This window comes from Polynucleobacter brandtiae (assembly GCF_002797575.1).
In the GTDB taxonomy this organism is placed as follows: Bacteria; Pseudomonadota; Gammaproteobacteria; order Burkholderiales; family Burkholderiaceae; genus Polynucleobacter; species Polynucleobacter brandtiae.
Genome location: NZ_PGTX01000003.1, coordinates 287,107 through 343,863, shown reverse-complemented (window position 1 = coordinate 343,863; position 56,757 = coordinate 287,107). Strand labels below are relative to the sequence as shown.

Sequence of the window (56,757 nt, the reverse complement as noted above, 5' to 3'; positions counted from 1 at the left end):
ACTGCATGTACTGAGGCAGCTTTCGCCCCACACGCTTAAAGCCTACCGTATGGACTTAAGCAAGCTTCAGACTTTTGCTGCGGAGGACTCAGTAGAGTTACTCAAAGTGAGTAATGCGCACGTACGTCGGTGGGCAGGGCGCTTGCATTCGAAAGACAAATCATCTCGAACTATTGCTAGAGCTTTATCAGCTTGGCGCGGTTGGTATCACTGGCTCACCGAAAAAGATGCCCGCCGCGATGCGCAAGCAGGGCGCATTATTCAAAATCTGGTTGCCAACCCAGTAGATGATGTTAAAGCCCCCAAGCGCTTGAAGTCTTTACCTAAGGCATTATCAGTTGAGCAAGCGCTTTCTTTAATTAATCAAGCCATTGAAGAGGCTAGCAAAAAACAGGATCTTGAGACGGTGCGTGACGCAGCCATCATTGATTTGTTGTATTCCTCGGGGTTGCGCCTATCTGAGCTATTGGGTATTGATGTCATGCCAAGCAAAGATCGGCAGCATGAGTCAGCGGGGTGGTTGGATTGGGATGCGGCAGAAGTGACTGTTTTAGGAAAGGGCGGAAAGCGTCGGACTGTTCCTGTTGGCGCTCCAGCGATGCAATCGCTAAGAGAATGGCGCACGTTGAGGGCTCAAGCTGAGCAGACTAAGGAGGTCAATGCCTTGTTTGTTTCGGCCTCAGGTGCCCGCTTATCGGCCCGTACTGTGCAAGCCCGCTTGCGCACCTTGGCGATGCGGGCAGGCCTACCAACGCACGTCCACCCACATATGATGCGCCACAGCTTTGCTAGCCACGTTTTACAGTCCTCTCAAGACTTACGAGCAGTACAGGAGATGTTGGGCCACGCCAGCATTTCTAGCACCCAGATCTATACCTCCTTAGATTTTCAGCACTTAGCGCAGGCATACGATAAAGCCCATCCTCGCGCAAAGGCTGGCAAAGGCTGAGGAAATGGTTAAGATATTAGGTTTCCTCTTTAGGAAAAGCATCGCAAGATAGTTGTATTGCTTGCATTACCATTAGATTTTGATTGGATCGTAAATGGCATTAATTCCGGTAACAATTCTGACGGGTTTCTTGGGTAGCGGTAAAACTACCTTACTTAAATATATTTTGACCGAGCAACATGGCAAAAAAATTGCTGTCATTGAGAACGAGTTTGGCGAAGAAAATATTGATAACGATATTTTGGTTCAGGATAACCAAGAAAATATTGTGCAGATGAGCAACGGCTGTATTTGCTGCACTATTCGTGGAGATCTCGTAGAGGCCTTGAACACACTCTGGGAGCAGCGTAGAGATAAAAAAATTAGTTTTGAGCGCGTAGTGATAGAGACTACCGGAGTGGCTAATCCAGGCCCAGTAGCCCAAACCTTCTTTATGGACGATGACGTTGCAGACCACTATGTCTTGGATGCCGTGATTACCTTAGTGGATGCTAAGCATGGTCAGCAACAGTTAAATGAGCACGAGGAGGCACAGCGGCAAGTTGGCTTTGCGGATCAAATCTTTATCACCAAGACGGATTTGATAACGCCTGCTGAAGTGGATGCCTTACGGGGTCGCTTAATGCATATGAATCCCCGTGCGCCGATTCAGGGAATTTCCAAGGGAATTGTGCCTTTGGAGGCTGTTTTAGATCTCAAAGGCTTTAATTTAAATGCCAAGTTAGATATTGATCCCCACTTTTTGGGGCAAGAGGATCATGACCATGCAGATTGTGGTCACGACCATAGTCACGATCACGAGCACCATGACCATGACCACAGTACATGTGGACATGACCATAGTCAGGATCATCATGGCCATGCCGGCCATACTGATCGGATTCAATCTTTCGTTTTTCGTAGTGATAAACCCTTTGACCATAAAAAATTAGAGGATTTCCTTGGGGGCATTTTGGAGGTCTTTGGCGAGAAGATGCTGCGCTATAAAGGAGTGCTTTATGTAAAGGGTAGCAAGCATAAAGTGGTGTTTCAGGGGGTCCACCAGATGATGGGGAGCGATATGGCAGGTTTATGGGGCACAGAAGCCAAACAAACCCGCATGGTATTCATTGGCATCGATTTGCCCAAGGACACCCTATTAGCAGGACTTGAAGGCTGTTTGGTTTGATAAATCTCTAGTACAATCCGCGGCCAAAGGCGGTATTGATGATTATTCATCAAAGGGCAGTAAAACTTTGGCAGAATGGGGCAATAATGCTTCAAATCCAGGAAAGAATGAAATGACGGTAAAAACACCAGCGAAATCTTCAGCTACTGCAAAAGCAACCAGTAAGGCAGCAAAGGTCGAGCCATTGACCCCCCTCACTGAGGCAGAGTTATTAAAGATGTCTGAGAAGGATTATATGAATCCATCCCAGATAGATTTTTTCCGTCAAAAGTTATTGACCTTAAAAAATGATCTTTTGAAAAATGCTTCTCAAACAACCGAACATCTGCGTGAAAATATTCTGGTTCCTGATCCCGCTGATCGTGCAACCATTGAAGAAGAGCATGCGCTGGAATTACGTACTCGGGATCGCGAGCGTAAGCTGTTGAAAAAAGTAGAACAGGCTCTCGCCCGAACTGATTCAGGTGATTATGGCTGGTGCGAAGAGACTGGTGAGCCGATTGGTTTGAATCGTCTGATTGCCAGGCCAACAGCGAATTTATCGCTTGAGGCGCAAGAGCGTCGTGAACTTCGTCAAAAATTATTTGGCGATTAATCTACCAGACTGAATATTGAAGCGGCAATGACTACGCAATCTCCATCTATTAGCGAAATTTCCCCCTTACTGAAGGCGGAAATCTTAGCTGAGGCTCTACCGTATATTCGTGCGTATCACGGAAAAACCATTGTTATTAAGTACGGCGGAAACGCCATGGTGGAAGAACGCCTTAAGGAAAGTTTCGCGCGCGACGTTATCTTGCTAAAGCTCGTTGGTATGAACCCAGTAGTGGTGCATGGTGGCGGCCCACAAATTGATGAGGCCTTGAAAAAAATCGGCAAGACCGGTACCTTTATTCAGGGTATGCGGGTGACCGATGAAGAAACTATGGAAGTAGTGGAGTGGGTTCTTGGCGGCGAAGTCCAGCAAGATATTGTGATGCTCATAAATCACTTTGGCGGTCAGGCCGTTGGCTTAACCGGTAAGGATGGTGGCCTAATTCGGGCGAAGAAAATGCTCGTTGCCGATGAAAAGAATATCGGCGGCACGATTGATTTAGGCTTTGTCGGAGAGATTGAGGCGATTAATCCTGCAGTGGTAAAGGCCTTGCAAGACGATGCGTTTATTCCAGTGATTTCTCCCATTGGATTTAGTGAAGAGGGTCAAGCCTACAACATTAATGCTGATTTAGTCGCCGGCAAAATGGCAGAAATTTTGCATGCTGAAAAATTAGTCATCATGACCAACATCCCTGGTGTGATGGATAAGAGCGGCAAGCTACTCACTGATTTAACGGCACGTGAAATTGATGGCCTATTTGCTGACGGTACCATCTCCGGTGGTATGTTGCCAAAAATATCATCTGCATTGGATGCAGCCAAAAGCGGTGTAAATTCAGTGCACATTATTGATGGGCGTATTGAGCACTCTTTGTTGTTGGAAATTCTGACCGAGCAAGCATTCGGAACCATGATTCGTTCACGTTAAGAATAAAACCACAGATATTCATATGAGTGATCCTTTAGAAATGACAGCGGGAGTTGAGGTAAGCGTTGCTGATGCCGGCACAGTGCGTAAACGTCCTCGTCCCGGAGAACGGCGCTTGCAGATTCTGCAGGTGTTGGCGGAGATGTTGCAAAATCCAAAAGGTGAGCGTGTGACAACGGCCGCCTTGGCAGCAAAAATCCAAGTTTCTGAAGCAGCCCTGTATCGTCATTTCGCCAGTAAGGCGCAAATGTTTGAGGGCTTGATCGCCTTCATTGAGCAAACCGTCTTTGGCTTAATTAATCAAATTAATCAAAAAGAAGAATCGGGCTTGGCTCAAGCAAGAGGTATCTTGCAGATGTTACTGTTCTTTGCAGAAAAAAATCCAGGAATGACCCGGGTGCTTTTGGGTGACGCATTATTTCAAGAGGATGATCGTTTGCAGGAGCGTATTACTCAGGTGCTCGATCGTGTTGAGGCGTCTCTGAAGCAGACCTTACGCATTGCACAAACCCAGGGAGGATCTTGGGCTAATGTTACTCAAGATGAGATCAGTGTTCGCGCTACGATGTTGATGAGCTATGTTTTGGGTCGTTGGCATCGCTTTGCTCGAAGTGGCTTTAAAAAGCTGCCAACCGATGCATCTGACATGAGCCTTCGCCTTCTTCTATCCGAATGAGTGAATTACACCTCTCTAGAAATACTATTCACTTTGCCGAGCCTTTGCCTTTGCAAAGTGGTGCCCTATTGTCGGGCTACGATTTAGTTATTGAAACCTACGGCAAACTTAATGCCGATAAAAGTAACGCTGTATTAGTTTGTCATGCACTTAATGCCTCCCATCATGTGGCGGGCCCTAGCCCCGATGATGAGAATGACATCGGCTGGTGGGACAATATGATTGGTCCTGGCAAGCCTGTAGATACAGACCACTTCTTTGTGATTGGCGTCAATAACTTGGGTTCTTGCTTTGGATCAACGGGTCCAATGAGTATTAATCCAGCGAGTAAAAAGCCTTATGGCGCAGATTTTCCAGTCATCACTGTAGAGGATTGGGTGAATACCCAAGCGCGCTTGGCTGACAAACTAGGCATTCGTCGCTTTGCTGCTGTGATGGGTGGAAGTCTGGGGGGCATGCAAGCACTAGCTTGGGCTATTCAGTTTCCAAAACGCTTGGCGCATTGCTTGGTGATTGCCTCTACCCCAAAACTCAGCGCTCAAAACATTGCTTTTAACGAAGTAGCTCGTAACGCGATTCTGTCTGATCCCGATTTTCATGGTGGAAACTATTATGAGCACGGCGTAGTGCCTAAAAATGGCCTCAGATTAGCGCGGATGGTGGGACATATCACCTATTTATCTGATGACGATATGGCTGAAAAATTTGGTCGTGAGTTACAGCGACCAGAGGGAGAGTCTCATGACTATCGCTTTAGTTTTGGTGTTGAGTTTGCGGTAGAGAGTTATTTGCGTCACCAGGGCGATAAATTCTCTAAATATTTTGATGCCAATACTTATTTGCTGATTACACGAGCCCTAGATTATTTTGATCCTTCACGTCGCTATGAAGGCAGCCTGAACCGTGCCCTGGCTGAGGTGCAGGCTAAATTTTTGGTGGTGAGCTTTGCAACAGATTGGCGCTTTCCGCCCAACCGCAGTCGAGAAATTGTGGAATCATTGCTAAGCAATAAGAGCGAGGTGAGCTATGCAGAGATCGATGCGCCACATGGTCACGATGCATTTTTATTAGATGATCCTCGCTATCATGGCTTGATTCGAGCTTATTTTGAGCAAATGCTGAGGACCCCATCATGAGTATGCGGCGCGCAGACTTCGCTGCCATTGCGCAGTGGATTTCTCCCAATAGCCAAGTACTAGACTTGGGCTGTGGCGATGGTAGCTTCTTAGAGTATTTGCAAAAGCAAAAGCCAGTGCATGCTTATGGCGTTGAAATTGATGATGCACGCGTATTGTCTTGTGTGCAAAAAGGATTGAATGTCATTCAGCAAAACCTTGAGGGAGGTTTAGCCCTCTTCGAGAACAATAGCTTTGATACTGTAGTGCTATCGCAAACGCTCCAAACTATTCATGAGACTGAAAAGATTTTGAGCGAAGTAGTTCGTGTTGGCAAAGAATCGATCGTGTCTTTTCCTAACTTTGGCCATTGGTCACATCGTTTCGCAGTTGGTTTGGGTCGTATGCCAGTCTCTAAAAGCTTGCCTTATCAGTGGTACAACACCCCTAACGTTCGCGTTCTTACTGTTGCAGATTTTGAAAAATTGGCTTCCAGCTTAGGGCTAAAGGTTTTAGATCAATGTATTTTGCATGAGGGTCGACAGGTGACCTTGATGCCGAATCTGTTTGGAAGCCTTGCACTTTTCCGCATTCGCCGTGCTTAAAGCAGGACTTGTAAATATTCAGTCCTGGCTGAAGGACTTCCGTGTTTATCTTGAATGGCCTTGTTTGCGGATGCTTTTTCTGGGCTTTTCTGCTGGCTTACCCCTTCTGCTCATTTTAGGAACGCTGAGCTTTTGGTTAAGAGAGGCGGGTATTGATCGCAGTACGATTGGTTACCTCACATGGGTAGGCTTGATTTATGCCTTTAAATGGCTATGGGCACCTTTAGTCGATCGCCTTCCTATTCCATTGCTTACCAAGTTATTAGGCCGAAGACGTAGCTGGCTTTTATTTGCACAGGCGCTAGTCATTCTGGGGCTGATAGGCATGGCAAGTATTGATCCTCGCTCGCAACTAACGCCTATGGTGTGGTGCGCCCTTTTGGTTGCTTTTGGATCGGCTACTCAGGACATCGCTTTAGATGCCTTTCGGATTGAATCCGCTAGCACTGATCATCAAGCTGCTTTAGCAGCCACGTATCAAACCGGTTATCGGCTTGCTTTAATTTGGTCTGGTGCCGGTGTGTTGTGGCTGGCAGCCAGGGTTGAGGGCAGCGGCGGAAACTACGATCCTAGCGCATGGCAGTTTGCTTATCTGTGCATGGCTTTATCAATTAGCGTAGGCGTTATTACAACGTTCTTGAGTAAGGAGCCTGTAAGACTAGAGCTATCCAAAGTACGTAATGCTAAAGCCTGGCTTCATCAAACTCTGGTAGAGCCTTTTGCAGATTTTGTTGCTCGCTATCGATGGTATGCAGTTCTCATTTTGGCTTTGATTGCGATTTACCGCATTAGTGATGTTGTGATGGGTATTATGGCCAATCCTTTTTATGTGGATATGGGCTACACCAAAGATGAAGTAGCTGCAGTGAGCAAAGTATTTGGTGTCATCATGACTTTAGTGGGCGCTTTTATTGGGGGTGTATTTACATTACGATTTGGTGTGATGCGCATTCTATTTTTAGGTGCCATTTTGTCTGCGGTGAGTAACTTATTATTTGCCTGGTTAGCGACTCAGGGCCATGATCTTCAAGGGTTAGTGTGGGTAATCTCTGCAGATAACCTGAGCTCTGGCATTGCAACCGCAGCCTTCATTGCCTTCCTATCATCACTAACAAATATTCAATACTCTGCGACGCAGTACGCCTTGTTTAGTTCGATGATGCTTTTATTGCCGAAGTGGCTCGCTGGATTCTCAGGCGTCTTTGTAGATACCTTTGGCTATCAAACCTTTTTTATTGGGACCGCTATTATTGGCGCTCCCGTTTTAATTCTGATTTGGCTTGCCATGCACTTTAAGGTAGTAGAGATCAAGCAGCATGATGCTACGCTGGACTAAATAGTCCAATCGTAGTCAACGGTGAGTGGCGCATGATCTGAGAAGCGCTCCTCTTTGTAGATAGACGTTCGCTTAGCGCTAGCAGCGATTCCTGGAGTTGTGATGTGATAGTCAATACGCCAGCCGACATTTTTGGCGTAAGCTTGGCCTCGATTGCTCCACCAGGTGTAACAATCCTCAGCTGCCTTAGGCTCTAGATTTCGGTAGACATCGACATAGCCTACTTGATTAAATAGATTGGTAAGCCAGGCTCGTTCCTCAGGCAAAAATCCTGAGTTTTTGAGGTTGCCTTTCCAATTCTTGAGATCAATCTCATGATGCGCAATATTGACGTCCCCGCAAAGCACAATTTCACGACCGGATTTTTTGAGCGCAATCAGATGGGGTAAAAAAGAATCTAGATAGCGATATTTAGCCTCTTGCCGCTCTGGTGAGCTTGACCCAGATGGCATGTATACCGAGATCACAGAGAGCTTTTGGTAGCGTACCTCGACATAACGTCCTTCTGCATCAAACTCAGGATTACCATAGCCATAGAGCACTTCATCAGGCTTATGGGGGGTATAGATGCCGCAGCCGCTGTATCCTTTTTTTTCAGCATGATGAAAAAAGCCATACAAGCCATCAGGATTGAGGATGGCGTCCTCTAGGTCGTCGTGCTGTGCCTTGAGTTCCTGCATACAAACAAAGTCTGCCTGCTGCTGGGTAACCCACGGCAGAAAGCCTTTTTTGACTGCAGAACGGATCCCGTTGAGGTTGGCAGAAATGATGCGTAACATATAGGCCTATGAGCTCAAAAAATTCTAATCAAGAAAACTTTATTCATTTTGCCTTGGAGGCAAACGTTTTGTCCTTTGGGGAGTTTAAAACTAAAGCGGGTCGCCTATCACCCTATTTCTTTAATGCGGGCGGCTTTAACGATGGCGCTCGCTTAAGTGCCCTAGGCGGGTATTACGCTAGAGCGTTACAAGAATCTAATATTGAATATGACATGCTCTACGGCCCCGCCTATAAAGGGATTACTTTAGCCGCTACCACTGCGATTGCATTGGCTAATGCCGGGCGCAATGTGCCTTATGCCTATAACCGCAAAGAGGCAAAAGATCATGGTGAGGGCGGCTCCCTAGTGGGCGCCCCAGTGAGGGGAAAGGTTGTCATTATTGACGATGTGATATCTGCTGGAACTTCTGTCCGTGAATCCGTAGCTTTAATTCAGGCGGCCGGAGCAGAGCCTGTGGCGGTATTAATTGCATTAGATCGTATGGAAAAATCAGGTACGGCAATAGAAGTCGGAGAGAAGTCTGCAGTGCAGGCTGTGCAAGAGGAGTTTGGAATACCCGTCATTGCCATCGCCAATCTCACTGATTTAATGTCTTTTTTAACTGCCTCAAGCGATGCTGCGTTGACAGATTATTTGCCTGCTGTAAAGACCTATCGTGAACAATACGGCATCTAAAAATTAGGTAGTCTTACTTACCGCTAGATCGTCGTCTCACCCTCAAATACAGTCACTGCTGGCCCAGTCATGATGACTGGCTGAATGATGTCATTGATGATGCCTTCCCAAGCTATCGTGAGGTCACCCCCACGCGTGCGCACTTGAACGGGCGAGTGTAGTAAGCCTCGGCGTATACCGGAGACTACAGCAGCACATGCGCCCGTACCACAAGCAAGGGTTTCACCAGCTCCACGCTCATAGACGCGCAATTGAATTTCATTGCGATTAAGAATCTGCATAAAAGCGGCGTTCACTCTTTTCGGAAAGGCGATGTGACTCTCAATAGAGGGCCCTTCCTCTAAAACCGGTGCACTATTAATATCTCCCACTACCTGAACTGCATGTGGGTTTCCCATAGATAGAGCGCCAATCCAACTATCGTGTGGGGCAGGCTTTTTAAGGGGAAGCGCAAAGAGCGTTTCATGAAATTCTTGCAGACTAGAAAGACCTTTTGCATCAAACGGAATTTGGCTATGCTCAAAAATAGGCGCCCCCATATTGACCTCAACCTGGCCATCTGGATGAGATCTCAAAGTAAGAATAGTGTGAGCGACTTGAACGCGCAGAGGATTTTTATTTGAGAGTCCTTGATCTTGAACAAAGCGTACAAAGCAGCGTGAGCCGTTGCCGCATTGCTCTACCTCTCCACCATCAGCATTAAAAATCCGATAACGAAAATCAGCATCTGAGCATGTCGATTTTTCAACCAATAAAATTTGATCTGCACCAATACCAAATTGACGGTGAGCCAGTCTTTGCCATTGCTCGGGAAGGATGCCGCTCAGGTCTTGATCGATGCCATTGAGCACAATAAAGTCATTGCCGGCACCATGCATTTTGGTAAAGCGGAATTTGCGTGCGGGCTTGTTTAAATTTGTACTCAAAAAAATTCCAGTTATTTGTAAAGACTTAGCTCACCAGGTGACCGATATTTAAAACAATCATGTGCCCAATAGTACCTTGCTGGTCTTTTGCGAACAAGTGCCCCAATGGACGACGACGCTGTTCATTGTCAAATAGGTATTGCTTGAGTAATCAGACTCACTATGGGCGCATCGCTAACACTGGAAAAGTTACGCTATTAATTTGGCGGTAATTGAGCACCGCTGGGATGTTTATAGCGGTTGTATGCCCAGATGAATTGATTGGGTGCCACTAATATGGCGTTCTCAATCGCAATATTGAGTTCGGCAGCTGCAATTGTCGGATCCTCAGATAGCGGCTCCAATCGTTTGGCTTGCATTAGCCAGCCCTTACCCAGCGCTTTACGTTGGGCGGTAAACATGATTACGGGGGTGTTATTGCGGTTGGCTAGGCGGGCTGGTAGAGGCGTGGTGTAGGCGGGTCGACCAAAAAATGGTACCCAAACGCCCTCTCCGCCGCTGGGCACTTGATCTGGAAGGATGCCAATGGCCTCACCACGGTATAGGGCGCGGGTCATTTGACGAACACCGTTTAGGTTAGCGGGAACAAAATGCATATTGGGATAGGCGCGCCCCTCCTCAATGACCTCATTCAGCCAGGCTTGGCGCGCGGGACGATACAGAATGGTTGCGGGGAAGTGCTGCGCCAGGACCCTTGGAATAATTTCAAAGCCACCCAAATGGGGTGTCAACATTACCAAGCCATGCCCTTCTCGTATAGCTTTCTCTACAACTGCCCAATCCTGTATCTCAACTAGCTTGAGTGCTTTTGTAGGATTACGCCAAATCCATAGGCTGTCTGAGAACAGCTGGCCTGATGCCGCAGCCGCACGCCATATTTGGAGTCGTAAATCATGGCTTTTGACAACAATTGCATATTGGGACCGAAACAGTGAGCGGTATTGACTAGAGCCCACATAGGCTAAAACCCCTAAAAATGCCCCTATTGCCTGAACGAGGCATAGTGGCGATAGGGCAATCGCTTGTAGGGTTAGCTTCAGGAAAATTTTACGCACACTTATATGATATTCAATGCGGGCCTTAGTGCCAATTTTTCAATCAGCCTTGATCAATATGGCCATTTTCAGTTAATATCTGGTTATCGCTGAGTTAAGGCAACTTGCAGGGCGATTCATAAATTCTGCTAAAGCGTCGCCGTTGTGGTTCCTGGCACGTCGAGTTGTCCCATAGATCGTGTTAATTTTTTAAAGGAAAAAACAATGGCAAATGATTACTTCTTCACCTCAGAATCAGTTTCTGAAGGTCACCCCGATAAAGTAGCAGATCAAATTTCTGATTCGATCTTGGATGCCATTTTGGCTCAAGATCCAACAGCACGCGTTGCAGCTGAAACTTTGTGCAATACCGGTTTGGTTGTGCTCGCAGGCGAAATCACAACCAATGCAAATGTTGACTACATCCAAGTTGCGCGTAATACACTGCGTGAGATTGGTTATGACAATACTGAGTACGGCATTGACTACAAAGGTTGTGCAGTTTTGGTGGCATACGATAAGCAGAGTCCAGATATTGCTCAGGGTGTTGATAAGGCGCATGACGATGGCCTAGATCAGGGCGCTGGTGACCAAGGCCTCATGTTTGGTTACGCCTGCGATGAGACTGCAGAGCTGATGCCGTTGCCCATTCATTTGTCACACCGCCTAGTAGAGCGACAGTCTCAATTACGCCGTGATGGTCGTTTAAATTGGTTACGCCCAGATGCAAAGTCACAAGTGACTTTGCGTTATGTGGATGGCAAGCCTGATTCCATTGATACCGTGGTGCTTTCTACCCAGCATGATGAAGAAATTTCGCTTGAGAAATTACGTGAAGCCGTCATTGAAGAGATTATTAAGCCCGTATTGCCAAAGCACCTCATTAAGGGTGCGATTAATTTCTTGGTCAACCCAACTGGTCGATTTGTTATTGGCGGCCCGCAAGGCGATTGTGGCTTAACGGGTCGTAAAATTATTGTCGATACTTACGGCGGCGCGGCCCCACACGGTGGCGGTGCGTTTTCCGGTAAGGACCCATCTAAGGTAGATCGTTCCGCTGCATACGCTGGACGTTATGTTGCTAAGAATGTGGTGGCTGCTGGTTTGGCCAGTAAGTGCTTAATTCAGATCTCTTATGCCATCGGCGTAGCTAAACCGACGTCAGTGATGGTGAGCACCTTTGGTACTGGCAAGATCTCTGATGAAAAGATTGCACAGTTGGTGTCAGAGCATTTCGACCTGCGTCCAAAAGGCATTGTCAAAATGCTTAATCTCTTGCGTCCAATTTATCGAAAGACAGCAGCCTACGGCCACTTTGGTCGTGAAGAGCCAGAATTTACATGGGAGCAGTGTGATAAGGCCCCAGCATTACGCGCAGCAGCTGGTCTGTAAGCGGTAATTTGTAAAAACGAAGCCAAATATGCCGAAATTGATTACAATTTCGGCATACCTTCAAGGAGCGTTGCAAGGAATACTGTGAACCAGTGTTTCCCCAGGCTTGAAGGGAGCGGATCCTCAAACAGGATTTGCTAATTGCAACTGCGCTCGCTAACCCATGATTCAATGGCTAGCGAGTATCTACTCCAGCGTTGAATCGTCCTTAGCTGGAGCATTAATGAATACCGTTACCGACTTAAACAACTTTGTGGCAACGCGTTGCGCAATTGCCGATATTACTTTGTCTGATTTTGGCCGCAAAGAAATTGCCATTGCTGAAACTGAGATGCCTGGCTTGATTGCCATTCGTGATGAGTTTGCCGTACAACAACCATTGCGCGGAGCACGTATTACTGGCTCCTTGCACATGACTATTCAAACAGCAGTATTGATCGAAACACTTGAGGCTCTCGGTGCCCAAGTGCAGTGGGCTTCTTGTAATATTTTCTCTACCCAAGATCATGCAGCCGCAGCAATTGCTGCAAATGGCACGCCTGTATTCGCTATTAAAGGTGAGACTTTGGAGCAGTATTGGGACTACACCCATCGAATTTTTGAGTGGGCTGATGGTGGCTTTACCAATATGATTTTGGATGATGGCGGTGATGCTACTCTGTTATTGCATCTGGGCGCACGTGCTGAAAAAGATCAGGCTTGTATTAGCCATCCAACGAGTGAAGAAGAGACTATATTATTTGCGACGATCAAAAAGAAATTGGCAATCGATCCAACTTGGTACTCTATCCGCTTAGAAAAAGTAAAGGGCGTGACTGAAGAAACGACTACTGGCGTGCATCGCCTGTATCAAATGTTTGCTAAGGGCGAGTTGAAGTTCCCAGCAATTAATGTGAATGACTCCGTTACAAAGAGTAAGTTCGACAACCTCTATGGTTGCCGCGAGTCTTTGGTTGATGCGATCAAGCGTGCAACGGATGTAATGGTTGCTGGTAAGGTTGCGGTTGTTTGTGGTTATGGCGATGTGGGAAAAGGTTCCGCACAAGCCTTGCGCGCTTTATCTGCTCAAGTTTGGGTCACTGAAGTTGATCCCATTTGTGCACTGCAGGCAGCTATGGAAGGTTACCGTGTGGTGACGATGGACTATGCTGCTGATAAGGCAGACATCTTTGTATCAGCAACTGGTAACTATCATGTGATCACGCATGATCACATGGCAAAGATGAAAAACCAAGCCATCGTTTGTAACATTGGCCACTTCGATAATGAGATTGATATCGCTGGTATCGAGCAGTACAAGTGGGAAGAAATCAAGCCACAAGTGGACCATGTGATTTTCCCTGCTGCCAATGGTAGCCCTGAAAAGCGCATCATTATTTTGGCCAAGGGTCGTCTAGTGAATCTCGGCTGCGGTACAGGTCATCCTTCTTACGTGATGAGTTCTTCATTTGCCAATCAAGTGATTGCACAGATTGAACTGTGGAACGCTGTCGGTACGGATAAGTATCCAGTAGGCGTTTTTACCTTGCCAAAGCACCTCGATGAGAAGGTTGCACGATTGCAGCTCAAGACATTGAACGCACAATTGACCGTATTGTCTGAGCAGCAAGCTAGCTATATTGGCGTAACGAAGGAAGGTCCATACAAGACTGACCACTACCGTTATTAATAACTTGCTTTGCAGTTTTAGTTTAGCCATTAGCAGACTTTGATTAATAGATACACAGGCCCAATATTATGGAATTAAGCGTCGAATTCTTTCCTCCAAAAACACCTGAAGGTGAGAGTAAGTTGCATCTCGTACGCGAGCGTTTGAGTGAGTCACTCAAGCCCGCGTTTTATTCCGTAACTTTTGGTGCCGGTGGCTCTACTCAATCTGGCACATTAAAAGTGGTGAGCGATATTCATGCTGCTGGTGCAGCCGTTGCCCCCCATTTATCTTGTGTAGGTAGTTCACGCGATAGTGTGTCTGATATGTTGAAGCAGTACCAAGCATTGGGCATTAAGCGTATTGTGGCTTTGAGGGGTGATCTGCCATCAGGCATGGGTCAGTATGGCGAGTTTCATCATGCTAATGCGTTAGTAGAATTTATTCGAGCAGAAACAGGTGATTGGTTTCATATTGATGTAGCGGCGTATCCAGAAACGCATCCTCAGGCAAAGTCGCCTGCAACAGACATTAATTTTTTTGTGCAAAAGATGAAGGCAGGGGCAAACTCTGCCGTGACGCAATATTTTTATAATAGCGATGCATACTTTCGTTTTGTTGATGACGCTTATAAATTGGGCGTTACACAGCCAGTTATCGCTGGCGTTATGCCGATTACGAATAGCACTCAACTACTGCGTTTTTCCGATGCGTGCGGCGCAGAAATTCCGCGTTGGATTCGTTTGAGGTTGCAATCATATGGCGATGATGTTGCCTCCATTCGTGCGTTTGGAGAAGAGGTAGTTACCGACTTGTGTGATCAGCTTTTAGTAGCGGGCGCGCCTGGCTTGCATTTTTACTCGCTGAATCAGGCGGATGCCGTTTTAGCAATCTCTGATAATTTGAGCCTCAGTAGATTATCTAAATAAGCAATATAAGTGCATTAACGCAGTAGCCCCGACTCAGTAAGCATGGCATCCAAGGGTTCATCATGAGTTTGAGCCTGCCATTGGATGTCATCTAATTTTTGCCAATCAAAGCCAACACCAATACAAAGTAAATCCGGTTTAGCTTTGCGTAAATGGGCCAAGGTGCGATCAAAATAGCCCCCGCCATATCCCAAGCGCCAATAGTGCTTTTTGAGACCATTGGGCCCTAAATCACTCGATTCTGACCAACCTACAACAGGAATTAAAATACAGTCTGGGCTCACCTGCGGTCTTCGGGGGTTATTGGGATCGGGTTCTGGAACGCCATATTGGCTCGGAATCAATAAATCCTCTTTTTGCCAGACATAAAAATCAAGATGTTTATCGGGACGCGCAAATGGCAATGCTAGGGTGCGCCCCGTTGCTTGGCTGGCCCAAGCTAATGCTGTTGGCCGTAAGTCTAATTCAGCCTGGATGGGGCAATAAAGGGCGATAGAGCGAAGTTGGGAATCTGAATGGACTAAAAATCGATTCAGCTCACTGAGGATGGCCTGGCATATGGCTTGATAGCTAGCGCTAGTTGCCAATTGCTTTCTTATGGCCAATAAGTCCTGCCGTAGAGTTTTTGGAGAATTGCCGTGCATATCGCCCATTATCAGGCGAAAATTGGAAAATATAGTTCAGCAATAAGGTTAATAGTGAAAAAGAGATTTAGCAGTGTCAAGCGCTGGCAGCAATATATCAACGGGATGCTCTTGCTTGCCATGCTGGTTTCTGCGCCGAGCTTTGCTATAGAAAAGGCAAAGAAGACTAGCCCATCAAAAGAAAGCAGAATTTCTGTTTTTGAAATGACGGATAGTGATCGGGCTTTTATTGAGTTGCGCGAAGCGGCTAAGAAAAATGATGTTGTGCGAACTCAGTCTTTGGCCGCCAGCCTCTCTATTTATCCTTATGATGACTACGTAGCGTATTTTCGGATCAAGCCTCAATTATTTGACAGCGCTGGAGGTGTACGTGCTGACACCAGCGCTGACTCGCAAGTCATGGGGTTTTTGAATCAGTACCAAGGTACTGCTTTAGCGGATCGGATGCGTAATGACTGGTTGCTGGTTTTAGGTAAGCGTAAAGATTGGTCACGCTTTGATATGGAGTATCCCAAGTTTGTTTTGGATGATGACACTCAGGTGAAATGCTACTCCCTTCAATCTAAATTAGCGCAGGGCGAAAACGCTACCAAGGTTGCCATCGACGCAAAGACAATATTGCTGGACCCACGTTATTTTGGTCAAGCCTGCCAAGAGTTAATTCCTGCTTTGGTTGCAGCCGGAGGCATGAGTCCGAGTGAGGCCAAAGCGCTAGGTCGCGCTGCTAGCGAGATGGGTTTTGACACAATGTCTCGCCGACTGGGTGGTGAGGATCCGATTGCTGATATTGTGAAATCCGCAAAAGCAGACCCAGTTAAAACATTTAAAGAGTTTTCTCAAAATGCTCCACGCTATAGCAAAGAAAACCAGGCAGCTGCTTGGGGCGTCATTGGCCAGTTCTTAGCAAAAAAATTAGACCCCAATGCAGATGATGCTTATCGACTTCAGCAGGGGCTGGGCTATAACGATCTCTTATCAACCGAAAGCCAGGAGTGGAAGGTGCGTGCTGGACTGCGTGCTAAAGATTGGGCTTTAGTAAAAAATGCGATTGAGGATATGAATCCTGCCGTGCGCAGCAAGGACCCTGCTTGGACTTATTGGTATGGGCGCGCACTCAAAGCCGAAGGGCGTAACGAAAAAGCGCGTGAAAGTTTTGAACTGATTGCTGAGCAATATCACTTTTATGGGCAGTTGGCACGTGAGGAACTAGGAAGGCCTAATACTGCGCCTGCACGCACTAAAGTAAGTGATGCCGACATTGATTCTGCGGCTACTCGTAAGGGCTTCATTAGAGGTGAGCGTTTTTATGCCATGAATTTACGCTTCGAAGGGAATCGCGAATGGAATTGGGAGTTGCGTAATATGAGTGACAAGCAATTATTAGCTGCCGCAGAATATGCCAAACGTATTGCACTTTATGATCGCGTGGTGAACACTGCTGATCGTACAAAGCAAGAGCATGATTTTGGCTTACGCTATCCAACACCTTTTCGTGAGGAACTATCACCCATCGCAAAGCAAATTGATTTGAATCTTGCTTGGGCCTATGGATTAATTCGGCAAGAATCCCGTTTTATTATGAATGCTTCCTCATCTGTGGGCGCTTCTGGTTTGATGCAGGTAATGCCTAACACTGCAAAATATGTCGCGAAAAAAATAGGGATGACGTCTTATACAAACGAAAAGCTAAGCGATACCAATACGAATCTAACTTTAGGTAGTAATTACTTAAATATGGTGTTGGTTGATCTGGATGGCTCATGGGTGCTGGCATCAGCCGCTTATAACGCTGGACCCTCGCGCTCTAAGTTGTGGCGTGAGAAGCTGACAAGTCCTACTGAGGGCGCCATCTTTGCAGAAACGATTCCATTTAATGAGACACGAACTTACGTTAAGAATGTGCTCGCTAATGCAACCTACTATTCATCGGTGATGAATGGACAAACACCGTCTTTGAAGCAGCGCTTAGGGGTCATTGCACCTAAAACAGCGGTTGCATCAGAACTACCCTAACCCATCATAAAATCGGATTTTTTATGAAATATGACATTCTATTAATCGGCGGCAATGGTTTTGTAGGACGAGTTCTAGCTGCTCAATTGCAGGCGGTAGGATATTCAGTATTGATTCCTACAAGGCACCTTGCATCTGCCCGCGAATTACGCATGTTGCCTAAGGTGCATTTAGAAGATGCTGATGTTCATGACTTTGATACTCTGCAATCGCTTTGCTCGCGTATGAAGCCACAGGCTGCTGTCATTAATTTAGTTGGCGTATTGCATGACAAGCCCGCAGCTCCTTACGGACCAGTCTTTAAAGCGGCGCATGTTGAGCTTGTTCAGAATATAGTGACTGCAATGCAAATGAACGGGTTGAAGCGACTTCTGCAGATGAGTGCCTTGGGCGCAGATTCAAATGGCCTTTCGATGTATCAGCGCAGCAAGGGAGATGGCGAGGCAGTGGTAAAAGCTAGCAAGCTCGATTGGACTATTTTTAGGCCCTCCGTTGTCTTTGGTGCCCAAGATCAATTTATCAACCTGTTTGCAAAATTGACGAAGTTATTTCCAGCCATGCCTTTGGCCAATGCCTCTGCTCAGTTCCAGCCTGTGAGTGTGGATGATGTAGCGATGGCTTTTACGAAGTCGCTTACTATGCCAGCGACCATTCATCAGTCATATGACTTGGTGGGGCCAACGGTTTATTCCATGAAAGAAATCGTAGAGTTTTCGGCGCGCAGGGCACAGACTAAGTGTGCTGTAATTCCTGTCCCAGATTTTATTGGGTATTTGCAGGCCTTAGCATTTGAGTATCTACCAGTACCCACCCTAATGTCCCGTGACAATATTGCCTCTATGCAGGTACCTAATATTTTGCCAATGAGTGGAGTTGATGCCTTGCCTGATGTCTTTAACATTAGTCGACGTACCCTTGAGGGGATGAAATAAGCAAATGAAGGTCTACGCAGTCGGCGGCGCTATACGGGATACCTTAATGGGTTTGCCGGTGCACGATATCGATTATGTCGTGGTTGGTGCTACCGTTGAGGAGATGATTGCTCAGGGCTATCGTCCCGTAGGAAAGGACTTTCCAGTTTTCTTGCATCCAGAAACTCAGGCGGAGTACGCTCTGGCAAGAACAGAACGAAAGACGGGTACAGGCTACAAAGGCTTTACGTTTTACGCAGACTCTAGCGTTACCCTAGACCAAGACTTACAACGGCGTGATCTCACCATTAATGCGATGGCTCAAGAAGTTGGTGAAGGCGGTAATTTAATAGGTCCGATTTTGGATCCCTGTAATGGCCAGGCAGATTTAGCGGCCAAAGTATTTCGTCATGTATCGGATGCGTTTGCAGAAGATCCTCTCAGGTTATTGCGGATTGCCCGATTTGCAGCGCGCTTTCCAGAATTCACAATCGCAGCAGAGACCATGCGGGCCCTACAAGCAATCGTCAGTTCAAATGAATTGGCTGCACTATCGGCTGAAAGAATTTGGCAGGAGTTAGCTAGAGGCCTCACTGCTGAAAAACCTATGCGTATGTTCCAGGTATTACTTGATACGGGGGCAGCAAGCTTCCTGTTGCCAAAATCATTGACCGTTCAACTCACTCAAGAAGAGACTCGTGAAGCCTGGACTACGTATTTAAATGTTGTTGATAGCAACTTAGAAGACCGCTGCGCTGTTATTTTGATGTATTTATCGAGTCAGGACATTTATACGTGGGCGGAGTGTGTGCGCATGCCTAATGAAGTGCGTGATTACAGTACCATCTTTAGTGAATTGATGAAATTAGTCACCAAGACTAAGGACTCAATCAATCGTGTGTATGAGGCTGTCGACGTATTGGGCTGGTTTAATCGTGCTGATGCCTGGCGTAAGCCTTCAAGGGCTAGGGCGCTTCTGAAGCTGGCAAAAAAAATGGACTTTAATGTCATCGAGCTAATTAATGCTTTGGAGCAAACGCAATTACTGAACACAGCAGAAGTGATTGCCACTATTTCGCCCAAAGATCGAGCTAACGGTGAATGTATTCGCGGCGCGATTGAAGTCGCAAGATTAACGGTAATTACTGTTGTATTGAAAAGTTAAAGTCGGTTTCTGCCGCGTAGTCCTGGTAAGTCTTCTAATTGGTGCTTCGGTAGCAAGGCATTCAAATTCTTAGAAAATGCAAAGACCTTAAATAATTCGCCCATTTCTGCTTCAGATAAAAGTTTTTGTAATGCATTAGAAATCGGTAAAAAGGTTGCTGGATTACTAGGATCACCTACTGCCAAGGCAATATCGCCAATCCCTGCATCGAGTAAGTAAGACGCCTGGTTGTTGAGAAAGACATCATCGGCATTACCTTCTAGTGCACTATGCGCAATCTGTAACCATTCCACGTGCGTAGTTAAGTCACATAAACCAGGAAGGTAAAAAGGATCTTGAATTGCATGATGTCGATGGTGCCCCATTAACGTGCCCTCTAGCCGCTGTGCATGGTAGTACTCACTTTCCGGAAATCCGTAGTCAAAAGTGAGGAAGAGACCGGTATGCAGTTGTTCTGCAACTTGTTTCATCCATCCATTTGCTTGAAGGTGTAGCTCGGTAACGTAGCCCTCAGAAAAGGTGTCGGTAACTAATGTTTCGGGTAGCAAGGACTGCTCGATTGGTTTGCCGACTTGCCAGCCTAGCTTTCCATTTGTAAGTACAACGTCATGCCAATGCCAAAAGCCATGTTGATAAATAATGGCCTCACAAGGAATCGCATCGATGACTTCATTGGCGAGCATGATTCCCTTGAAGTCAATGGGAAGCTTGCTAAGCCAATTGCATTTCGTTTGCAGGCCAAGGCTTTCGCAGCTTGTTTTCAGGCACACTGCTTGCCGCTGGGCAAGGTCAGGCGAGATCTCAAGGATGTTGTATTGATCTAACTGGAAGTCGAGATCACTCAAGCGCGTGAGAATCGACTGAGCTAGCTTGCCAGTCCCTGCGCCAAATTCGAGGATTTGGGTGGGAAGGCCCCGTGCTTTGAGGGCCTCCAGGACGGGCAGGAGACTGGCAACAACAGCGGCTCCAAATAAGGGGCTTAGCTCAGGAGCGGTAGTGAAATCGCCACCTACCCCTAATTTATGTGCACCAGCGCTGTAATAGCCCATTCCTGGCTCATATAAAGCCATTTCCATATATTTAGAAAAGGCTATTCTGCCGCCCTCTGAGTGGATTTCAGAGATTATTTTCTGCTTGAGTAGCTCTGTATGAGCTGCTTCAAGGCTGGTCAAGGTAATATCCATAGCTCACTAGTCTAAGAGAATTTCAGTGAACTTGAGTTCAAATACCCCTATGCAACAAAATAAGGCAGTGTTAGTAACTGGCGCAGCCAAGCGTCTTGGTCAAGATATTGCCATGGAATTCGCACGCCAAGGCTGGGATGTGGCCGTTCATTACGGCCATTCTGAGGCTCAGGCACAAGCTACTGTTGCGGAAATTCAGGCATTGGGATGCAAGGCTGCAGCTTTCAAGGCAAATCTTGCTCAAGAGGATGAGGTGAATCAGCTCTTCAGTTCGGTAGTCGCCGCATTTTCCAATCTACAGTGCCTAGTTAACAGCGCTTCGCTTTTTGAATATGATCGCGCTAATTCGGATGTGCCGCTAACGGCTAAAAATTTGCAAAATCATATGCAGGTCAATCTAACTGCGCCCATTCTATTATCCCAGCGCATGTTTGAATATCAGAAGAATGTCTTGAGGACGCAAGATACTCCAGGGGCCGTAGTTCCTTCTGTGATCCAGTTGCTGGATCAAAAGTTGATCAATTTAAATCCAGATCATTTGTCTTATACGCTTTCAAAAGTGGCACTGCTTCAATCGGTAGAGATCCTAGCTTTTGATTTTGCACCCCACTTAAGAGTAGTGGGTTTAGCGCCTGGAATTACTTTATTGTCTGGTGATCAGACAGAGGACGGTTTTGCTAAAGCGCATACGATGACGCCACTAGGTAAGTCTTCCACGCCAAGCGATATTACGAAGGCTGCTTTATTTTTAGCAGGCTCTACTGCGATCACAGGTACCACTTTGTATGTAGACGGTGGGCAGCATCTAGCCCCTTCTTCACGCGATGTGATGTTTAAAACTAATCAAGATTAACAGCAGGAAACTCATGCAAGATATTACTTTTCATCCAGCACTCATGGAATGCCGGCGCTTATTTTTGCGTGACTATGAAATTAACATCAATATTGGTGTTCATGAATTTGAGAAGCAGGGTGAGCAGCGCGTTATTCTAAATGTTGATTTATATATTCCGCTTAATCTCAATACGCCCTCTAACGATGAATTGGATGAGGTTGTGGACTATGACTTTATGCGTGAAACCATCAGGGAGTTGTCCTCACATGGGCATATACAGCTTCAGGAAACTTTCTGCGATGAGATCGTAGCTGCCATGCTAATGCACCCTAAAGTCATTGCCGCTAGGGTCAGTACAGCTAAGCCGGATGTCTATCTTGATTGCCATTCCGTTGGGGTTGAGGTGTTTCGAATGAAGAAGGTTTGAGTAAGGTGCTAGACAAGAATTCAGGGACGATGGGTGATATTCGCAAAGTTGTGCTTGAAGAAAATAAGCTTGAGAAAAAACTTTGCCGTTTAGTGGGCCAAGCGATTGGTGACTTTGGCATGATTGAAGATGGCGACAAAGTGATGGTCTGCGTTTCGGGTGGCAAAGATAGCTATGCCATGCTCGACATTTTATTAAAGTTACGAGAGCGCGCCCCGATTAATTTTGAGATTGTGGCCGTCAACCTTGATCAGAAACAACCAGATTTTCCTGAAGATATTTTGCCGAATTATTTAACAGCATTAGGCGTACCATTTCATATTGAGAATCAAGATACCTATAGCATAGTGAAACGCGTAATACCTGAAGGTAAGACAACCTGTGGACTGTGTTCGCGTTTGCGTCGAGGCATTCTATATCGTGTTGCTGATGAGCTAGGAGCAACGAAGATTGCATTAGGCCATCATCGCGACGATATTTTAGAAACTTTAATGCTCAACATGTTTTTTGCAGGAAAACTAAAAGGGATGCCGCCAAAATTGCGCTCAGATGATGGAAAGCATATCGTGATCCGACCGCTGGCATATGTCCCTGAGAAATTGCTTGAGCGTTACTCAGTGGATATGAGCTTTCCAATCATTCCCTGTAATTTATGCGGCAGTCAGCCTAACCTGCAGCGTGGAGCAATGAAAGACATGTTGCGAGACTGGGAGAAAAAGTACCCGGGCCGCGTTGAAAACCTATTCCGCTCGATGCACCACATTGTTCCTTCTCATTTGATGGATGGTGAAGCATTTGATTTCAAAAATCTAGAGATTTCGACTGAGCTGTCAGGTATTGCCGCCAGGTCTTTGGGGGATAAAGCGATAGATGAGGCAGAAATCGACGAAATAGCCTGTGGAACGATCATTCAGGGGTCTTATAATATTGCTTTATGAACATCGTCATTTTGGCTGCTGGGCAGGGAAAGCGGATGAAGTCTGCCTTACCCAAGGTTCTTCAAATCTTGGCTGGGAAGCCGCTTCTCCAGCATGTTCTCAAAACTGCTTTAGCCCTACTCGGTAAAAATACCAAAACTGCTCCTATCGTCGTAATCGGTCATGGAGCGACAGACGTTAAAGCATTCCTCCAGAATATCAGTCAGCAGGACCCTAGCTTCAGCAAAATTAGTACTGCTCTACAAGCAGAGCAAAAGGGTACGGGCCATGCCTTGCTGCAAGCCTTGCCTAAGTTAGATCTACATGAACCTACTTTGATTCTGTATGGCGATGTACCGCTGACTAGTGCAAATACACTTGCTAAATTAGTGGCCCTGGCAGATGGCGTGCGTGGCCAAGATAGTGCTTTGGCACTACTGACGCAGAATCTTAGTGATCCAACAGGCTATGGCCGTATTGTGCGTGATGCTGATGGCTCAGTAAAAGAGATCGTGGAAGAAAAAGATGCGACGCCTGAGCAGAAGGGTATCCAAGAAATTAATACCGGCATCATGGTTCTGCCAACGGGCTCTCTCAAGAGATGGTTAAAAGCCTTGCGTTCAAGTAATGCGCAAGGTGAATACTACTTAACGGATGTGATTGCGATGGCAGTAAAAGATGGTGTTCCGATTCGGACTGCTCAAGCGGCTGCTGAATATGAAACCGTTGGCGTTAATAGCCGTGAACAGTTAGCTGCCTTAGAGCGAGTTCATCAGCAAAACATCGCGCTGCAATTAATGGATGGCGGTGTATCGCTAGCTGACCCAGCTCGGATTGATGTGCGGGGAACACTTGATTGCGGTATCGATGTATCTATTGATGTGGGCTGCGTATTTGAAGGTCAGGTGACGTTGGGATCGGGCGCCAAGATTGGTCCTTATTGCATCATTCGAAACAGTAGTATTGGTCAGGCAGTGTCTATTCATGCCTTTAGTCATATTGATGGCGCTCAAGTAGGCGCACATTCATTGATTGGTCCTTATGCTCGTTTGAGGCCAGGTGCGGATCTGGCTAATGATGTACATATAGGAAACTTTGTTGAGGTTAAGAATAGCAAGATCGCAGCAAACAGCAAAGCCAATCATTTAGCGTACGTGGGCGATTCGATTGTGGGCTCTAGAGTCAACATTGGAGCGGGAACCATTACCTGTAACTATGATGGTGTCAATAAGCATCAAACCATCATTGAGGATGATGTTTTCATTGGCTCTGATACACAGCTCGTGGCCCCTGTGAGAGTTGGACGCGGTGCTACATTAGGCGCCGGAACAACCTTAACTAAAGATGCGCCGCCCCATCAGCTAACGGTATCACGCGCAAAGCAAATTTCGATAGAGTGGCAGCGCCCTGTAAAGCAAGGCCAAAAAGTAGTAAAGAAGCTGGCGATTAAAAATCCTACTGTAAAACTGACTAAGGTTAAAAAATAATGTGCGGCATTGTTGGCGCTGTATCTCATCGTAATATTGTTGATGTATTGGTTGAGGGGCTGCGACGTCTGGAATATCGTGGTTATGACTCCTGCGGTTTTGCAGTCATTGACGATGCCGATGTTCATCACCCGATTAAAAGGGCGAGGACGACAGCCCGTGTCGCCGAGTTAGCTGAGCAAGGCAAAGATTTTCATGGGACATTGGGTATTGCCCATACCCGTTGGGCAACCCATGGCAAGCCCGATACTCAGAATGCGCATCCACATATTTCGAATGGTTTGATTGCAGTAGTTCACAACGGTATTATTGAGAATTATGAAATTCTGCGTGCTCAATTAAAGGCTGCGGAATACGTTTTCACCTCAGAAACAGATACAGAAGTCATTGCTCATTTAGTGCATCAACAATATGTGGCTCAGGGCCAACAAGATTTAGAGCTCGCTGTCAGAGCAGTGTTGCCCAAGCTACATGGCGCATATGCAATTGGTGTTATTGCCCAAGACAATCCCAAAACATTAATTGGCGCACGGGCCGGTTCACCCCTTGTGGTGGCCTTAGGTGATAAGGAGCATTTTTTAGCTTCTGATGCGCTAGCTCTTGCTGGTAGAGCCCATTCGATGATGTATCTAGAGGAGGGAGATGTCGCTATTTTGAAGGCAGAATCCATTCAGATTATTGATCATGCCGGTCAGATTGCTCAAAGAGAGCAAAAGCCAATGCCGCCACAATCAGAGTCAGTCGACTTAGGCCCTTATCAGCACTACATGCAAAAAGAGATTTTTGAGCAGCCTCGGGCGATTGGAGACACGCTTGCTAATATCTCCAGTTTTGGGCCGGAGCTCTTTCACGCTGATGTAAGCGAGTGGAATCAGTTTGATCAAATTTTGATCTTGGCTTGCGGTACGAGCTATTACTCTGCTTGTGTTGCAAAATATTGGCTCGAAGACATCGCTGGCATTCCGACGCAAGTTGAAGTTGCCAGTGAATATCGTTATCGCACCTCAGTTCCTAATGTAAAAACGCTTATTGTTGTGGTTTCTCAGTCTGGTGAAACAGCGGATACTTTGGCTGCATTACGTCATGCCAAGGCATTAGGGCACTCCTATACCCTATCGATTTGTAACGTTGGTAGTAGTGCGATGGTGCGGGAGACTAAATGGAGCTTCTTAACAAAGGCTGGAACAGAAATCGGGGTTGCCTCAACTAAGGCATTCACCACTCAACTAGTTGCACTCTATTTATTGGCAGTGTCATTATCAAAGCGTGCTGGAAGAATGACTCCTGAGTCTGAAAAACAATTACTGCGCGAATTACGACATCTACCAAAAGCATTGCATGCTGTCTTGGCACTCGAGCCACAAATTATTGCTTGGAGTAATGCGTTTGTTAAATGTGAAAATGCATTATTTTTAGGTCGTGGCATGCACTACCCGATTGCTCTGGAAGGCGCACTAAAGCTCAAAGAGATTTCATATATCCATGCAGAGGCCTACCCTGCTGGAGAATTGAAGCACGGTCCGCTTGCATTGGTGACGGAGAAGATGCCTGTAGTGACCGTGGCGCCCAAAGATGAATTACTAGAAAAACTCAAATCAAATATGCAAGAGGTTAAGGCTCGCGGTGGGAAGCTGTATGTTTTTGCGGATCAAGACACGGATATTGTGAGCGATGAGGGGATTCATGTGATTCGTCTGCCCGAGCATTACGGTAATCTCTCACCCATTTTGCATGTAGTTCCTTTACAGCTATTGGCGTATCACACGGCATGCATGCTGGGAACGGATGTAGATAAGCCACGCAATCTCGCTAAAAGCGTCACGGTCGAATAGATCCTCTTGTCATTGGTAGGGCTTCTTAGGAAAAAATGAAAAAGGTAATAGGTACTCAAGGCAACGATCAGGGGCATTGGGTAGGTGATGGTTTTCCGGTGCGCACTTTATTTTTCTACCAAAACCTAGGAAAACAAATGAGTCCGTTTTTGATGCTTGATTATGCTGGCCCAGCAGAATTCTTTCCAACAACTATTCGCAAGGGAGTAGGTTCGCATCCCCACCGCGGTTTTGAGACGGTTACTATCGTGTATGAAGGAGAGGTGGAGCATCAAGATTCCACTGGTCAAGGTGGCGTGATTGGCCCTGGAGATGTGCAGTGGATGACTGCTGGTGCGGGTATTTTGCACAAGGAGTTTCATTCGAGTGGTTTTGCCAAACGAGGCGGCGTTTTAAAGATGGTTCAGCTTTGGGTTAATTTGCCAGCAAAAGATAAGATGACCACGCCGCACTATCAAGCCATCTTCAATGAGCAGATCCCGGTTGTTGGGCTGCGCAGTGACGCAGGCACAGCGCGGGTGATTGCTGGTGAATTTCAGGAAGCGGTAGGCCCCGCCCGTACTTTTACGCCAATGCAAGTAATTGATCTCCGGTTAAAAAAAGGGAATGCCATGATTGATGCTCCTCAGGGCTGGAATACTTCCTTGGTTGTTTTACGAGGAGCCATTCAGTCCGGTGGAGGCATAGTCGCAAAAGATGCTCAGATGTTGATGTTTAGTGGCTCAGGTGAGGGAATTGAGATTGAGGTTTTAGAAGACTCCATTGCACTCTTACTTACTGGCGAGCCGATTGATGAGCCTATTGTTGGCCATGGCCCTTTTGTGATGAATACTCAAGATGAGATTAGCCAAGCTATAGATGATTTTAATAACGGTGCATTTGGGATGGTGGCCAATTAAAAAATAGTGGATTAAAAATGGAGTTTGACTTCCGGTCTATTTTGTGAACAATTTTATTATTCAAATCAAGGTGTTAGCTTATCCAATTGAGAAAAGTGTGTTCAAATAACCCTTATAGAAAAGGATATTTGTTACAGCTCATGTTTGGTCTAAAAGATGATTTTGTTTGGCGTTTGTCTTTGCTGGTTTCGGCAGGACTCCTTTCTGCATGTGCGGTTGGCCCTGATTTCAAACAGCCAAGCGCTCCCAATACGGCTACTTATACCGAAACCACTCTTTCTAAAAAGCTAACTACAGCGCCTGGAGTTCCTGGCGGTACTAATCAGGAGTTTATGGAGGGGGCTGATATTGAAGCGCAGTGGTGGACGTTATTTAAATCCCCTGAGCTGGACATACTCATCAAAAAAGCCCTGCAACAAAATCCCAATCTTGGGGCGGCAGATGCGGCCCTCAGGGCAAGCCAGGAAAACGTTAGTGCCCAAGTAGGCGGACAATATTTTCCAGCGATTGGTTTAGGTGGAGGTGTCACTCGGCAGCTTCAGCCCTCCTCAATATACGGACTGCCTTACGGCTCTGACACTTATAATCTTTATAACGCTTCGGTTAATGTGACGTATAAGCTTGATGTATTCGGTGGGGCTCGACGTGCAGTCGAGGGTGCTAGAGCCCAAGCGGAAATTGCTCAGTTTCAGCTAGAGGGTGCATACCTGTCCTTAACAGCAAATATTGTTACAGGTGCAGTGCGCGAGGCCGCTCTCCGCGCGCAAATGCAGGCAACAGAAGAGATTCTGAAGGCGCAAACCAATCTAGCTGAGGTGACCGAGCAGCAGTTGTTGATTGGGACCGTTTCTAGGGTGGATGTGACCTCACAAAGAACCTTGGTATCGAACTCACAAGTAGATTTATTTACTTATGAGCGTAATCTTGCTTTTGCTCGTAACCAATTGGCAGTCTTGGTTGGAGAGCTACCAAGCAATGCAGGCATCACAAAGTTTGATTTAAAAGCGCTACAGTTGCCGGAGAAGCTTCCGCTATCAGTGCCTTCTAGTCTAGTTCGACAGCGGCCCGATGTTCGTGCAGCAGAAGCGCAGTTAAAAGCAACGAATGCCTTGGTTGGCGTTGCTACAGCAAACTTATTACCCCAATTTAATATTACAGGGGCTATCGGTTCAGCGGCACTGACAAGTAATGCCCTATTTGGACCAAATGCCGCTCTCTGGTCTATTGCAGGCGGCATTTTTCAGCCTTTATTTCAGGGTGGGCAACTGTTAGCCCAACGTCGTGGTGCGATGGCCAATTATGAGCAAGCAGTTTTTCAATACCAGGCAACGGTGCTGAAGGCTTTTCAGGAAGTGGCAGATTCATTGCGCGCCTTAGAGACGGGCGCCCAAGCTCTCAAGTCTGCATCTGATGCAGAGCGCTACGCTTACGAGACTTTAGATTTAGTACAGCAGCAGTACAAGTTAGGAACAGCTAGTTACTTAGCAGTCCTCTATTATCAAAATCAATATCAAATAGCGAAAGTGAAATCGGTTTCTGCGCAAGCAACTCGATTCTCAGATACCGCAGCATTATTTGCAGCATTAGGTGGAGGCTGGTGGAATCGTACCGGTCCAGCTTTTCAACCAAAAGACATAGCGAACAAAGATCAAAATGAAACTTCTGGAACTAATTAAAACTCAGGTCAGTCAAGCAATCTCTGCCTTGTGGGCCTGGATATTGTTAAAGGCTAAAGAGTGGCAACTTCGCGAAAAGTTCAGCATGGTGTGGAGCAAGACGAAATCAGCATGGATGCATATTGGTGAAAAATTACGTCCTCGCGAACGTTTTATGAAAACCAAGGCGTATGCCAAGTTGCAGGCAATGACTCCTCTACGCCGTCGTATGACGATCATGTTATGCGGCGTATTTTTGTTGCTAGGTTTGATCTTTGGCTTTAATCAACTAAAGACATTCATGATTAAACATTTTATTGCTGGTATGGGTTTACCTCCTGCAGCAGTCTCTACCATCGTGGTCGCTAGCAGTCAGTGGCAGCCACAGTTATCTAGTGTCGGCAATATACGTGCCTTTAGAGGAGTAGACCTGAGTACTGAGATTGGTGGTCTTGTCCAGGCGGTACCCATCAAATCTGGTATGGATGTAAAGGAAGGCGATCTTTTGATTAAATTAAATGATGCCTCTGATATAGCCCAATTGAATTCCTTAAAAGCGCTGGCTGATTTGGCGAAAGTGATTAATGAGCGTGACAGACAGCAGCTTGCTATTCAGGCGATTAGTAAGAACGTCTTCGATACCAGTAAGGCGGATGCGGCATCTAAACAAGCTCAGGTTGAGCAACAGAAAGCCTTAGTTGCCAAAAAGAATTTGAAGGCACCCTTCAGTGGGCGTGTAGGTATTGTGATGATGAATCCAGGGCAGTATGTCAACCCTGGTGACAAGCTCCTTACTTTGCAGACTTTAGACCCAATTTTTGTGGACTTTAATTTACCCCAAAGTACTGCCGCCCAAATTCAGGTGGGTCAGGAAATTGTCGTGACTACTGATGCATTTAAAGGTGCCAACTTTACTGGCAAGATCACTGCTGTGAGTCCAAAAGTTGATACTAATACGCGGAATATTCAGGTTGAAGCGATGCTGGCTAATCCTGATAAAAAAGTACTTCCGGGTATGTTCGCAAACGTGAATATCAAATTAGGCGAGGAGGTGAAGTTCTTGACCTTACCTCAAACGGCGATTACTTTTAACCCATATGGCTCCACGGTATTTATAGCCAAGGATATGGGTAAGAAGGATAAAAAAGGCAAGCCTGTGTTAGAGGCGCAACAAGTGTTTGTGACTACAGGATTAACCCGAGGTGACCAAGTAGCGATCTTGAAGGGGCTTGATGAGGGCGCTACGGTGGTGACCAGCGGGCAGCTCAAGCTCAAGAATGGCACGCCACTCATTGTGAATAATCAGGTGCAGCCTGGTAATTCACCAAACCCACAACCACAGGAATAAGTCCTAGATGAATTGGACTGATATTTTTATTCGTAGGCCAGTGTTGTCATTGGTTGTGAGTGCACTCGTTTTGGTTTTTGGATTGAAGGCACTGGGCTCTCTTCCAGTCAATCAATATCCACAAACACAAAATGCGGTTGTGACGATTACAACCGCCTACTATGGCGCTGATCCTGAAACCATTGCTGGATTTATTACACAGCCATTAGAAACCGCTATTGCTCAGTCACAGGGGATTGATTACCTCTCTTCAATGAGCGTTAGCGGCCTATCTACAATTACCGCTACACTGAAACTGAACTATGACTCTAATGCAGCGTTGACACAGATTCAGACGCAGATTAGCTCGGTCAAGAATCAAATACCACCACAGGCCCAGCAGTCAGTCTTGACGGTACAAATAGGGCAATCAACTGCAGCGATGTACATGGGGTTTTATAGTGATGATTTGCCAAATAATGCAATTACAGATTATTTACTTCGCGTTGTTAAGCCTAAGTTAGATTCGATTGATGGCGTGCAGAATGCTGAAATTACCGGGGGTAGAAAGTTTGCCCTCAGAGCATGGTTAGATCGAGAAAAAATGGCTGGTCTTGGGGTGGCCGCTGATGACGTCTACAATGCGATGGCTGCAAATAATTATCTTTCAGCGCTAGGTAGCACCAAGGGCGACATGGTCGCGGTAGATTTAGTCGCCGGCACCGATCTACACACACTAGATGAATTCCGAAAATTAGTCATTAAAAAAGATGGTGTCAACATTGTGTATTTAGACCAAGTTGCCACTGTCAATATGGGGTCTGAGGACTACAACACGAATGTTGCATTTAGTGGAAAGCGGTCTGTCTTTATTGCAATTAAGGTCGCACCACAGGCCAACCTATTAGACGTTGCTGAGCGGGTTCGGGCTTCGGTTCCGGATATTCAGAAGCAGTTGCCGACAGGCGTTTCTGGCAAGGTAGTCTATGACTCGACTAAATTTATTACCACCTCTATTGATGAGGTAGTTGCCACGCTGCTAGAGGCGCTGCTGATTGTGACAGTAGTGATTTACTTGTTCTTGGGTAGTGCTCGTGCAGTAGCTGTTCCTGTGATTGCAATGCCACTCTCTTTAATTGGTACTTTTTTCTTAATGCAGATCTTAGGGTACTCGATTAATTTACTGACCTTACTCGCTTTGGTTCTTGCTATTGGCTTAGTGGTTGATGATGCGATTATTGTGGTGGAAAACGTTGATCGCCACATGAAGGAAGGAAAGTCTCCGTTAGAGGCCTCGCTGATTGCCGCACGTGAATTAGGTGGTCCGATTCTGGCGATGACGGTGGTATTGATCGCTGTTTATATTCCGATTGGTTTTCAGGGTGGATTAACAGGTGCCTTGTTTACAGAGTTTGCATTTACTTTGGCTAGTGCTGTGGCAGTTTCTGGGTTGATTGCTTTAACGCTTTCACCAATGATGTGCTCTAAAATTTTTACTGAGCAACAAGAATCATCGCCTTTTGTACAAAAGATTGATCGTATTTTTGAGCGAGTGCACAACAGCTATCAAGCTACCTTACGTGAGTTGCTCAATACCTGGCAGGTCATTATTGTGATGGGAGTCATTCTCTTAGGAGGTGTAGCCTATCTTTACGCCACTGCTCGTTCTGAACTAGCGCCTACCGAAGACCAGGGCATTGTTTTGATGCAGGCATCTGGGCCGCCCAATAGTACGGTCAATCAGATGCAGACCTACGCTGATCAGATTTATCAAATAGCAAGCGCAGAACCTGAGTATGAGCAAATGTTTCAAATTACTAGTCCGACAAGTAGCTTTGGTGGCGTGTTGCTAAAAGATTGGGGTGATCGTAGCCGAGACGCTACAAAGTTCCAGCAAGATATGCAAAATAAGTGGAATACGATTGCTGGTGCTCGTGTAGCTGCGTTTCAATTCCCTGCATTGCCAGGCGCACAGGGACTTCCAGTTCAAGTGGTCATAAATACAACAGAATCATATGCCTTGCTCAATGAGGTATCTCAAGCGGTATTAGATAAGGCGCGTCGAAGCGGCAATTTCTTTTTTGTTGATTCTGATTTAAAGATTGATAAACCCCAAGATGTTTTAGTGATTGATCGTGAAAAAGTTGCGGCATTAGGAATGACTCAGCAACAAGTAGGAAGTGCATTGTCAGCAGCGCTCGGCGGCGGTTTCGTGAACTACTTCTCTGTTGCGGGCCGATCTTATCGGGTCATTCCTCAAGTAAAGCAGGTAGATCGTCTTAATCCGGACCAGATCTTGGATTACTACATTCGTACGCCAAGCGGGCAGATGATACAGGCACGAACAATTGCGACTATTGAGCAAAAAGTGGTTCCGCAGTCGATCAATCACTTTCAACAGTTAAACTCCGCGACTATCTCTGGCGTGAGTACACCTTTTATTTCTCAGGCAGATCTTTTGGCTTTCATGCGGGAAACCTTAAAAGAAGTTGCGCCAAGTGGATACACGATCGATTACGCAGGGCCATCGCGTCAGTTTATGGCCGAGTCTGGTGGCTTTCTGGTGACGATGTTCTTCGCGATTCTGATTGTGTTTTTAGTCCTTGCTGCACAGTTCGAAAGCTTTCGTGATCCGATTGTGATTCTCGTATCAGTGCCCCTCGCTTTATTTGGCGCACTGATTTTTATCAACCTTGGATTTACGACTTTGAATGTCTATACCCAGGTCGGTTTAGTGACCCTAATGGGATTAATTAGTAAGCACGGTATTTTGATTGTGGAGTTTGCAAACGAGCTTCAAGAGGCTGGCCGCAGTAAGGTAGACGCGATTGTGGAGGCGAGTAGTGTGCGTCTGCGCCCGATTTTGATGACTACTGCAGCAATGGTGCTGGGTGTAGTTCCCTTAGTTATTGCTTCGGGTGCTGGGGCAGCAGGTCGTCAGTCAATGGGTATTGTCATTTTTACGGGGCTATCTATAGGCACTTTATTTACACTCTTTGTTGTACCTGCGATGTATCTATTTATTGGCGCAGACCACCATCAGAGAAAATTTAAGCAACAGTAGCCGGCCAAAGGGTGAAGACAATGCACTGTTTTTACTTCACAATATTAAGAGTCTTTTCAGCCACAATGCTGTAGTGCGTGTCTGATTCGATGCGCTTCATCCAGGCGTCGATATTAAGTAGCGTTGCTCGTGGGCCGGTTCGATTTGGAAAGGCATCATGGAGCATCATCCAGCGACTGACACATAATGCGAGCACAATGTCGCCAATGTGAAACGTATCGCCAGAGCAATATGCTTTACCAGCTAGCTCCTGATCAAGAAAGGAAAGTAACTGATTTGTATCTTCGTAGGCTTTTTGAATAGCCCCGTAGTTACGTTCATCTTCAGGTGTACGAGTAAGACCTATAAATACAGGTCGCAAGGCGGGCCACATAGTGCCCAGCTGCCAGTCCATCCATTTCTCAGATTGATATTGCTGCGTAATATCAGTAGAGAAGTGCTTTGATTGATCATGTTGATGTGCGAGATAGCGCAAGATCGTATTAGACTCCCACAATACGTGACCACCATCCTCTAAGGTGGGCACTAAGCCGTTAGGATTCATCTTTAGAAACTCGGGGGTACGGTTGACTCCAAAATGAAGGCCAGCATCAATTCGCTGAAAATCAACACCCTCTTTTAGGCCTAGCTCTGCAAGGCACCAAAGAACTTTTTGGACATTAATGGAACTGTTTCTTCCCCATAGACGCATCATGGTGTTTCCTATTGTTGGAACTGCAGCAAATTAGACTGTTTTCAGCTCGGCTAAGTTAAGCCCGAGGAATTGGCTATGAGCAAAGATAAGCGGTTGACTATCGGGCGAGTGTTTTAGATTGAGCACTTTGGCAACAATAATGTTGTGGTCACCGCCGGTATGAACAGAAACCGTTTCACATTCGAAGTAAGCGGCGCAACCTTCGATTTGCGTTAGACCACTTGCTGCAATTTTGTGAGCAATGTTGATAAACTGATTTTCCTTAACAGTGGCAAAGTGCATGGCCATTGCCTCCTGAGAGCGCTCTAGTACATGAATTAATTGAATGTGACCTACTTCTACATTCGGCATCAGCCGAGAGTGCTTCTTCAGGCTCCACAGAATGAGCGGTGGCTCTAGCGATACTGTATTAAACGAGCTGATTGTGATGCCATGGGCGTTTTGATCTGCATCGATGCAGGTAATAACAGTGACTCCCGTAGCAAAGGAAGAGAAGCCCTTGCGAAGCTCATGTGAAGTAAATGGGGTCATGTCGACTTAATTTGTAATGGTTAGTTATTTGCTGATTGGTGCAGGGACTCCTGCGGGGATCATCGTGCCAGGAATAGGCGTGAAGATTTCATTTTCTTCAGCCTTTACACACTTAAATCGATATTCCTTGCCTGCTTTGGATAAAAAACTAGCACCTTGATAGAAATCGCTCTTGCAGGCAGCAGTAGCAAAATCCATGACCTCTTGTGGTGAAGCGCTAGAGCTGATGAGGCGCATATTACCCATAGACATATTAATTTGGCTTGAGTAGCAGCCTGTCAGCATTAGGCCGGAAATGATCGTTAATACTAGTAGAATTTTTTTCATGGAAACCCCCATAATTAGCTATGCTCACAAGAATAAACCTATTGCAGGGTTATGGCGTCAGTTGCAAAGATTGCGATGCATTTAAAAGGAAAATATATGTTTAAAGCTATTTTGGTAAATAAGGATGATCAAGGTTATCGGACTGAGCTTGCTCAGGTAGACGAGGCCAGCCTTCCCGAGGGGGAAGTCAGGGTAAAGGTGTCGTACTCCACGCTCAATTACAAAGATGGTTTGGCTATTACGGGCAAAGGTCCGGTGGTTCGAAGCTTTCCCATGGTTCCCGGCATTGACTTTGCGGGTGAGGTTATGGAAAGCAGTAGTCCCGACTTTAAAGTGGGCGATATGGTGCTCTTAAATGGCTGGGGCGTCGGTGAGGGTCACTGGGGTGGCTTAGCTCAGCAGGCACGTGTAAAAGCAGATTGGCTAATTCCTTTGCCCAAAGGGTTTACACCAAAGCAAGCTCTGGCTATTGGTACGGCAGGTTATACCGCCATGCTGTGTGTCATGGCATTGCAAAAGCATGGGCTCAAGCCAAGCGATGGCGAGGTCTTAGTAACAGGCGCTGCCGGTGGTGTTGGCAGTTTTGCCATTACGCTTTTAAGTAAATTAGGCTTCACCGTGGTTGCTAGCACTGGTCGCCTGGAGGAGGCAGATTATTTGAGGAAATTGGGTGTTGCTGAAGTGATTGATCGCGCCATCTTGTCTGCCCCTGGCAAACCATTAGCTAAGGAGCGTTGGGCTGCGGTGGTCGATAGCGTTGGCAGTCATACTTTGGCTAATGCCTGCGCGCAAACAAAAAGCGATGGCGCTGTCGCGGCCTGTGGGCTTGCTCAGGGCATGGATTTTCCCTCGAGTGTTGCACCATTTATTTTGCGTGGCATAACCTTGTATGGCATTAACAGTGTTACCGTACCGCGCGCAAAACGAATTGCTGCCTACGAGCAATTGGCTTCATTGGTAGACCTGCAAACCTTAGAAGCAATCTCTCATGAAATTAGCCTGGAGGAGTCTATCAAATACGCTTCAGAGTTGATGGCGGGTAACGTTCGCGGCCGCGTCATTGTTGACGTAAATCGATAACGGACTAGCCGGCTTGGGATTTGCGAACCTTTAAGGTTTCCCAGACCCCAAGCTTCTCTGAATCGGATAGATTGGACCAATCAGCAATTTCTGCAAGCGTGCGAAAACAGCCAAAACAGTAACCATTTGCTGGATCGATATCACACCAGTTGATGCAGGGCGATGAAGTTGTTGTCACAATATTTTCAGTAAAAAGAGATGAGATTGAAAATGAAAGAAAAAAGAACAGAACGGCTAGATATCCCTCATGAATAAATCTTCACAAGTCAATACTGAAATCCATTATCCCTTAGTAGAAGCCCTCCCGGAGATTGGCAGCACAATAGAGCTGGCACCTGGTGTGCGCTGGCTACGCATGCGTCTTCCATTTGCCTTGGACCATATTAATTTGTGGCTCTTGCGCGATGTATTTGAAGGGGTTGAGGGCTGGACGATTGTGGACTGCGGTATTTCTAATGATGAAACCCAAGCTGCTTGGGAGCAAATTTTTGCAACACAATTAGATGGCTTACCGATTGTGCGGGTGATTGTGACCCATATGCATCCAGATCATATTGGTCTTGCGCAGTGGCTTTGTGAAAAATGGCAGGTCCCTATGTGGATCTCGATGACGGATTACTTGACTGCGCAGTGGCTCAGTCATAAAGAGGGTGGCGCTTCTGTAGGTGCTAGGGCTGGTGGCGGGGGCTCTGCTGATCATTTTCAGAAACATGGATTAAGTGCACCTGAAGATTTAGAAAAAATTCGGGCGCGCTCTAGTTATTACAGCAATATGGTGCCAGGCGTTCCGCGTCAGTATCGTCGTATTATTGATAACGAAAAGATCTGTATTGGTGGCCATGAGTGGCAAGTCATTATGGGGTTTGGTCATGCGCCGGAGCATGCCTCTTTATTTTGTAGCGCCTTAGGTGTCCTCATTTCTGGGGACATGTTGTTACCCCGCATTTCTACAAACGTGAGTGTCTATGATGCAGATCCGGATGCAGATCCCCTGGGTCTCTATCTCAGCTCGTTAGATCGATACCTACCTTTGCCAGACGACACTTTGGTATTGCCATCGCATGGCAAACCATTTACAGGAATGAAGCCACGTATCGCGCAGCTGAAAGCCCATCATGATGACCGCTTGGCAGAGACCATTGGTGCCTGTCACCTGCCGGCAACAGCTCGTGAGATCGTCCCAGTGTTATTTAAGCGAGAGCTCGATATTCACCAAATGACGTTTGCAATGGGCGAAGCAATCGCCCATCTTAATTACCTACTTCGTCGAGGTGTGTTGCATCGCCAGCTTTGCGAGGACGGCGTTTTGCGGTTTTCCGTGGCCTAGTTGTACTACTTGCTTTTGTAGCCCTGGCTCCTGAATCTTCAGTTGTTCCAGTGGCTGCAGCTGCCGAAGCCGAAACAGCATCTCCAAAAGATTTAAGTGCCATCATGGTGGCATGTTGAACTTCTAGGCCTTGGATAGTAGATTTCAGGATATTAAGGTTGAGGTTGAGCCAATTTTCGACGCTTTTGAGGTCTTTAATACGCTTCTCTAGCTCATCAGTATCTAGGCCGGGGAACGCAGCACCAAAGCCCCCAGCAGCCTTAGAGGCATCTGTAGTGAAGGGAAACTGACCTGGTTGACCAGCCGCTCCCTGACCCCACATGGTTTTAAGCATTTCAAGGCTTTGATTGAATTCGGGAATAGTTCCAAACATAGGTGGCTCCGGGTGAGATAAAAATAGCTTTTACCAATAGAATAAGAGATTCTAGAGAACAATTTCGGTCAAGCAATGCAATCTAATGGTTTATCCCAGTCTTATACTCGTGGCCAGGCACTTCCTGAGCTTCTAAAGCAGCGTATTCTGATTTTGGATGGCGCTATGGGCACGATGATTCAACAATATAAGTTGAGCGAGTCAGACTATCGTGGACTTCCTATTAGTCAACGTTTTGCCGACCATGCGAGCGATGTTAAGGGTAATAATGAATTATTGGTTCTGACCCAGTCCCACATTATCAGCAAGATTCATGAGCAGTATTTAGATGCTGGTGCGGACATTATTGAAACCAATACGTTTGGCGCAACCTCGGTAGCTCAAGAGGATTACAAAATGGCTGGCTTGGCACGAGAAATGAATATTATTTCTGCTCAATTAGCCCGGGCTGCATGTGAAAAATATAGTACACCCGATAAACCCCGTTTTGCTGCCGGAGCCATTGGGCCTACACCGAAGACGGCCAGTATTTCTCCGGATGTAAATGATCCAGGTGCGCGCAACGTCACCTTTGATGTATTACGTTCTTCATATCGCGAGCAGATCGAAGGACTGTTTGCTGGCGGTGTCGATTTATTTTTGGTTGAAACTATTTTTGATACCTTGAATGCAAAAGCCGCTTTATTTGCTTTGGATGAATTCTTTGAGGAAACAGGTGAGCGTTTGCCAGTCATGATTTCGGGAACGGTAACGGATGCCTCTGGACGGATTTTGTCTGGCCAAACAGTCGAGGCGTTTTGGAATAGCTTACGTCATATCAAGCCGCTGACTTTTGGATTGAACTGTGCTTTAGGGGCTGCACTGATGCGCCCTTATATCGCCGAACTCGCGCGCATCTGCGATGCCGCAGTTTCTTGCTATCCAAATGCGGGCTTGCCTAACCCGATGAGTGACACCGGTTTTGATGAGACGCCTGACATTACTTCAAGTTTGGTTGATGGATTTGCAAAAGATGGCCTTGTTAATCTCGTTGGTGGATGCTGTGGAACGACGCCTGATCATATTCGTGCGATTGCACAAGCAGTTGCTAAGCGTAAGCCCCGCGTTTTCTATCGTGAGAGTGTGGAGGCGTGAGCATGAGCAATCAAAAAAATAAATCAGCAATACCTTCAATGAGACTCTCTGGATTAGAGTCATTTAATGTCACAGGGGATTTGCGTTTCGTCAATATTGGGGAGCGCACAAACGTCACCGGATCTAAAGCTTTCTCCCGTATGATTTTAAATAATCAATTTGACGAAGCCTTGGCGGTGGCAAGACAGCAGGTCGAAAATGGCGCTCAAATTATTGATATCAATATGGATGAAGCGATGTTGGATTCAGAAGCGGCAATGAGTCGCTTCTTAAACCTGATCGCCTCTGAGCCCGACATTGCACGGGTTCCCATCATGATCGATTCCTCAAAGTGGAGCGTAATTGAAGCTGGCCTGAAGTGTGTTCAAGGTAAGCCGATTGTGAATTCTATCTCCCTAAAAGAGGGTGAAGAGTCTTTCAGAAAGCAGGCGCGCTTAATTCGTCGTTACGGCGCTGCTAGTGTCGTCATGGCATTTGATGAGGCAGGTCAAGCGGATACGTTTAAGCGCAAGACCGAAATTTGCCAGCGTTGTTATGAGATTTTGGTTAATGAGCTTGATTTCCCAGCTGAAGATATTATTTTTGATCCCAACATCTTTGCGATTGCTACCGGCATTGAAGAGCACGATAACTATGCAGTAGATTTTATAAATGCTACGCGCTGGATTAAAGAAAATCTTCCCGGTGCCAAAGTCAGTGGCGGTGTATCAAATGTGAGTTTCTCATTCCGCGGTAATGATCGTGTGCGTGAGGCTATTCATACTGTGTTCCTGTATCACGCCATTCAGGCGGGTATGGATATGGGGATTGTCAATGCAGGTCAACTCGGGGTGTACGCTGACTTAGACTCAGATTTGCGAGAGCGGGTTGAGGATGTTGTTCTGAATCGCTTTAAGGAAAAAGAGGGCAAAACGCCAACTGAGCGATTACTCGATATTGCTGACCAATTTAAAGGCGGTGGCGCTAAACAAGTAGAGAACTTGGTTTGGCGTGAATCTGCAGTACGTGATCGTTTGACTCATGCCCTAGTCCATGGCATTACAAACTTTATCGAAGAAGATACAGAAGAGTTACGCGCCCAAATTATGGGTTCTGGTGGTAGGCCAATTGAGGTAATCGAAGGCCCACTCATGGATGGCATGAATGTCGTTGGTGATTTATTTGGCGAGGGAAAGATGTTCTTGCCGCAGGTTGTCAAAAGTGCGCGCGTCATGAAGCAGGCTGTGGCAATTTTGATTCCTTATATCGAAGAAGAAAAGCGCTTACATATTGCCTCAGGCGGAGAAGCTAAAGCTAAAGGCAAGATTGTGATGGCCACGGTTAAGGGCGATGTGCACGATATTGGTAAAAATATTGTGACGGTGGTGCTGCAATGTAATAACTTTGAAGTTGCCAATATGGGCGTAATGGTTCCCTGTGCAGAAATCTTAAAGCGCGCTAAAGAAGAGAAGGCGGATATCGTTGGTTTGTCGGGTTTGATTACCCCCTCACTTGAAGAAATGACTTATGTTGCGCAAGAAATGCAACGCGATGATTATTTCCGTGAGCGTCAAATTCCCTTGATGATTGGTGGCGCGACAACTTCACGTGTGCACACCGCTGTGAAGATTGCCCCACACTATGATGGTCCAGTAGTTTATGTGCCAGATGCTTCCCGATCTGTATCTGTGGCATCGAGCCTACTGTCGGATGAAGGCTCAAAGAAGTTTGTTCAAGATTTGAGAGATGATTACGTTCGTATTCGTGAACAACATGCAAATAAAAAGGCAGCGCCAACGATTTCTCTGGAGGCTGCACGTAAGAATCGGGAATTAATTGATTGGGCAAATTATGTGCCTGAGAAACCGAAGTTTATTGGTCGCCGTATTTTCAAGAATTTTGCTCTTAGCGACATCGCAAAATATATTGACTGGACTCCTTTCTTTCAAACTTGGGATTTAGCCGGAAAGTTTCCAGCGATTCTGGACGATGAGATTGTTGGGGTTGAGTCGCGTAAGGTATTTGAAGATGCCAAGGTGTTATTAGATAAGCTGATCAAGGGGCAATGGATACAGGCTGACGCTGTCGTTGCTTTCTATCCTGCCAATACTGTCGGCGACGACATCGTTTTGTATAGCGATGAAGCTCGTGAGCATCCGCTATTTGTATGGCATAACTTACGCCAGCAAGGTGAGCGTCCGATAGTCGATGGGGTACGCCGCCCTAATCGATGTTTGGCAGACTATGTGGCTCCAAAAGATTCACGGGTTGCGGATTATCTAGGTTGCTTTGCAGTCACTACTGGCCACGGCGTGGAGAAGAAAGTTGCAGAGTTTCAGGCAAAGCACGATGACTATAGTGCCATTATGTTAAAGGCCTTGGCAGATCGTCTGGCTGAAGCGTTTGCGGAGTTAATGCACCATCGCGTACGCACTGATCTATGGGGTTATGCAACGGATGAGTTATTGACTAATGATCAGATGATCGATGAGCAATATCGCGGTATACGTCCCGCACCCGGCTACCCTGCTTGTCCAGCACATGAGGTAAAGCAAGATTTATTGCGCGTCATCGGGTCCGAAGATATCGGAATGACCTTAACCGAGTCTATGGCAATGAATCCAGCATCTAGTGTGAGCGGTTTTTACTTGGCTCACCCAGAAGCCCGTTATTTCAATGTGGGCAAGGTTTCTGCTGATCAGGTTGAAGATATGGCGAAGCGCAGAGGCGAAGATGTTCAGGATATTCGTCGTCAATTGGCGAGTTTGATCGATTAAATCAGGGGTGATGCCGGCGCGATATTTTCTAAACGCCCCACATCACTGGCTCATCTTTTGCTTTAGCTTGTTTCATGAGCTCTAGAAAAGGATAGGCTCGTTGGCCTAGTCGGTCTACCAGTTTTGGCCTCTCGCCGCCCTCTTGGCTTCTTAAATCCTGTTGGGCGCGATCTTCCAGGTCTTTTAGGATGGCAGTTTCTAATAAACTGATCAGGGAGGGTAGCTGCTCTGCTGTCAGAATTCCCCTAGACTCAAGTGGGCGATTCAAGACATCAAATATGCGCTGACTGAGGTCAGCCAGCATGATGACATCTGGACCTGCCTTTGAGCGAAATTTATAGATCATTTCCATAGCTTACCACCTGATAAACTCATTGAACTATGCTGTTAACTAATAAAAATCATTTAATTGAGATGCTCAGTGCGGTACTTCAGGGCTTGGCCCAGGAGCGCAACTTAGCAGATACACCCCAACCCCGCCTGGAGCGCCCTAAGGCAGTGGATCATGGCGATGTCGCATGTAATATTGCACTTCAGCTATCGAAGGCGTGGAAGCTAAATCCAAGAGAGTTGGCTCAAGCCATTGTTGAGCGTTTGCAACAGCAGGCTGGATATGCCGACCTTATCACTAGTTGCGAGATCGCTGGCCCAGGATTTATTAATTTTCGTCTAACGAATGCTGCCAAAACAACAGTGATTCAAGAAATCCTGACAGCAGGCCCTGCATTTGGGCGGGTGATGCCAGGCATCACTCCAGTCAGCAAAGCGATGATTGAGTTTGTTTCCGCTAATCCAACGGGGCCATTGCATGTTGGCCATGGTCGCCAAGCGGCACTCGGTGATGCGCTAGCCAATGTACTGTCTACGCAGGGAGTTGATGTGCATCGTGAGTTTTATTACAACGATGCAGGTGTACAGATCGCAAATCTAGCCCTTTCGGTGCAGGCGCGTTTAAATGGTTTAAAGCCAACGGATCCGGGTTGGCCAGAGCAAGCTTATAACGGCGAATATATTGCGGAGATTGCCGTTGCATATCAAGCCTCACCAGCTTATCGTGATGACTTAACAGATGCAAATAAGGTTGAGGCAATTCGAGAATTTGCAGTAGCTTATTTGCGTAATGAGCAAGATATTGATTTACAAACTTTTGGCGTGAAGTTTGATTGCTACTATTTAGAATCTTCTTTATATACCGATGGCAGTGTTGCTCAAATTGTGGATGATCTACAGAGTATCGGTAAGACTTATGAATCCGAGGGCGCCCTCTGGCTCAAAACAACGGATGATGGTGATGATAAAGACCGTGTGATGCGCAAGTCTGATGGCAGCTTTACCTACTTTGTGCCTGATGTGGCGTACCACACCAGTAAGTGGCAACGTGGCTTTGAGAAGGTGATCAATGTGCAGGGCAGTGACCACCATGGCACTATTGCTCGTGTGCGCTCAGGATTGCAGGGCGTAGCAAAAAAACGCGAGTGGGATATTCCAAAAACGTACCCAGATTATGTCTTGCATAAGATGGTGACGGTAATGCGTAACGGTGAGGAAGTAAAAATTTCTAAGCGCGCAGGATCTTACGTGACTGTGCGTGATTTGGTGGAGTGGTCTGGTGGCATTACTCCAGAAATGACGACTAGTGAGCGTGAGCTCGCATTGCAACGGGGAAGAGATGCTGTTCGATTCTTTTTGATTTCTCGTAAAGCGGATACCGAGTTCATATTTGATATTGATTTGGCCCTTCAGCAAAATGATGAAAACCCTGTTTTTTATGTGCAATATGCGCATGCACGGATTTGCTCTATTTTGAACCAATGGGGCGGACAACTATCGGACCTTAAAGCCGCAGACCTCTCTTTGTTGCAAAGTAAGGCTTCGGATCATTTGTTACGGCGTTTAGCTGAATATCCAGAAATGCTCACAGATGCAGCTGCAGATTTAGCACCACATGCCTTAGCATTTTATTTACGTGACTTAGCAGGTGATTTCCATACTTTTTATAGCGCAGATCGAGTGCTGGTTGATGATCCTGCGTTAAAGCTAGCTCGCTTGGCTTTACTATCGGCCACTCGCCAAGTCTTAGAGAATGGTTTAAAACTACTGGGCGTCTCTGCTCCAGCTAAGATGTAAGCTATACGAATAAAAGAACAGTGAGAGTCATACGCAGTGCAATATATGAAGGATAGATACGCGATGAAAAAAATGAATCTACAGACAAATGTATCGAGTTCAGAATACGGCGGTACTATTCTGGGTTTTATTCTGGGTCTAGGTGCTGGCTTAGGAATTGCATTTGTGATTGCCTTTTATCTCTCTAAGAACACGCCCCAGGAGCGTCCCGGTATTCGTGCTCCGAATCTGCCGTTAACTATTAAGTCTGGCGTAGTCCCCGCCGATGGAGAGGCCGCCCCTATTGCTGAGCCCCTTGATCTGAACAGGCCACTTCAAGGTAAGTCATCTGCGCCTGCTGCAAATGCACCAGATCCGATTGGTGATCTTGCAAATGGTAAGAGGCCTGCAGATGCCAATACTGCACCTGCTGCACCTGCCGCTAAAGCAGATGCAATTTATTTTCTACAAGTAGGCGCATTTAATAAGCGCGCTGACGCAGATGCACAAAAAGCGAACCTAGCCATTCAGGGTATTCAATCCCAACTCAGCGAAGTCAGTAGTGAGGGCAACACCTTGTGGCGTGTTCGCGTCGGTCCTTACAATAGTATTGACGAAAGTAATCCGGTGCGTGATAAGTTGACTGGCATCGGCATTAAACCAACTATCATTAAAGCTAGCAAATCATGATCTCTTTTTCTAAACGTGCTTTTCTTGCATTCACAGCAGTAGTGTTGACGGGCTCTTTCCCCGGTTTGATAAACGCCCAGAGCGCTAAGATCGAGGAGGGGTTTGACTACCGCATTCTTCCCGTAGCTCAGCCGGTGGAGACGCAGGGAAAGGTCGAGGTCATTGAATTTTTTTGGTATGGCTGCCCACATTGTTTTGATTTTGAGCCGGAGTTAAGCGCATGGGTAAAGCGCCAGCCTAAAGATGTTATCTTCAGAAGAGTTCCGGTTGCCTTCCGCGATGACTTTATGCCGCATAGCCAGTTGTTCTATGCCCTAGAGGCTATGGGCAAAGGCGATGCTATGAATGAAAAAGTCATGTATGCCATGCATAAGGAAAATAAGCGCCTCCTAACTGAAAGCGAGATCGCAGACTGGGTAACTACCCAAGGCATAGATCGCAATACTTTTTTGGCCACGTATCGCTCATTTGCTGTAGTTTCCAAAGCGCGCGCTGCAAGGCAGTTAGCAGAAACCTATCGTATTGATGGTGTACCGACTATTGTGATGCAGGGGCGTTACGTGACTTCACCTTCTATTGCCGGCACTAAGGCAAAGGCTATTGTTGTTATGGATTATTTGGAGATCTTGATTCGTAAAAACAAGTACAAATAGGTTACGTTTTGTAGTGCGCAGTTCTTATATTCTGACGAAGCGCCTGACAAACCAGAAATAAAGTGGATACGGCAAAATTCTAAGGAATTTCAGAAAACCTGAAAATCGTTTAGGAAAGTGAATATCGAATTTTCCAGCGGAAATGCCTGCCAGTATTTCAGTAGCGGCTTCTTCGGCGGTAATTAGTGCCGGCATTTCAAAATCATTTTGTGCGGTAGCTTCAGTTGCAACAAACCCTGGTGAAATCATGTGTACGCTGACACCTTCGGGGAGTAAATCGTAATATAGGGTTTCACAGAAGTTGATGATTCCTGCTTTGCTGGGGCCATAGGCCAGGGCCTTTGGTAACCCGCTATAGCCAGCGACACTACCTACAATAGCAATATGGCCAGAGTGGTTTTTGAGCATATCAGGCAGTACACAAGCTACTGCACGCATGGGGCCTAATAGATTGGCATCTACAGTTTGTCGTGCCAGTTCAAAATCAAAATTGTCAGCACGCAAAGGGGTATAGACTCCAGAAACAAACAATAGCAAATCTATGCCACCCCATTGCGCAGCAATAGCTTGATAGGCAGAATTGATCTGTGCAGTATCGGTGATGTCTACTGGCACGACCAAGGTGATTCCTTGTACCGAGTTTTCTAGTGCAGTGAGGCGCTCTTTGCGGCGGGCAGAAATAGCAACCTTAGCTCCCGCATTCGATAGGGCTCTAGCACAGGCTTCTCCTATTCCGCTCGATGCACCAATGATCCAAATTCGTTGATTAGCAAAGCTTTCAAAGCCGTTTTGTTTCATGGAGTCAGTGCCTTTGTAGTGGAGGTGGAGGATTGATGGCTGAGGGTAAATTGCACGACATCAATACTCTTCTCAGAAAATCCTGCAGCACAATACATGAGGTAGAAATTCCAGAGGCGAACAAAGGTCTCATCAAAGCCAAGCTGATAAATGGCCTCTATTTTTTCATTGAAGCTGTCTCTCCAGATGCACAGGGTTCTGGCGTAGTCGGCTCCAAAAGCAAACTCTGCCTCTACAACCAGCCCAGCACTTGCCGCCGCTGCTTCAAACTTAGCACGTGAAGGAAGCATGCCACCAGGAAAAACATATTGCTGAATAAAGTCGGTACTGTTGCGATAGCGCTCGAATAGCTCTTCGGCAATCACAATAGTTTGAATGCATGCCTTGCCACCTTGCTTTAGACGTCGGGAGATCATCTTAAAGTATTCGCCCCAATGCGCCTCCCCAACAGCCTCAAACATTTCAACAGAGGCAATACCATCAAACTCCTCTGAGCAATCACGATAATCTTGCAAGCGAACTTCAAATTGCGCTGTATTTCCTATTTCAGATTGAACCTGACGAAGGCGATTGTCCGAAAATGCTTTTTGTTCAGTCGATAGAGTTAGGCCGGTAATACTATTACCGTTACGAAGAGCTTCCTCCATTACGCCGCCCCACCCACAACCAACCTCTAGTAGGCGATCGCCGGGTATGGCATCGATTGATTCAAGAATACGCCCAATCTTTGCGCGCTGAGCATCCAATAAAGTCTGATGATTACTATCTGAAAACCAGGCGCTTGAATAGCTCATAGTAGGATCAAGCCACAGGGTATAAAACGCATTCCCTAAATCGTAGTGCGCATGAATATTTTTCTTACTGCCAGATTTTGAGTTATCGCGCAACCAATGTTTTAAGCGATAGATTAAAGAGCCAAACCAGCTGCCATAAATGACTTTCTCTAATGTATTTCGATTGCGGATCGCTAGCTCAAGGAGGGCCTTGAGATCTGGCGTGTTCCATTGACCCCGAATATAGCTTTCAGCAAAACCAATATCACCATGAGATAAGACTTGCTTAAAAACAGACCAATCTAATATCTGCATTTCTGCCTGTAGTTCATCACTACGATTACCAAATTCTTTTACTTCATTATTAGGTAGGGTGAGTACGAGATATCCACTACTCAATTTCCCCAATAGACTAAAAATTGCCTCAGAGCTAAAGCGGTGTTGCTGTGCTGGCGACGCTCGTTTTGATTGACGGGAAAAACTGAGACGAGATAAGAGGGATTGACCGGGGCGATTCATCGTGTGACTTCAAGTTCAGGAGGTTTTGGTTTGGAGTGGAAGGGGACACCTTTGGACCATAATTTTAATGCTTGCCAATGAATGCGTCCAATGACTCCTAAGCTCATCAGGGGAAAGCGTAGGAAAGCTAAATAGAGGGCAGCTTTACTCAAAGGTCGAGATATGCCACTGATGCTGGTGTTAATCAGGGGAAGGCCATCTTCATGTAACTCAATTCGACAAACAATATTGCTTTGAGAGCGACTATCTTGGGGGAATAAAAAGCGAAAGTGGTATTCGCCTCGCACATCACAAAATGGGGATACGTGAAAAACCTTTTTACTAATGAGCGTTTGGCCAGATTGAATGGATTTCCCGGAGTCATGGTGAAGGAGGTAGCAATGTCGCTCCCCAAAAGTGTTGTTCACTTCGGCTAATACCGCTCGAACTTGACCATTCTTTTTGGTACAGATCCAAAAACTCACAGGGTTAAATACGTAACCCAAGACTCTTGGAAAAGTTTGCAACCAAATCTCACCATCAACGTCATCGATGCGATTGTCTTGAAGGGTTTTTTCGATCCACTGGAGGCTATCGTTACCCCCAATGCCATGATCTTTATCGAAAAATGAAAATAGCCTAAATCGATTATCACCTAGACCATGTTTGCTGAGTATTGTTACGTCAGCCTTCCTGGTGCGCATGGGAATGGACAGGGTAAAAACACCATAAGCAAATACATTTTTTGCAGGACGAAAGCGTCGATGCTGAACTGCTCCAAAGTTGATCGTTGCTACATGCATTTACTGGGTATCTTGAATTAAATTGGAGTGCACTGGGTGACGAATGCTTTCCATTAGGTCCTTAGCGACAAGCTCGCCTGAGCGTAAACCATCCTCATGAAAACCAAAGCCCGTCCAAGCGCCGCAATACCAGATAGAGGCATTTCCTTGAATTAAAGGCAACTCTTTTTGCGCCTGTACTGCCTGCATATCAAATACCGGATGAGAGTAATGGATTTCTTCATGCACCAGTTTTGGGTCAGGATTGGTGAGTGGATTTAAGCTCACAATAATCTGAGTATTTTTGAGCTGATCTGGAAGTGGTTGCAAGCGATTAATAAGATAGTTAACGCTGACATGTTGCTGCGCAGTTGGGGACGCACCTGCTTTGGCCGTGTAATTCCAGGCAGCCCAGCAACGCTGATTTTTTGGCAGAAAGCGAATATCTGTGTGCAAAATAGCGCGATTCTTTTGATATGGAATGGCTGACAAAATATTGCGAGCAGTCTGATCAATTCCATGAACCAACTCTAACGCTTGATCACTATGGCAGGCCATGATGACTTCGTCAAACCAGGCGCTTCCAGAGGGGCCAATGACTTCAACCGGCGCATTCTCTGTTTGGCTGGCATTAACGCGACTAATCGACTGTCGCACTATTTTGACGTGATGTTTTTCTAATGCAGCCACGAGAAGCTTTACATACTCACGTGATCCACCCCTGACGGTGAGCCATTGAGGCCGATTCTGAATTTGTAGGAGACCATGGTTATGACAAAAGCGCACCATCGTTCGAATTGGGAACTCTAGCATCTGCTCTACAGAGCATGACCAGATTGCGCCAATCATGGGTAAAAAGTAATTCTCTTTAAAACTTGTACTAAAGCGATTGCGATTTAAGAAATCATGGATTCGTTCATCGGGTTCAGCATATTCATGGTCTGATGAAATTTGCTTTTCTGCTAATTGGGTTGCCATGCGATTAAAGCGCAGGATGTCGTAAGCCATCCTCCAAAAAGAGGGCGATAGCAGATTGGATCGTTGTCCAAAGAAAGAATTGAGATCGTTACCGGCCCACTCAATCTGATGATCAGCACCATTTTTTTCTTTGGCATCAATGGATACAGAAAAAGACATCTCGGATGGTGCAATCGGTACTTTAATTTCCTCAAATAGGCGAACTAAGCGTGGATAAGTTTTTCTATTAAATACTAGAAACCCTGTATCTACTCCATGAGTAATATGGCCTTCATTCGTTTCCATTGAAAAGTCCACAGTATTACTATGTCCCCCAATATGACCTCCACCCTCAAAGATAGTAATGTCTAAATCGGGATGTTGTCTTAATGCATAGGCGCAACCTAAACCAGAGATGCCTGCGCCAATAATGGCTACTTTTTTCTTACCCACTAAATTTTTTCTCCAAGGAGTTTTTCAACTTTGGCAGTTACCGTGCTACTGCTAGGATTAGTCATACTGCCGTAAGAATCTACGACGTTACCATTACGGTCAATGAGGTATTTATAAAAGTTCCACTTTGGCGTCGTCCCTGTTTTTGCGATTAACATTTTAAAGAGTGGATTTGGATTATTTCCACTTACTGAACTTTTGGCAAACATCGGAAATTTGACATCGTAGGTATTTTTGCAAAAAGCAGCAATATCTTTATTGCTACCGGGTTCTTGCTGACCAAAATCATTTGATGGAAAACCAAGAACGACGAGACCCCGATCCTTATATTTTGCGTATAACTTCTCTAAGTCCTCGTACTGGCTTGTAAATCCACAAAAACTAGCTGTGTTGACTACCAGCACGACTTTACCTTGGTACTGGCATAGATTCTGCGGTGCTTCATCCTGGAGCCTCGGAAAGGTATGGGATAAAAGGGGGCTGCAGCTTGGGGCTGCCTGAGCAAATTCTATGAAGGGAACAAGCAAAAGGGCGGCTAAAACATAGCGCACTAAGTGGTGAATCATCAGGAGCCTTGAGGATGAGCGGGGTTATCCGAATACTCAAGTCTAAGACATTCTGGCAAATATCGTTGGGGTTTCCTCAATACTATTAATATGGCGTTATGACCTCATTATCTCCGCCTGTATTCGAGTCCAAAGTTTGTGCTTTGGTAGACCTCGATAACCGTATTGCAGCATTACCAAGACCTATCGTACTTACCAATGGTGTCTTCGATATCCTGCATCGTGGACATGCCAGTTATTTGGCTCAAGCGAGGGCACTGGGCGCAAGCTTGGTAGTGGGTGTGAATTCGGATATTTCCGTAAAAATGCTGGGTAAAGGGGATGATCGGCCGATCAATACTGAAGCAGATCGCCAGGCTCTCTTGGCTGCTCTTGCTAGTGTGGATTTAACGATATTGTTCACGGAGCAGACCCCCGTAAGCCTGATCGAAAAAATACGACCTGATATTTATGTCAAAGGCGGGGACTATGAAATCGATACCCTAGAAGAGGCGAAACTCGTCAAATCCTGGGGTGGTATCGCAATTGCGATTCCATTTTTGTATGAACGCTCTACCACAACGTTGCTAGGTAAAATCCGCAGTGCGTAGCCCCTGGCTGTGTTTAAATCTAGAGAATAACTGTAGAGAATAGCTAAAGATTTCGCAATAGCCAAGCCCAGAGGCCTCGCAGAACCAGACCTTCGATAGGCTCAACGGGTAACTCTGCTAATTCTGAATCCCGTTTAATGCTGCTGGCCAAAATTTTGGCGTTGCCACCATCTAGCCAAATCCGTTCAACGGGGTGATTTAATTCTTTTGCTAGCTGACATGCGCGCACAATTGCACCTATTTGAGCCGCATCGCAGCCATCAATAATGGCTTGATCGGTGTTGGTCGCAAAGCTAGCTTGAGCTGATGAGAGATTTTGGCGAACAGCTAATGGTAATTGTGCGGTATTGCTTTGGAGGCTCTCTTGCATCAAGCTTAAGCCTGGCAGTATCCAGCCTCCATAATGCATTCCGTTCCCACCAAGCAAATCAATGGTAGTTGCGGTTCCTGTATTAACAACCAGCGTATTAACATTGGACAAAGCCCTCGCACCAATCAGGGCTGCCCAGCGATCTGCACCTAGTTTGTGGGGCTCTTGATAGTGCGTGCGCATGCCCTCGTAAGGGCTGTCACCAGTGAGTTGCCGCCACTGTAGATCTGCCCACTGTGGAAAAAGGGATTGGAGGTTTTCTAGGATGGCATGGCCGGCTACACAGCAAAAGCCGATGGCATCGGGTTTAGGCAAGGTCTTAGCAATGTAATCAGATAACTCTGCACGGAGTTCTGCCGACTGCAATGATTTTGTAAGAATAGATCCGGAGTAGGCCCACAGTTTTTTATTGCGATCAGCAGTGTTTTGGGTAGACTCTACTGCAGCCCACTTCAGGCGTGTATTGCCAATATCAAATAATAAATAGAGACTCATCGTTACATTCGTAAAGAAACATCACCAGCATGAATGGCAATGTTTTGGTGTGGTTGGTTTAAGAGCAATGCACCGGAGGAATCTACGCCAGAAGCAATGCCATGCTGCGTTTGTGTGCCTGCTCCGGAGATATAAACAGCCTGGCCACGAAAAGCGTCCCAACGTTCCCAGGCATCTTTAAATTGAGTAAAGCCAGATTGCTCAAATTCAGTAAGGTACTTCTCAAAGGAGTCGATCATTTTGAGCCAAATAAATTCAATATCAGGAATAGAGGCTTCCTTAGAAACGAGCTGTTCTAGTGCAGCAGCGCCAAAGGCCGATTGCCCTTCAAGTTGTTGTTGCAACGCGGTTTCATTTTGAATATTTAAACCTATGCCAATAATCATCCACGTTGGGGAGCTCGGATTAACTTGCCCCCCCTCAATGAGGATGCCGCCAAGTTTGGCGTTATTGAGCAATAAATCATTGGGCCATTTGAGTCTGAGCCCTTGATCGAAGAGGGCATTTTCCGTTGTGCCTAGCGCTGCCGCAATGCCATTAATGACGCACAAGCCAATCACTAGGCTGAGGCCGCTTAATGCATGCGGACGACATGAAAATGGGTAGGCGAGTGAAAAACACAGCGTATCTTCTGCTTGAGCGATCCAGACCCTACCAGCCCTACCCTTACCAGCAGTTTGTTGGTGGGCTATCCTGGCGACAGGTTGCTTAAGCGTGCCAGCACGCCAACGAGTCAATAAATCATCATTAGTGGATTGGGTGGTAGCAACACGCTCAAGTAGGCAATTCCAGCTCATTTCTCTATTGTAGAAAGGTCTGCCCTAGAATTGGGGAATGAATCAGGAAGACCAGCGTCCTCGTAAATTTGTTTGGCCACTCCAGGCTATGCCTTTGGCCAGGGTTATTAGCCTAGGCTACGGGTTTCTGATCTTTTATCTCACTTTGACCCCTTTTGATTTCAACTTTCAAAATGGAATCAGTGTTTTGGCATGGCTAGAGGCTCCCTTGCCTCGCTTTATTACACTTTTTGATGTTTCGGTCAATATTTTGGCCTACATTCCATTGGGCTTTATGTTGGTTCTTGCTTGCTACCCGCGTTGGCGCAATTTTGTTGCTCTAGGCATCGCTTTAATTATCAGTGCCATTTTGAGTTTTAGCGCTGAATCGCTGCAAACTTGGCTGCCAACCCGTATTCCAAGTCAAATGGATTGGTGGGCGAATGTATTGGGAGGGTTGCTGGGTGGCTTACTAGCCATTCCTTTGGGTCCCCAGTGGCTATCTGGTAGCGCCATTCGCCGTCGTTTTGACCAATGGTTTGGAGTGAACTGGGCGGCCTGTGCCTTATTTTTATTATTTCCCTGGTCGCAGATCTATCCCCAAAGCTCTTGGTTAGGTACGGGGGTCTGGGGGCATGCCATATTTGCCTCGGTAGATTGGGGAACGATGGTGATTAATCACGTCATTCAGGAATCAATCATTACCGCCTTGTGTTGGCTCGGTACTGGTTTATTGCTTTCCATGGGGATGCGCCCCAAAGCGCCTCAGTGGAATATATTGAACGGCCTACTTTGCTTAACAGTACTAATGAAGGTCATTTTTACGACACTGCAATTTGGGGTCGAATTGAGTTTTTTGTGGCTAACGGCAGGTGCAATTTGGGGAATGATTCTGGGTAGTATTTTGTTGAGATGGGCACTACTTTTATCAAAGGGAAGTAAATTCTGGCTCACGATTCTTTGCTTGCTGAGCGCCACATTAGCGATTAATTTTTTACCTGACAATCCTTACTTTATTTTGACTCTTAGACACTGGTATCAAGGACGGCTAATACACTTTAACGAACTGATGCAGTGGGTTTCAGTGGTATGGTTACCATTAGCCCTGTTTTGGGTTATTCGCAATACATTTGCAGTTCAATTAAAACCTTGATCGATATCTTTTATGAGCTTTCAGCACCATCTTTTTTTCTGCCTCAATGATCGTAGCAACGGTGAGGACTGTTGTGATCGACACAATGCATTTGCGTTATTTAAATATGCGAAAGATCGCGTAAAAGAGCTCGGACTCTCTGGCCCCGGAAAAATACGTGTGAATAAAGCGGGTTGCCTTGATCGCTGTGCTGATGGGCCGGTGATGGTGGTGTATCCGGAAGGTATTTGGTATACCTTTATTGATACCGAAGATATCGAAGAAATTATTCAGTCCCATCTAATTCAGAATCGCCCCGTCGAGCGACTTCAATTAGCTTAGTTGAGTACAGAAAGTGAATTCATGAACAGTCGTACTAAAGTCATTCATATCGATGGTGTTGTTGGTCAAATAGAAATATCGATTGACTTGCCAGATGAGCTAAAAAATAACCCTGATTTTGCTTTAAGAGGGTTAGCCTTAGTGGCGCATCCCCATCCCTTAATGGGTGGCACTATGGACAATAAGGTGGCACAAACAATGGCGCGCGCCTTTAACCAATTGGGTTATGTGAGTGTGCGTCCTAACTTTCGTGGCGTGGGCGCTAGCGCTGGCGTGCATGATCATGGCGCTGGTGAGATGGAAGATCTCCTCTACATCACTGATTGGATGCGTACCGCCTCAAGCTGGGCTGCCACTGAGGCAACGGCACAGCAGGCCTGGGTCGCTCATGCAAATACCCTTCCCTTGGTAGTTTCCGGTTTTTCATTCGGTAGTTTTGTGGGTACACACTTGGTTCAAAAGCTATCTGAGCTTGGCCGTCCAGCAGAACGCTTAGTCATGGTGGGTAGTGCAGCCGGTAAGTGGGAGCTAGCTCCTGTACCAGCAGATACGATGTTGATCCATGGTGAAGTTGATGAAACTATCCCCTTGATTGATGTTTTTGATTGGGCGCGACCACAAGAGCTAACTGTTCAGGTAGTGCCCGGCGCAGATCATTTTTTTCATCGTCGTTTACATTGCATTCGCAATATCATCACAAGTGCCTGGTTGGGAATGCCAGACTATCGTAAAACTCAATAAAACCCAAACAGAAAGATAGATCAGATCATGGCTGAAGAAAAATCATTAATTGAATACCCATCTGAATTTCCAATTAAGGTGATGGGAAAAGTCAATCCAGATTACTTGCCGGCAATCTTATATATTGCACATCAGTTTGACCCCACTTTTGATGAAAATAAAGTTGAGCAAAGGCCATCTAAAGACGGGAACTATTTAGGGATCACCTTGCCTATTACGGCTACTAGTCGTGAGCAATTAGATGAGCTCTACCGCACGCTTTCTACCCATCCACTAGTGAGCGTTGTTCTCTAACTTATTGGTATGAGTATTTTAGTAAGGCATCTTGGATTGGTTGATTATGAAACGACGTATCAGGCGATGCGTGATTTCACACAAGGGCGTGACAGCAACACTCCAGATGAAATCTGGGTACTAGAGCACCCCCCTGTTTTTACCTTAGGCTTGGCGGGTGACCCCAGTAATTTGCATGATCCCAGTAGCCATATTCCCTTGGTGCAGGTTGATCGAGGTGGAGAAATTACCTACCATGGGCCTGGACAGATTGTGGTCTACCTCCTGCTAGATTTAAGGCGTCTAGGATTATTTGTAAAAGAGCTGGTTTCCCGAATTGAGCAATCCTTGATTGATACCCTCACTGATTTTGCTATTCAGGCAGAAAGGCATCCTGGCGCCCCTGGAATTTATATTGCGCAAAACAGTGCTGTTGCACTTGAATACCGAGGCACTAAAATTGCTGCTTTAGGGCTCAAGATCTCAAAAGGATGCTCCTATCATGGCCTGGCTCTCAATGTAGCTACCGATCTAGGGGCTTTTGCACGCATCCACCCTTGTGGTTATGAGGGCTTACGGACAATAGACATGCAAACGCTTGGGATCAAGGACAATAAGGGTACGATTAGCCAAACCCTCATAGGGCATTTGCAAAAGCAATTGATTTCAATATGACCATTATTAAGCCCGAACTCGAACTTGTTGCCAACGTGCGACAGGACCTTAATTACGACGCTACGCGCAAGCAAAAGTCCGCTGAAAAAACGGCGCGCATTCCCATCAAGATTATTCCTTTGCATGAAGTGCTGAAGAAGCCAGACTGGATTCGGGTAAAGGCTGCCTCAGGAAACTCACGTTTTAATGAAATTAAAAAGATCCTGCGTGAGAATGAATTAGTTACCGTTTGCGAAGAAGCGAGCTGCCCTAATATTGGTGAATGCTTTGGTAAGGGCACCGCTACTTTCATGATCATGGGCGATAAATGTACACGTCGTTGCCCATTTTGTGATGTTGGGCACGGTAGACCAGATCCCTTGGATACAAGAGAGCCTGCTAATTTAGCGCGCACAATTGCTGCCCTTAAGTTAAATTATGTTGTGATCACTAGTGTGGATCGAGATGATCTGCGTGATGGTGGAGCGATGCATTATGTAGATTGCATTTCTCAATCTAGAGCGCTATCCCCCAATACTCGCATTGAGGTTTTGGTTCCCGATTTCCGTGGACGTCTGGATAAAGCATTAGATATTTTTAGTGAACATGCCCCGGCGGGTTTGCCTGATGTGATGAATCACAATTTAGAGACAGTGCCTCGTTTATATAAAGAGGCTCGGCCAGGTGCAGACTACGGCCACTCTTTAAAACTCTTAAAAGACTTTAAGGAACGCTTTCCGCATATCCCAACCAAGAGTGGTTTGATGGTGGGTTTGGGTGAAACCGATGAAGAGATCTTGGCAGTGATGCGCGATATGCGTGAGCACCAGATTGATATGCTCACGATTGGCCAATATTTGGCGCCCTCAGGGCACCACCTTCCAGTCAGACGTTATGTGCATCCAGATGTTTTCAAGCATTTTGAAACAGAGGCATATGCCATGGGCTTCTCGCATGCTGCAGTGGGCGCGATGGTGCGCTCTAGTTACCATGCAGATCAACAGGCGCATGGAGTGGGAATTGGCTAAGCGGGTTGCTAGCTACGTAGTTGCATTACTGGCAGCAACTTTTTTTCTGACAGCTTGTAGCCCAAAGTTAGATTGGCGTACGGTACAGTCTCCCCAAGAAAATTACAGCGCATTATTTCCTGGGAAACCAGAGAAGTTAGATCGCAAAATTCCCTATCAGGGCCGTGAGATCCCACAAACTCTAGAAGCAGTGAAAGTTGACGATGATATTTATTCAGTCAGTGCGACACAGCTGAATCAAAATCAAGTTGAGTTTTTACCCAGTCTATTGGGGCAACTGCAAGATAACCTTTTTAAGAGGGCCAATGTCAATCTTGATAGCGCCGCCAGTGCCGATGCTTTTTATCAGACTGCCAGCCGTCAAAAAATCGCTATTAAAGATTACTTCTTAGAGTTTCCCTCTACCGGCGCAATCGAGACCTCAATGCGAGTTAGATGGATTACCAGAATGACCCCAGAGAGAGGGGCTTGGGTATATCAAATTTCGGTATTACATACGGCACCAGCAAGAGTTGAGCCAAAAAAGTTTTTCTCTGAAGAGGCTTATTTAAACTTCTTTGATGAGTTCCGCCCAGAATAGTCTTGCATCAAAACTTAAGACTTTTCTAGGGCAGCCACTTTAGCTTCAAGCGCTTCTAATTTTTCACGGGTTTTGGATAGTACGCGGGACTGCAATTCAAATTCTTCGCGAGTAACTAAATCCATTTTCTGAAAGCCCTGACTCATCATCGCGCGCACA

Annotated in this window: 57 protein-coding genes, 1 pseudogene and 1 riboswitch (2 of these 59 cut by a window edge); of the genes and pseudogenes, 39 read left to right on the top strand and 19 right to left on the bottom strand. The window is 46.2% G+C overall.

The features are described 5' to 3' along the window. The 8 genes from B0G85_RS07785 to B0G85_RS07750 form a co-directional block, all read left to right on the top strand. Window positions 1-949, top strand: the 3' portion of a protein-coding gene (locus B0G85_RS07785; RefSeq protein WP_100379874.1) for a tyrosine recombinase XerC. Its footprint begins 53 nt before the window's first position; 949 of the gene's 1,002 nt are visible here — the last part of the coding sequence; its start codon lies beyond the left edge, outside the window; it ends in the stop codon at window positions 947-949. A 94-nt stretch (window positions 950-1,043) separates the two neighbouring features. Beyond that, window positions 1,044-2,117 (top strand): CobW family GTP-binding protein, encoded by a 1,074-nt coding sequence (locus B0G85_RS07780; protein WP_100379873.1) that lies wholly within the window; start codon window positions 1,044-1,046, stop codon window positions 2,115-2,117. A gap of 217 nt (window positions 2,118-2,334) precedes the next feature. Further along, the gene (dksA, locus tag B0G85_RS07775; protein ID WP_369405932.1) at window positions 2,335-2,712 is read left to right on the top strand and encodes an RNA polymerase-binding protein DksA; all 378 of its coding nucleotides are present in this window, start codon (window positions 2,335-2,337) and stop codon (window positions 2,710-2,712) included. Window positions 2,713-2,739: 27 nt separating this feature from the next. Beyond that, window positions 2,740-3,642, top strand: coding sequence for an acetylglutamate kinase (gene argB / locus B0G85_RS07770; protein ID WP_100379872.1), 903 nt, complete (start codon window positions 2,740-2,742; stop codon window positions 3,640-3,642). Window positions 3,643-3,664: 22 nt separating this feature from the next. Then, window positions 3,665-4,318 (top strand): nucleoid occlusion factor SlmA, encoded by a 654-nt coding sequence (gene slmA, locus B0G85_RS07765; RefSeq protein ID WP_415836294.1) that lies wholly within the window; start codon window positions 3,665-3,667, stop codon window positions 4,316-4,318. Beyond that, window positions 4,315-5,454: a homoserine O-succinyltransferase MetX gene (metX, locus tag B0G85_RS07760; protein WP_100379871.1), complete on the top strand. Its 1,140-nt coding sequence runs from the start codon at window positions 4,315-4,317 to the stop codon at window positions 5,452-5,454. Before slmA ends, metX begins: the two co-directional genes overlap by 4 nt. Continuing rightward, on the top strand, window positions 5,451-6,038 hold the full coding sequence (metW, locus tag B0G85_RS07755) for a methionine biosynthesis protein MetW (protein WP_198508756.1): 588 nt from the start codon (window positions 5,451-5,453) through the stop codon (window positions 6,036-6,038). The genes metX and metW overlap by 4 nt, the downstream gene beginning before the upstream one ends. A gap of 16 nt (window positions 6,039-6,054) precedes the next feature. Continuing rightward, a complete protein-coding gene (locus tag B0G85_RS07750; protein ID WP_415836300.1) occupies window positions 6,055-7,374 on the top strand; it encodes an AmpG family muropeptide MFS transporter in 1,320 nt (439 codons plus the stop codon). Here B0G85_RS07750 and B0G85_RS07745 read toward each other — a convergent pair. Next, window positions 7,371-8,153: an exodeoxyribonuclease III gene (locus tag B0G85_RS07745; RefSeq protein ID WP_100379869.1), complete on the bottom strand. Its 783-nt coding sequence runs from the start codon at window positions 8,151-8,153 to the stop codon at window positions 7,371-7,373. The genes B0G85_RS07750 and B0G85_RS07745 overlap by 4 nt on opposite strands. Before the next feature lie 8 nt (window positions 8,154-8,161). Between B0G85_RS07745 and pyrE the strand changes: the two genes are divergently transcribed. Further along, on the top strand, window positions 8,162-8,830 hold the full coding sequence (pyrE, locus tag B0G85_RS07740) for an orotate phosphoribosyltransferase (protein WP_100379868.1): 669 nt from the start codon (window positions 8,162-8,164) through the stop codon (window positions 8,828-8,830). A 23-nt stretch (window positions 8,831-8,853) separates the two neighbouring features. On the opposite strand, the gene dapF is transcribed toward pyrE, so the two are convergent. Continuing rightward, a complete protein-coding gene (gene dapF / locus B0G85_RS07735) occupies window positions 8,854-9,708 on the bottom strand; it encodes a diaminopimelate epimerase (protein ID WP_198508775.1) in 855 nt (284 codons plus the stop codon). Window positions 9,709-9,953: 245 nt separating this feature from the next. Beyond that, the gene (locus B0G85_RS07730) at window positions 9,954-10,811 is read right to left on the bottom strand and encodes a lysophospholipid acyltransferase family protein (protein ID WP_100379866.1); all 858 of its coding nucleotides are present in this window, start codon (window positions 10,809-10,811) and stop codon (window positions 9,954-9,956) included. Window positions 10,812-11,015: 204 nt separating this feature from the next. Here B0G85_RS07730 and metK point away from each other — a divergent pair, with 204 nt between their 5' ends. The 3 genes from metK (at window position 11,016) to metF (ending at window position 14,759) form a co-directional block, all read left to right on the top strand. Then, window positions 11,016-12,182: a methionine adenosyltransferase gene (gene metK / locus B0G85_RS07725; protein ID WP_100379865.1), complete on the top strand. Its 1,167-nt coding sequence runs from the start codon at window positions 11,016-11,018 to the stop codon at window positions 12,180-12,182. Window positions 12,183-12,238: 56 nt separating this feature from the next. Continuing rightward, window positions 12,239-12,344: riboswitch (S-adenosyl-L-homocysteine riboswitch) on the top strand. 61 nt (window positions 12,345-12,405) lie between these two features. Further along, entirely contained in the window at window positions 12,406-13,851 is a 1,446-nt protein-coding gene (gene ahcY / locus B0G85_RS07720; RefSeq protein ID WP_100379864.1) for an adenosylhomocysteinase, read from the top strand. Between the two features lie 68 nt (window positions 13,852-13,919). Continuing rightward, window positions 13,920-14,759 (top strand): methylenetetrahydrofolate reductase [NAD(P)H], encoded by an 840-nt coding sequence (gene metF / locus B0G85_RS07715; RefSeq protein ID WP_100379863.1) that lies wholly within the window; start codon window positions 13,920-13,922, stop codon window positions 14,757-14,759. A gap of 14 nt (window positions 14,760-14,773) precedes the next feature. Here metF and B0G85_RS07710 read toward each other — a convergent pair whose 3' ends face one another. Further along, a complete protein-coding gene (locus B0G85_RS07710) occupies window positions 14,774-15,403 on the bottom strand; it encodes a 5-formyltetrahydrofolate cyclo-ligase (protein ID WP_255408140.1) in 630 nt (209 codons plus the stop codon). 105 nt (window positions 15,404-15,508) lie between these two features. Here B0G85_RS07710 and B0G85_RS07705 point away from each other — a divergent pair, with 105 nt between their 5' ends. From B0G85_RS07705 to B0G85_RS10415, 3 genes and pseudogenes are all read left to right on the top strand, one after another. Then, the gene (locus B0G85_RS07705) at window positions 15,509-17,416 is read left to right on the top strand and encodes a lytic transglycosylase domain-containing protein (protein ID WP_100379954.1); all 1,908 of its coding nucleotides are present in this window, start codon (window positions 15,509-15,511) and stop codon (window positions 17,414-17,416) included. 23 nt (window positions 17,417-17,439) lie between these two features. Then, complete coding sequence (locus B0G85_RS07700) at window positions 17,440-18,348, top strand: complex I NDUFA9 subunit family protein (protein WP_100379861.1); 909 nt, start codon at window positions 17,440-17,442, stop codon at window positions 18,346-18,348. Between the two features lie 4 nt (window positions 18,349-18,352). Continuing rightward, a pseudogene (locus tag B0G85_RS10415) lies at window positions 18,353-18,991 on the top strand (tRNA nucleotidyltransferase/poly(A) polymerase-related protein); the annotation flags it as partial. A 497-nt stretch (window positions 18,992-19,488) separates the two neighbouring features. On the opposite strand, the gene B0G85_RS07690 reads toward B0G85_RS10415, so the two are convergent. Continuing rightward, window positions 19,489-20,676, bottom strand: a complete 1,188-nt coding sequence (locus B0G85_RS07690; RefSeq protein WP_100379859.1) for a class I SAM-dependent methyltransferase — start codon at window positions 20,674-20,676, stop codon at window positions 19,489-19,491. Between the two features lie 49 nt (window positions 20,677-20,725). Here B0G85_RS07690 and B0G85_RS07685 point away from each other — a divergent pair, with 49 nt between their 5' ends. The 9 genes from B0G85_RS07685 to B0G85_RS07645 all read left to right on the top strand — a co-directional run bounded on the left by B0G85_RS07685 (window position 20,726) and on the right by B0G85_RS07645 (window position 33,119). Continuing rightward, window positions 20,726-21,529 carry an SDR family oxidoreductase gene (locus B0G85_RS07685; protein WP_198508755.1) on the top strand — a complete coding sequence of 268 codons (804 nt, stop codon included), beginning with the start codon at window positions 20,726-20,728 and terminating at the stop codon, window positions 21,527-21,529. Between the two features lie 13 nt (window positions 21,530-21,542). After that, complete coding sequence (locus B0G85_RS07680; protein ID WP_100379857.1) at window positions 21,543-21,938, top strand: dihydroneopterin aldolase; 396 nt, start codon at window positions 21,543-21,545, stop codon at window positions 21,936-21,938. 29 nt (window positions 21,939-21,967) lie between these two features. Then, a complete protein-coding gene (gene ttcA / locus B0G85_RS07675; protein WP_100379856.1) occupies window positions 21,968-22,876 on the top strand; it encodes a tRNA 2-thiocytidine(32) synthetase TtcA in 909 nt (302 codons plus the stop codon). Further along, window positions 22,873-24,342 (top strand): bifunctional UDP-N-acetylglucosamine diphosphorylase/glucosamine-1-phosphate N-acetyltransferase GlmU, encoded by a 1,470-nt coding sequence (gene glmU / locus B0G85_RS07670; protein WP_100379855.1) that lies wholly within the window; start codon window positions 22,873-22,875, stop codon window positions 24,340-24,342. Before ttcA ends, glmU begins: the two co-directional genes overlap by 4 nt. Then, the gene (gene glmS, locus B0G85_RS07665; RefSeq protein ID WP_100379854.1) at window positions 24,342-26,174 is read left to right on the top strand and encodes a glutamine--fructose-6-phosphate transaminase (isomerizing); all 1,833 of its coding nucleotides are present in this window, start codon (window positions 24,342-24,344) and stop codon (window positions 26,172-26,174) included. The genes glmU and glmS overlap by 1 nt, the downstream gene beginning before the upstream one ends. A 35-nt stretch (window positions 26,175-26,209) precedes the next feature. Continuing rightward, complete coding sequence (locus B0G85_RS07660; protein ID WP_100379853.1) at window positions 26,210-27,073, top strand: pirin family protein; 864 nt, start codon at window positions 26,210-26,212, stop codon at window positions 27,071-27,073. Window positions 27,074-27,213: 140 nt separating this feature from the next. Continuing rightward, on the top strand, window positions 27,214-28,749 hold the full coding sequence (locus B0G85_RS07655) for an efflux transporter outer membrane subunit (RefSeq protein ID WP_100379852.1): 1,536 nt from the start codon (window positions 27,214-27,216) through the stop codon (window positions 28,747-28,749). A 187-nt stretch (window positions 28,750-28,936) separates the two neighbouring features. Beyond that, on the top strand, window positions 28,937-30,076 hold the full coding sequence (locus B0G85_RS07650; protein ID WP_100379953.1) for an efflux RND transporter periplasmic adaptor subunit: 1,140 nt from the start codon (window positions 28,937-28,939) through the stop codon (window positions 30,074-30,076). Between the two features lie 7 nt (window positions 30,077-30,083). Further along, window positions 30,084-33,119, top strand: coding sequence for an efflux RND transporter permease subunit (locus B0G85_RS07645; RefSeq protein ID WP_100379851.1), 3,036 nt, complete (start codon window positions 30,084-30,086; stop codon window positions 33,117-33,119). Between the two features lie 31 nt (window positions 33,120-33,150). Here the strand turns inward: B0G85_RS07645 and B0G85_RS07640 are convergent, their stop codons facing one another. From B0G85_RS07640 to B0G85_RS07630, 3 genes are read right to left on the bottom strand one after another with little or no spacing between them, the layout of a single operon-like run. Beyond that, complete coding sequence (locus B0G85_RS07640) at window positions 33,151-33,813, bottom strand: glutathione S-transferase family protein (protein WP_100379850.1); 663 nt, start codon at window positions 33,811-33,813, stop codon at window positions 33,151-33,153. A 30-nt stretch (window positions 33,814-33,843) separates the two neighbouring features. Further along, window positions 33,844-34,344: a flavin reductase family protein gene (locus B0G85_RS07635; protein WP_100379849.1), complete on the bottom strand. Its 501-nt coding sequence runs from the start codon at window positions 34,342-34,344 to the stop codon at window positions 33,844-33,846. 24 nt (window positions 34,345-34,368) lie between these two features. Next, the gene (locus B0G85_RS07630; RefSeq protein ID WP_100379848.1) at window positions 34,369-34,671 is read right to left on the bottom strand and encodes a hypothetical protein; all 303 of its coding nucleotides are present in this window, start codon (window positions 34,669-34,671) and stop codon (window positions 34,369-34,371) included. A 96-nt stretch (window positions 34,672-34,767) separates the two neighbouring features. On the opposite strand from B0G85_RS07630, the gene acuI reads away from it, so the two are divergent. Continuing rightward, a complete protein-coding gene (gene acuI, locus B0G85_RS07625) occupies window positions 34,768-35,751 on the top strand; it encodes an acrylyl-CoA reductase (NADPH) (protein WP_100379952.1) in 984 nt (327 codons plus the stop codon). Between the two features lie 4 nt (window positions 35,752-35,755). Here the strand turns inward: acuI and B0G85_RS07620 are convergent, their stop codons facing one another. Continuing rightward, on the bottom strand, window positions 35,756-35,929 hold the full coding sequence (locus B0G85_RS07620) for a DUF1289 domain-containing protein (RefSeq protein WP_100379847.1): 174 nt from the start codon (window positions 35,927-35,929) through the stop codon (window positions 35,756-35,758). Between the two features lie 69 nt (window positions 35,930-35,998). Between B0G85_RS07620 and B0G85_RS07615 the strand changes: the two genes are divergently transcribed. Beyond that, complete coding sequence (locus tag B0G85_RS07615; RefSeq protein ID WP_100379846.1) at window positions 35,999-37,078, top strand: MBL fold metallo-hydrolase; 1,080 nt, start codon at window positions 35,999-36,001, stop codon at window positions 37,076-37,078. Here the strand turns inward: B0G85_RS07615 and B0G85_RS07610 are convergent. Then, the gene (locus tag B0G85_RS07610) at window positions 37,002-37,451 is read right to left on the bottom strand and encodes a PhaM family polyhydroxyalkanoate granule multifunctional regulatory protein (RefSeq protein ID WP_100379845.1); all 450 of its coding nucleotides are present in this window, start codon (window positions 37,449-37,451) and stop codon (window positions 37,002-37,004) included. The genes B0G85_RS07615 and B0G85_RS07610 overlap by 77 nt on opposite strands. A 75-nt stretch (window positions 37,452-37,526) precedes the next feature. Between B0G85_RS07610 and B0G85_RS07605 the strand changes: the two genes are divergently transcribed. Continuing rightward, window positions 37,527-38,585 (top strand): homocysteine S-methyltransferase family protein, encoded by a 1,059-nt coding sequence (locus B0G85_RS07605; RefSeq protein ID WP_100379844.1) that lies wholly within the window; start codon window positions 37,527-37,529, stop codon window positions 38,583-38,585. Window positions 38,586-38,587: 2 nt separating this feature from the next. Further along, window positions 38,588-41,341, top strand: a complete 2,754-nt coding sequence (gene metH / locus B0G85_RS07600) for a methionine synthase (protein WP_100379843.1) — start codon at window positions 38,588-38,590, stop codon at window positions 41,339-41,341. Between the two features lie 28 nt (window positions 41,342-41,369). Here metH and B0G85_RS07595 read toward each other — a convergent pair whose 3' ends face one another. Next, the gene (locus B0G85_RS07595) at window positions 41,370-41,687 is read right to left on the bottom strand and encodes a DUF1840 domain-containing protein (RefSeq protein ID WP_100379951.1); all 318 of its coding nucleotides are present in this window, start codon (window positions 41,685-41,687) and stop codon (window positions 41,370-41,372) included. 35 nt (window positions 41,688-41,722) lie between these two features. On the opposite strand from B0G85_RS07595, the gene argS reads away from it, so the two are divergent. From argS to B0G85_RS07580, 3 genes are all read left to right on the top strand, one after another. Next, complete coding sequence (argS, locus tag B0G85_RS07590) at window positions 41,723-43,468, top strand: arginine--tRNA ligase (RefSeq protein WP_100379842.1); 1,746 nt, start codon at window positions 41,723-41,725, stop codon at window positions 43,466-43,468. Between the two features lie 72 nt (window positions 43,469-43,540). Continuing rightward, window positions 43,541-44,137 (top strand): SPOR domain-containing protein, encoded by a 597-nt coding sequence (locus B0G85_RS07585; RefSeq protein ID WP_232725986.1) that lies wholly within the window; start codon window positions 43,541-43,543, stop codon window positions 44,135-44,137. Beyond that, window positions 44,134-44,790 carry a thiol:disulfide interchange protein DsbA/DsbL gene (locus B0G85_RS07580; RefSeq protein ID WP_100379840.1) on the top strand — a complete coding sequence of 219 codons (657 nt, stop codon included), beginning with the start codon at window positions 44,134-44,136 and terminating at the stop codon, window positions 44,788-44,790. The genes B0G85_RS07585 and B0G85_RS07580 overlap by 4 nt, the downstream gene beginning before the upstream one ends. 24 nt (window positions 44,791-44,814) lie before the next feature. Here B0G85_RS07580 and B0G85_RS07575 read toward each other — a convergent pair whose 3' ends face one another. Genes B0G85_RS07575 through B0G85_RS07555 form a run of 5 tightly spaced genes read right to left on the bottom strand, consistent with a single transcriptional unit; the run spans window position 44,815 to window position 49,617 of the window. Beyond that, window positions 44,815-45,588, bottom strand: a complete 774-nt coding sequence (locus tag B0G85_RS07575) for an SDR family NAD(P)-dependent oxidoreductase (protein ID WP_100379839.1) — start codon at window positions 45,586-45,588, stop codon at window positions 44,815-44,817. Then, a complete protein-coding gene (locus B0G85_RS07570; protein WP_100379838.1) occupies window positions 45,585-46,880 on the bottom strand; it encodes an SAM-dependent methyltransferase in 1,296 nt (431 codons plus the stop codon). The genes B0G85_RS07575 and B0G85_RS07570 overlap by 4 nt, the downstream gene beginning before the upstream one ends. Further along, entirely contained in the window at window positions 46,877-47,662 is a 786-nt protein-coding gene (locus B0G85_RS07565) for a DUF1365 domain-containing protein (protein WP_100379837.1), read from the bottom strand. The genes B0G85_RS07570 and B0G85_RS07565 overlap by 4 nt, the downstream gene beginning before the upstream one ends. Continuing rightward, window positions 47,663-49,051: an NAD(P)/FAD-dependent oxidoreductase gene (locus tag B0G85_RS07560; protein WP_100379836.1), complete on the bottom strand. Its 1,389-nt coding sequence runs from the start codon at window positions 49,049-49,051 to the stop codon at window positions 47,663-47,665. Beyond that, entirely contained in the window at window positions 49,051-49,617 is a 567-nt protein-coding gene (locus tag B0G85_RS07555) for a glutathione peroxidase (protein WP_100379835.1), read from the bottom strand. Before B0G85_RS07555 ends, B0G85_RS07560 begins: the two co-directional genes overlap by 1 nt. Before the next feature lie 98 nt (window positions 49,618-49,715). On the opposite strand from B0G85_RS07555, the gene rfaE2 reads away from it, so the two are divergent. Continuing rightward, complete coding sequence (rfaE2, locus tag B0G85_RS07550; protein WP_100379834.1) at window positions 49,716-50,207, top strand: D-glycero-beta-D-manno-heptose 1-phosphate adenylyltransferase; 492 nt, start codon at window positions 49,716-49,718, stop codon at window positions 50,205-50,207. A 43-nt stretch (window positions 50,208-50,250) separates the two neighbouring features. Here the strand turns inward: rfaE2 and B0G85_RS07545 are convergent, their stop codons facing one another. Together B0G85_RS07545 and B0G85_RS07540 are read right to left on the bottom strand one after the other, a co-directional pair. Continuing rightward, entirely contained in the window at window positions 50,251-51,072 is an 822-nt protein-coding gene (locus B0G85_RS07545; protein ID WP_100379833.1) for a type III pantothenate kinase, read from the bottom strand. A gap of 2 nt (window positions 51,073-51,074) precedes the next feature. Further along, window positions 51,075-51,869, bottom strand: a complete 795-nt coding sequence (locus B0G85_RS07540; RefSeq protein ID WP_100379832.1) for a biotin--[acetyl-CoA-carboxylase] ligase — start codon at window positions 51,867-51,869, stop codon at window positions 51,075-51,077. A gap of 37 nt (window positions 51,870-51,906) precedes the next feature. Between B0G85_RS07540 and B0G85_RS07535 the strand changes: the two genes are divergently transcribed. The 7 genes from B0G85_RS07535 to B0G85_RS07505 are packed head-to-tail and all read left to right on the top strand — an operon-like array spanning window position 51,907 to window position 56,598. Further along, on the top strand, window positions 51,907-53,001 hold the full coding sequence (locus B0G85_RS07535) for a VanZ family protein (protein ID WP_100379831.1): 1,095 nt from the start codon (window positions 51,907-51,909) through the stop codon (window positions 52,999-53,001). Between the two features lie 12 nt (window positions 53,002-53,013). Beyond that, window positions 53,014-53,322, top strand: a complete 309-nt coding sequence (locus B0G85_RS07530; RefSeq protein ID WP_100379830.1) for a (2Fe-2S) ferredoxin domain-containing protein — start codon at window positions 53,014-53,016, stop codon at window positions 53,320-53,322. A gap of 21 nt (window positions 53,323-53,343) precedes the next feature. Continuing rightward, a complete protein-coding gene (locus B0G85_RS07525; protein ID WP_100379829.1) occupies window positions 53,344-54,063 on the top strand; it encodes an alpha/beta hydrolase in 720 nt (239 codons plus the stop codon). 27 nt (window positions 54,064-54,090) lie between these two features. After that, entirely contained in the window at window positions 54,091-54,357 is a 267-nt protein-coding gene (locus B0G85_RS07520; RefSeq protein ID WP_100379828.1) for a DUF493 family protein, read from the top strand. A gap of 9 nt (window positions 54,358-54,366) precedes the next feature. Continuing rightward, a complete protein-coding gene (lipB, locus tag B0G85_RS07515) occupies window positions 54,367-55,011 on the top strand; it encodes a lipoyl(octanoyl) transferase LipB (RefSeq protein WP_100379827.1) in 645 nt (214 codons plus the stop codon). After that, a complete protein-coding gene (gene lipA, locus B0G85_RS07510; RefSeq protein ID WP_100379826.1) occupies window positions 55,008-56,018 on the top strand; it encodes a lipoyl synthase in 1,011 nt (336 codons plus the stop codon). Before lipB ends, lipA begins: the two co-directional genes overlap by 4 nt. Continuing rightward, window positions 55,981-56,598, top strand: a complete 618-nt coding sequence (locus B0G85_RS07505) for a hypothetical protein (RefSeq protein ID WP_232725985.1) — start codon at window positions 55,981-55,983, stop codon at window positions 56,596-56,598. The genes lipA and B0G85_RS07505 overlap by 38 nt, the downstream gene beginning before the upstream one ends. 14 nt (window positions 56,599-56,612) lie before the next feature. On the opposite strand, the gene B0G85_RS07500 is transcribed toward B0G85_RS07505, so the two are convergent. Continuing rightward, on the bottom strand, window positions 56,613-56,757 hold the 3' portion of the coding sequence (locus B0G85_RS07500; protein ID WP_100379824.1) for an accessory factor UbiK family protein. It continues 110 nt past the right edge of the window; the window shows 145 of its 255 coding nt (coding positions 111-255); its start codon lies off the right edge, out of view; it ends in the stop codon at window positions 56,613-56,615.

Coding starts and splice junctions, on each gene's coding strand:
- pyrE (WP_100379868.1), top strand. CDS start 8,162: ATGAGCTCAAAAAATTCTAATCAAGAAAACTTTATTCATTTTGCCTTG.
- B0G85_RS07535 (WP_100379831.1), top strand. CDS start 51,907: ATGAATCAGGAAGACCAGCGTCCTCGTAAATTTGTTTGGCCACTCCAG.
- rfaE2 (WP_100379834.1), top strand. CDS start 49,716: ATGACCTCATTATCTCCGCCTGTATTCGAGTCCAAAGTTTGTGCTTTG.
- acuI (WP_100379952.1), top strand. CDS start 34,768: ATGTTTAAAGCTATTTTGGTAAATAAGGATGATCAAGGTTATCGGACT.
- B0G85_RS07595 (WP_100379951.1), bottom strand. CDS start 41,687: ATGATCTATAAATTTCGCTCAAAGGCAGGTCCAGATGTCATCATGCTG.
- dapF (WP_198508775.1), bottom strand. CDS start 9,708: ATGCATGGTGCCGGCAATGACTTTATTGTGCTCAATGGCATCGATCAA.
- metW (WP_198508756.1), top strand. CDS start 5,451: ATGAGTATGCGGCGCGCAGACTTCGCTGCCATTGCGCAGTGGATTTCT.
- B0G85_RS07530 (WP_100379830.1), top strand. CDS start 53,014: ATGAGCTTTCAGCACCATCTTTTTTTCTGCCTCAATGATCGTAGCAAC.
- argS (WP_100379842.1), top strand. CDS start 41,723: ATGCTGTTAACTAATAAAAATCATTTAATTGAGATGCTCAGTGCGGTA.
- B0G85_RS07645 (WP_100379851.1), top strand. CDS start 30,084: ATGAATTGGACTGATATTTTTATTCGTAGGCCAGTGTTGTCATTGGTT.
- B0G85_RS07660 (WP_100379853.1), top strand. CDS start 26,210: ATGAAAAAGGTAATAGGTACTCAAGGCAACGATCAGGGGCATTGGGTA.
- B0G85_RS07525 (WP_100379829.1), top strand. CDS start 53,344: ATGAACAGTCGTACTAAAGTCATTCATATCGATGGTGTTGTTGGTCAA.
- B0G85_RS07580 (WP_100379840.1), top strand. CDS start 44,134: ATGATCTCTTTTTCTAAACGTGCTTTTCTTGCATTCACAGCAGTAGTG.
- B0G85_RS07615 (WP_100379846.1), top strand. CDS start 35,999: ATGAATAAATCTTCACAAGTCAATACTGAAATCCATTATCCCTTAGTA.
- B0G85_RS07570 (WP_100379838.1), bottom strand. CDS start 46,880: ATGAATCGCCCCGGTCAATCCCTCTTATCTCGTCTCAGTTTTTCCCGT.
- B0G85_RS07610 (WP_100379845.1), bottom strand. CDS start 37,451: ATGTTTGGAACTATTCCCGAATTCAATCAAAGCCTTGAAATGCTTAAA.
- B0G85_RS07575 (WP_100379839.1), bottom strand. CDS start 45,588: ATGAAACAAAACGGCTTTGAAAGCTTTGCTAATCAACGAATTTGGATC.
- slmA (WP_415836294.1), top strand. CDS start 3,665: ATGAGTGATCCTTTAGAAATGACAGCGGGAGTTGAGGTAAGCGTTGCT.
- metX (WP_100379871.1), top strand. CDS start 4,315: ATGAGTGAATTACACCTCTCTAGAAATACTATTCACTTTGCCGAGCCT.
- ahcY (WP_100379864.1), top strand. CDS start 12,406: ATGAATACCGTTACCGACTTAAACAACTTTGTGGCAACGCGTTGCGCA.
- B0G85_RS07540 (WP_100379832.1), bottom strand. CDS start 51,869: ATGAGCTGGAATTGCCTACTTGAGCGTGTTGCTACCACCCAATCCACT.
- metF (WP_100379863.1), top strand. CDS start 13,920: ATGGAATTAAGCGTCGAATTCTTTCCTCCAAAAACACCTGAAGGTGAG.
- B0G85_RS07705 (WP_100379954.1), top strand. CDS start 15,509: ATGCTCTTGCTTGCCATGCTGGTTTCTGCGCCGAGCTTTGCTATAGAA.
- lipA (WP_100379826.1), top strand. CDS start 55,008: ATGACCATTATTAAGCCCGAACTCGAACTTGTTGCCAACGTGCGACAG.
- B0G85_RS07655 (WP_100379852.1), top strand. CDS start 27,214: ATGTTTGGTCTAAAAGATGATTTTGTTTGGCGTTTGTCTTTGCTGGTT.
- B0G85_RS07505 (WP_232725985.1), top strand. CDS start 55,981: ATGCAGATCAACAGGCGCATGGAGTGGGAATTGGCTAAGCGGGTTGCT.
- B0G85_RS07690 (WP_100379859.1), bottom strand. CDS start 20,676: ATGGATATTACCTTGACCAGCCTTGAAGCAGCTCATACAGAGCTACTC.
- B0G85_RS07650 (WP_100379953.1), top strand. CDS start 28,937: ATGACTCCTCTACGCCGTCGTATGACGATCATGTTATGCGGCGTATTT.
- glmU (WP_100379855.1), top strand. CDS start 22,873: ATGAACATCGTCATTTTGGCTGCTGGGCAGGGAAAGCGGATGAAGTCT.
- B0G85_RS07555 (WP_100379835.1), bottom strand. CDS start 49,617: ATGATTCACCACTTAGTGCGCTATGTTTTAGCCGCCCTTTTGCTTGTT.
- glmS (WP_100379854.1), top strand. CDS start 24,342: ATGTGCGGCATTGTTGGCGCTGTATCTCATCGTAATATTGTTGATGTA.
- B0G85_RS07565 (WP_100379837.1), bottom strand. CDS start 47,662: ATGCATGTAGCAACGATCAACTTTGGAGCAGTTCAGCATCGACGCTTT.
- B0G85_RS07545 (WP_100379833.1), bottom strand. CDS start 51,072: ATGAGTCTCTATTTATTATTTGATATTGGCAATACACGCCTGAAGTGG.
- B0G85_RS07635 (WP_100379849.1), bottom strand. CDS start 34,344: ATGACCCCATTTACTTCACATGAGCTTCGCAAGGGCTTCTCTTCCTTT.
- B0G85_RS07585 (WP_232725986.1), top strand. CDS start 43,541: ATGAATCTACAGACAAATGTATCGAGTTCAGAATACGGCGGTACTATT.
- ttcA (WP_100379856.1), top strand. CDS start 21,968: ATGGGTGATATTCGCAAAGTTGTGCTTGAAGAAAATAAGCTTGAGAAA.
- B0G85_RS07630 (WP_100379848.1), bottom strand. CDS start 34,671: ATGAAAAAAATTCTACTAGTATTAACGATCATTTCCGGCCTAATGCTG.
- metK (WP_100379865.1), top strand. CDS start 11,016: ATGGCAAATGATTACTTCTTCACCTCAGAATCAGTTTCTGAAGGTCAC.
- B0G85_RS07745 (WP_100379869.1), bottom strand. CDS start 8,153: ATGTTACGCATCATTTCTGCCAACCTCAACGGGATCCGTTCTGCAGTC.
- B0G85_RS07640 (WP_100379850.1), bottom strand. CDS start 33,813: ATGATGCGTCTATGGGGAAGAAACAGTTCCATTAATGTCCAAAAAGTT.
- B0G85_RS07680 (WP_100379857.1), top strand. CDS start 21,543: ATGCAAGATATTACTTTTCATCCAGCACTCATGGAATGCCGGCGCTTA.
- B0G85_RS07700 (WP_100379861.1), top strand. CDS start 17,440: ATGAAATATGACATTCTATTAATCGGCGGCAATGGTTTTGTAGGACGA.
- B0G85_RS07605 (WP_100379844.1), top strand. CDS start 37,527: ATGCAATCTAATGGTTTATCCCAGTCTTATACTCGTGGCCAGGCACTT.
- B0G85_RS07780 (WP_100379873.1), top strand. CDS start 1,044: ATGGCATTAATTCCGGTAACAATTCTGACGGGTTTCTTGGGTAGCGGT.
- B0G85_RS07685 (WP_198508755.1), top strand. CDS start 20,726: ATGCAACAAAATAAGGCAGTGTTAGTAACTGGCGCAGCCAAGCGTCTT.
- B0G85_RS07710 (WP_255408140.1), bottom strand. CDS start 15,403: ATGCACGGCAATTCTCCAAAAACTCTACGGCAGGACTTATTGGCCATA.
- dksA (WP_369405932.1), top strand. CDS start 2,335: ATGTCTGAGAAGGATTATATGAATCCATCCCAGATAGATTTTTTCCGT.
- B0G85_RS07520 (WP_100379828.1), top strand. CDS start 54,091: ATGGCTGAAGAAAAATCATTAATTGAATACCCATCTGAATTTCCAATT.
- lipB (WP_100379827.1), top strand. CDS start 54,367: ATGAGTATTTTAGTAAGGCATCTTGGATTGGTTGATTATGAAACGACG.
- metH (WP_100379843.1), top strand. CDS start 38,588: ATGAGCAATCAAAAAAATAAATCAGCAATACCTTCAATGAGACTCTCT.
- argB (WP_100379872.1), top strand. CDS start 2,740: ATGACTACGCAATCTCCATCTATTAGCGAAATTTCCCCCTTACTGAAG.